The sequence below is a fragment of the Actinomycetota bacterium genome, assembly GCA_041658625.1.
GTDB lineage: Bacteria > Actinomycetota > JAHEXW01 > JAHEXW01 > JAHEXW01 > JBAZZW01.
Genome location: JBAZZW010000002.1, coordinates 229,616 through 287,286 on the forward strand (window position 1 = coordinate 229,616; position 57,671 = coordinate 287,286).

Sequence of the window (57,671 nt, forward strand, 5' to 3'; positions counted from 1 at the left end):
CCTGGCGTTGTGCGAGACGGACACCATAACTCTGATTGTCCAGATCAATGGGAAACTGCGGGACCGGATCGAGGCGCCCGCCGGTATCACCCAGGCTGATATGGAGAAGCTCGCGCGGGAATCCGAGCGGGTGACAAAACACCTTGAAGGACGGTCAATCGTCAAGGTTGTGGCCGTGCCCGGGAAATTAATCAACATAGTCGTTAAGTAAGAAGACTTACAGATTAGAAATTAATAGACAATAACTATAACATATGGTATTGTCCGGCTATGGAGTTGAATCAGCCGGACCTCGTCGCCCGCATTATCGAGTTTATTTCCTTCCGTTTTGACCAAGAAGTAGATCGTTGGCAAGTGATCGCCGCGTTATGCGTGGCTTTGTTGGTCATTATGTATTCAAGCTACAACCTCTTCCGCGCCTGGTCCGCTCGCGGCGTTCAAGTCATCGCGACAACCGCAAACGAGAAAAATAACGGCACCGGCGGCGGCAATGATACTGGCGGCGGCAAGAGCGGCTCCGCCAAGAAAAGCCAATGGCTTTTCGTATACCTGTGCGGGGCGGTCCAAAAGCCTGGCGTCTACCGGGTCGGAGCCGGCACACGCTTAAATGCCGCAATCGCATTGGCCGGCGGCTTAGCCGCCGAAGGCAACGGAAACGCCGTCAACATGGCCCGCCTGGTCGTGGACGGCGAGCGGATATACATCCCGAAAGTAGGCGAGAAACTCTCAACAACCACCTCAATTGAAGGTTTAGGTTCCAGCGAAGGCTCAGGCAGCGGCTCCGGCGGAGGCTCAGGTTCCGACAGCGGCGCCGGACAAAAGGATGACAGCGGGCGGATTAACATAAACACAGCGAACGCCGCCGCACTGGACACCATTCCCGGAATCGGACCGACTCTCGCAGGCCGCATTATCGACCACCGCCAAAAACGCAACGGTTTCACTGATATAAATCAATTAGGAGAAGTTGAGGGCATCGGCCCGAAAACCTTCGCCAAAATCAAACCCTACATCTATGTCGAATAACCGCAGCAAGGAGGGCAAAACTACATCGCTACGTAGCGATGTAGTGGGTCTGAAGAGGCTTTATGAAAATAACTCTTGTCAGGAACCATTGGATTCGAAATGGAATCAGGACGCGCTGTTTGTAGATTTTTTCGTTGCTATGTCGTCTATTGAAAACGTCGGGGAAGCCCAATTATTTTTAAGCGACTTATTGTCGAATGCTGAGATTAGGATGCTAGCTAGAAGGCTCCGTATTGCGATTTATCTTGTTTCTGGTTTTACTTACTCACAGATCAGGAGGGATCTTGGCGCCTCTCCTGGTACAATCAGGAAAGTCAGTCAGTGGTTAGAGATGCAAGGCTTAGGATATACACTAGTGATTCAGCGCATGGCAGAAATCGGCGGATTAGCGGAGCCAGGAACATTCTTCAATGGAGATGCCTCAAACAGAACATATCAAAAACCATCTAGAAACGCGCAATATTTTTGGCCGACCGCTCTGGTTAATTCAATTATTAAATCAACGAAAAGTAGAAACAGCAGATGAGAGGCACTACATCGCTACGTAGCGATGTAGTGATGGGTGGGAGATGAGCATAAAAGCAGGAAAATCACATGAGGAGTGAAGTCAACCTTAAGCTTTGGATTATTACTGCTGTCTATGCTGTCGGTATTGTCGTCGGAGCTAGGGTGCTGCCAGATATCGATTTACCGACATTGGCGACAATCATCGGAACCTTGATAGTTGTAGCGATTTCTTTTTCTTTGTTTTGGGCGGTCAAGCAGTCAAACCCGCGGTGGGGGCTGGTCTATGGTTTATTGATCGTCGTGATCTTGTCCGCCGGAGTGATGGCCGGACTGTGCTCAAAGAGCGTGATAGACGGTGATCAGCCAGCGGGCGGAGGCTGCAAAGTAAGTCCCACAAAAGGAAAGAGCATTAGCTCTGCCAAAATATCGAAGGCAGAAAACGCAACGCCGAAGAGACAGGCGTCCACTGGGTACGATACGGAAAAGATTACTGTCGTCAAAGCGGCACGGCGTCATGTTGAAGACACTATTGCTAAGACAATATCAGAGCGATACCGGGGCTTGATGATGGGCATTGTTCTCGGGATGACCGAGGATATCCCGCCGGACATAGCGGCGGATTTTAAAACGACCGGCCTGTCGCACATCCTGGCCGTTTCTGGTTTAAACATCTCAATTCTAATAATTGCTTTCGGCTATCTTGTCCGCGCGGCAACGATAAATATGGGTAAGCTGGGGCGGATGCTGGCCTTCACCGTTACAGCCAGCGCGGTCGTCTTTTATATGTTTCTGACAAAGCTCCAGCCCTCGGTTGTCAGAGCGGGCGTGATGGGGTTGGCAGCCCTTGGCGCAATTCTCGCTTCCAGGCGGGGCAATCCGTTTCCGGCTCTGGCTGCGGCCGCCATGACCATTCTTGTTATCGACCCAGCCGCGTTGTTTGATATCGGATTTCAGTTGTCGTTTGCCGCCACGATCACGATCCTGGTTTTTACCCCTCCGCTTGAAACCGCTTTCAAGACCAGGCCCGGGGGACTAGGGTCGGCGGCCTGCCTTACTTTGGCCGCTCAGTTGGGCGTGGCGCCCCTGTTGATTCTTTATTTCGAACAGCTGTCGCTGGTTTCGATTGCGTCCAATGTAATGGTTGGCCCAGCTATAGCCCCGGCGACGATCTTCGGCATACTGATAACTTTAGCGGGTGCGATCTCAACCGGACTAGCGAGAATCATGGCGATTATAGTCGAACCTTGCCTGGCGTACATCGTCGTAGCGGCCAACTATTTCGCCGGCTGGCCATATGCGTCAGTAATGCTGCCGCCGGTCTCCGCCGTGTGCGTCGCAGCATATTACGGTTTGCTCGGATTGTTCTACTTTGGGCTTATTAGGTACAACCGTTGGCGGTCGGCCAGGGCAACTATCAATGATTTCCCGAACCGCCGCTTTGCCAGGACGGCGACGGTCTCGATTCTTTTGGCCGTGCTTGTGGTCGGTTTGTTCGGCTGCCAGGCGGCCAAGTCCCGACCTCCCGCCGGGTTGCGCGCTGTTTTCATAGACGTCGGACAAGGAGATGCGACGTTAATTCAAGCCGAGGACGGCGCCACGATATTAATAGACGGCGGGCCGGAACCGGACAGCGCTGTGGCCGTTCTGAGGAGTTACGGGATAAGGACGATAGATTTGCTGATTATGACGCACGCGCACGCAGACCATGCCGGCGGTCTGGAAGCAGTGGTTAGCGGCTATTTCATTAAGAAGGCGGTTCTGCCGGATAAAAGCTCTAACCTGAACCTTGGCCGGCGGATAATTGACGCGCTCGAGCAAGGCGGTGTTAGCAACGCAAAGGGGAAGCAGGGTCACTCGTACGCGGTGGGAAAGTATATGAAGGTAAGCATCATGTCCCCGGATGAGGCCATCCTGAACGCGGCGGAAGCCGACGAATCGGACGATGCTAATAACCGGGCGGTTGTCGCGCTTATTCGATACAAGAAGATCAAGTTGATGTTTACCGGCGATATTGAACTGTCGACAGAGCAAGCAATGGTCAACGACCAAGATGTAGACCACGTAGAAGTTTTGAAAGTACCGCACCATGGCAGCAAGAACGGCGCTGACGCGCGCTTCCTAAACGCTGCCCATCCCGAAATAGCGGTTATATCAGTCGGCGCCAACAACCCTTTTCACCACCCGGCGCCGTCAACGCTGGCTAAATTAAGACAAGCCGGCGCTGCGGTTTATCGAACCGATAAAAACGGCTCTGTTATAATCGAAAGCAACGGGTCAACAATCCATGTATCAACAACCAAACAATAAGCACATCAGGGCCACTACAGCGCTATATAGCGCTGTAGTGATAGTAACAAAAGATGTTACACGGAGTAAAATGGCGGAGACAAAAGAGAAAAACGCAGACAAGGATAAGGACGCAAGCCAGGACAAAAACGCGGCTCAGAGCCAGGACAAAAAAGACCTGAAGCCGGTTTACCTGATTTTCGGAGACGATTTTCAGGTTAACGAAGCTATCAGGCGGTTGAGAAAACGCGTCGGCGCCGGTGGCGACGCGCGGCTGAATGTTAAAGAGTTCGATGTTGTAGCCGGCGATCAGGCCGCCGACGCCGTTCAGGCCGCCGACATGCTGCCTTTCTTAGGCGAGACGCAACTTATCATTTTGCAGCGAGCCGACAAGCTGAACAAGGACGACCAGAAGACTTTGGCCGAATATGTCGCGGCGCCCAACGCCACGACCGTTATGGTTTTGACGGCGGGGGAGAAAGCCGCCAAGGCAAGCGAGCTGTATAAGGCGGTCGACAAAATAAAAGGCACGGCGGAGTATAAGGCGCCGCGAGGCGCCGAGTTGGTTAGGTGGGTGGAGGCGCTTTTTGCCGAGCAGGGCAAGAAGATTGACAACCGGACGGCCAGACATTTTGTCGATATGGTCGGGACGGACCAAAGCGCCCTCGTCCAGGAGGTCAATAAACTAGCCGTGTTTGCCGGCGACCGGGAGACCGTCACTATGGAGGATGTCGACGACGTGGCGACGCGCAATCCGGAGGCGAACATTTTCGAGATGGTCGACGCGCTGGGACACAAGCAAACCGACAAGGCGCTGACCGAGCTGAACCGGTTGCTTTTCAGCGGGGAAGCGCCGCACCGGGTGCTGGCGATGGTCGTCAGGCAGTTCCGGATAATTATTAAGGCTAAGGCATTGGAAGGCCGGCGCGTTAGCGCCGGCGAGGCGGCGGCGGTCTTAGGCGTTAGACCTTATCTTGTGGACAAGTACAGGCAGCAGGCGAGGTCGTTTAGTATGGCCGAGCTGAAGGAGATTTACAGGCTGCTGAAAGACGCCGACGTAGCGATAAAAACAGGTCAGCGGGAACCGGGTCTGGCGGTGGAGATGCTGGTCGGAAAGATAGCGGGGTAGGCGGTTCTCGACTTGCTCGAGCTTGGTAGATTTGGAGCTCGCTCGAACAATATAAATTGATCTTCGAGCGAACGTAGTGAGTCGAGAAGTAGGGTTGCCGCCCCGATGAGATTGCTTAGCCACGCTCGCAATGACGACAAGAAATGATCTTCGAGTGAACTTGCCTGCCGGCAGGCAGGCATAGTGAGTCGAGAAGCTACTTAGCTTTCTTGGCGGCCGGTTTCTTGGCGGTAACCTTCTTAATAATGGACTTCTTCTCAACCGGTTTCTTGGCGGCGGGTTTTTTGGCGGCCTTCGCGGCCGTGGCGGCTTTAGCCGGCTTCTTGGTCTTCTTAGGTTTCTCCGCCTCGACGACCGGCGCTGGCGGATTGGCGACAAGCGCGTTGTAGTTCTTCGTCATAGTTGACTTCTTGCGGGCGGCCTCGTTGGCGTGAATAACCTTGTCGGACGCGGCCCTATCCAGCGCGACGATGGCCTCTTTCAACCTTGAGCCGGCTTCCTCGACGCCGACCAAAGCGGCCTCGTTGAACCGTTTAATGGTGGTCTTCAGAGCCGATTTGACGGCCTTGTTGCGCTCCCTGGCCGCCTCGGCCTGTTTGTTCCTCTTAATCTGAGACTTTATGTTCGCCAAAATCAAATCCCTTCTTTTGTTAGTAGACTAAAGCGAAATATTAACATATGAGCACTGGGAGCACAAGGCGTCGTTAGGGCATCCATCAATATGTGTTGCGAAGCGTAATACCAGGTGGTAAGATATTAGTCGTTTTGGCAAGCGCTGTATCCGAAAGGATTATCTCATGGCTGAGAAACAAGAGTTCTGGACTGAACAACGCCTAAAAACAGGCATCTACGTTCTTATCGCCGGCATCGTAATTATCATCATCGCCATCGCCGGCTGGTGGTACTATCTGAACAGGCCGGAAGGCAGCACCCCGCCCGTGCTTCAACGCTCGATCACCGAGGCGCAGGCGGCCATCAAGAAAAATCCCAACGACATCAACGCCCGCCTTACTCTAGCCCAGCTTTATATCCAGAACAAGCAATACAACGACGCGATCGTGGAATGCAAGCTGGTTATCAAGTCCAGCAAGAACAACGAGATCGCGTATTCCCTGATGGGCATAGCTGAAGACCTTAGCGGCGACAAGAAAACAGCCATCACCTATTACAAGAAGACCATCGACCTCGGCGCGAAGAAGGAAATGAGCGGTTTGAACGCCGCCCTCATCCAAGCCCGATTCAGACTGGGCAAGATATACCTGGACCAAAAGAACTACGACGGCGCGCTGGTTCAGTTTCAGACCCTGGCCGACACCAATTCCATGGACGCGGACAGCCGGTATTATCTGGGTCTGACTTTCTATGACATGAAACAATACGACAAGTCGATCGAGTGGCTGGAACAGGCCGTTAGATACGTGCCGGATTATTACGAGGCTTTCTATAAGTTAGGGCAAGCGTACGAGAAGAAGGGCGACAAGGCCAAGGCGATCGACGCTTACAAGAAAGCGCTTAAAGCAAAACCCGAATATCAAGAGGCAAAAGACGCTCTCGCCAGATTGGAGAAGTGATTAAGACATGACGAATGGAGAAGCGAGCGTCCCCACGACGCAAGACAGGAAGAAGAAGAACCTAAAGAGGGTACTATACACGATGGCGGCCATTTTTTTAATCCTCCTGCTGGCTTTGCTCTATTATCTATTTACCCAGCGTCCGATCATCAGGACCGTACCGGGATTACCCAAACAGGGCCCCAGGTTCGTTAAGTCGGTGTTCGGGGATTTTACTGACTTGCTGGGCATCGCGGTTAACCGTAAGGGCGACAAATTCTTTGTCGTCGACGGGGCCGCCGCCAAGGTGTGGATGGTAAACAAGGACGGCCGGATCCTGGGCAGCTTCGGGAAACGCGCCGAGACTCCGGAAACCGAGGACGGCTTCGGCTCACCGATCAGCGTGGCGGTCGGTCCCAACGACGAGGTCTATGTGGCCGACAGGTTGGGCGCGCGGGTGCTGGTTTTCAGCCCGACGGGTAAGTTCGTCCGCCGGTTCAGGCCCGCGGACGCGACCTTCGCCTGGAGCCCGATCGGGATCACGGTCGACTCTAAAAACAATGTGTACATATCGGACGCCACCAAAGGCCAGCACCGCATTCTGAAATTCGACAAAGACGGCAAGCTCTTGATGCAGTTCGGCAAGGAAGGGACAGGCAAGAGAGAGTTCAACTTCGCGAACGCGGTCGCCGTGGCGACCAACGGCGATATCTACGTTTGCGACAGCAACAACGCCCGGCTGCAGGTCTTCGACAGCAAAGGCAAGCTGCTGCGGATAATCACAGGGACGGCCGCCGGCGCCTTCACCCATCCGACCGGCTTGGATATAACCCGGAATAACGAAGTCCACGTCGTGGAATCGTTCGGACACGACGTACAAGTCTATAACAGAGACGGCGGTTTCTTGTACTCTTTCGGTGAGTTCGGCATCGCCGACGGGCAGTATCGTTACCCGAAGGGTATCGCGATCACAACGGATGGAACGGTGTTTGTTACCGACCACGATAATCGGCGGATCCAGATCTGGAAATACTAGAAATAAGCGCCCCGGGCGTATTGACAAATCGCCGTCTAGCTGGTACATTTCAGACAATGAGTTGTTTTCATTCGCGGTGTTCGTTCGCGCGTAAGGCCGAAAAGAACCGGCGACTAAAAAAAGGTATCTCAAGGCCTAGCAGCAACGAGCGGAGCAGAATGAAGCACTCAGTTCATGGTAAGGCCAAGGTAAATATGATTCGCACGCCGGAAAGCGGTTCCAGGCGGTAATTTGCGTATATATACGCAGGTTGCCGTCTTTTTTATTGACATCTGGTCTTTGAAAAAATAAGATACGGGAGCGCCAGCTGGTCTTAAAAGGCCTGCCTTAATTTGCTCCCCAATTGTGAAATAAGTCGCTAACCAAGCGTCGCTAAAGGATGTTGGCGCTTGTTTAATAGCGTTCCGGCCTTTAACGGCCGGGCACCCCGACACCAATTGTGGTCGGGGCGCGTAGATCGAGATTTTCGATACTCTTTAAAACGAAAGGAGGTGGAACATTTGAAAAAGCTAGCTTTTCTAATTGTGCTGGTAGTCGCTTTCGCTCTGATGGGCGGGGTAGCTTTAGCTGAGACACCGCACGGACCGTTCGACACCAACACCGCGGTATGCGGCGCCTGTCACAGGGCCCACACTTCAACCGCCGAGTACCTTCTGGCTACTCCGCGGGTGACCACGTTGTGTATTGGTTGTCACGATGGTACGGGCGCGGACACTGATGTCATCAATGGTGTCTACGTCGTTGGGGGCACGGAGACCGGGCCTTCGGGAACCGGCTATAACCATGCTGACTGGGGCGCGCAGGCTTCACCGCTTTTGGGTGGTGGATTTAACCAGATCCTGGCCGGCGTTGGCGCTTCCAACACTACGTCAAGGCACATGCAGCCGACCGCGATCGACGTCGCGAAGACCACGTTCCCGATTCAGTGGGGCGTGGGCACGACTGGACCAGGGGCCAGCAAGTTGTTCCTGGACTGCGTTGACTGCCATATGCCTCACCGTAGCCCGAACTACCGGATGCTGCGCGTCAAGCCGACCGGCTATAATGGCGCTAACTTGAGCGTACCGGAGGTAACGGGACGCATCGTCTCCAGCGTAGGCGCTTACAATCCGGTTTCAATGCCGGGCCGTCGCTATACTGAGGACAGCGGTATGTTCAACTATACGATCACCGCGACACAGTCGATCAGCAAGTGGTGCGGCACGGGCTGCCACGATTACTACTATCGGAGCGCAGTCCGCAACGATAACGGCCACATCGTCACCGGGGCTTCACCGTCCATGCAGACCAGGACGGTTGAGACCTACACTGCCAATACGACGAGCATTCACGTCCCGGACGCGAGTCTAGTCCCGGTAGGTAAAAGGATCAGGATTTCCGGGCAGTGGCTTAACGTAACGGTTTCAAACACCGGCACGGACATTCTGACCGTGAACCCGGCTCTTACCGTTTCGGGTACGCTGTTCGCGGGCGCTGTGATTTCGATCGAGGGCGCTGGAATGGAGGTCTACTACGACTTCAACGGCGATCAGGTTGCCGATCCGGGCTTCATGCACGCGATCGACGTCGACCTGGCGTATTGGCCGCGGAACCTGGGCACCTCGGCGACGAAGCAGAACCTCGCTCCTAACCTTGGCACCAGCCCGAACAGGCGTTACGCTAACACGATGCCTGTAGCGGACACCGGCGCGACGCCAGGCGCTTACGACGAGTCAGACAGCTTAACCTGTCTGACTTGCCACAGGGCGCACGGTACGGACGCACCGATGGCGTCTGGAGCCGCGTTGCCCGCAAGGCAACTCGGCGGACAGGGCGTTGCTTCAGTTAACGCTCCGTCAGGCGCGACAGTCGCCACCAACGGCAGCATGCTGCTGAGGTTGGAGAACCGCGCAATCTGCCAGCAGTGTCACGAGATGCCGACCGGCTTCTAGGAGCCGTAAGCATATCAGCACTTGAGGTAATTAACGGGAACCGATCCCGCAACATGAATAAAAAAATGAGGGGGCTTCGGCCCCCTCATTTTTTGTTATACTAAAGCTCATGGACTTACAGCTCATCAGGAATTTCTGCATCGTCGCCCACGTGGACCACGGCAAGTCCACACTCGCCGACCGATTGATGGAAAAGACGCATCTTTTTCCGGAAGGCCGGCACGTGGAATTGTACCTGGACAAGATGGACCTTGAGAAAGAACGGGGGATCACTATCAAGGCCCAGTCGGTCAGGCTCACCTACGGGGCGCGAGACGGAAAGACCTATACGTTGAATCTCATAGACACGCCGGGCCACGTAGATTTCTCCTACGAGGTGTCGCGCAGCCTGGCCGCTTGCGAAGGCGCCGTCCTGCTGGTCGACGCGACGCAGGGGGTGCAGGCGCAGACCGTCGCCAACACGCATCTGGCCGACAACGCCGGGTTGACGTTGATTCCGGTCATAAACAAGATCGACATGCCGAACGCCGACCCGGTTGTCGTCAAGCAGGAGATAGAGCAGGCGCTGGGGCTGGACGCGTCGGACGCGCTGGAAGTAAGCGCGCGCACGGGAGACGGGGTGGACGAGCTTTTAGAGATGATTGTCGCGCAGGTACCGGCGCCGAGCGGGTGCCAGGGCGAACCCACGCGGGCGTTGATTTTCGACAGCATATACGACGCCTACCGCGGCGTCGTGGGCTTTGTCAGGGTGGTCGACGGGGAGTTGAAGCCGAAAATGAGAATCAAGATGATGGCGACCGGACAGACGGCTGAGATCGAGGAGGTAGGCGTGGTAGCGCCCGACAGGATATCCGTCGACTCGCTGCCGACAGGTACAGTCGGCTACGTGATAACGGGCGTCAAAGACGTCAGCTACATGAAGGTTGGCGACACGCTGACCGGCGCGAAAGAACCGGCGGAGAATCCGCTGGCAGGTTACCGGGACCCCAAACCGATGGTGTTCGCCGGCATGTACCCGACGGAGGGCGAGGAATACGGGAACCTCCGGGATGCCTTGATCAAACTAAAACTTAACGACGCGAGCCTGATATTCGAGCCGGAAAGCAGCCCGGCTCTGGGCTTCGGGTTCCGCTGCGGCTTTCTTGGCTTGCTGCACATGGAGATTGTTCAGGAGCGCCTGGAGCGGGAGTTCGGCGTTAGCCTGCTCGTAACCGCGCCGCACGTCAATTACCGCGTCTTTATGAAGAACGGGACCGACCGGATGATAAACAACCCGGGCGAGTTTCCCGTAGCCGGCGACATAGATAAGACAGAGGAACCGTTCGTGGTGGCGACGATTCTGGCGCCGGCGGAGTTCGTCGGCCCCGTCATGGAACTGTGCCAGAAGAGGCGGGGGAACCTGAAAAACATCGCTTATATAAGCGCGCGCACGACCGAGCTGGTTTATGAGTTCGCGCTGGCCCAGGTAATTAAGGACTTTTTCAACGCGCTAAAAGCGGTCAGCAAGGGATACGCGACCTACGATTACGAGCTGACCGAGTATAAGAAGTCGGATTTGGTCAAGGTTGATATCCTGCTGGCGGGGACGAAAGTCGACGCGCTAAGTATGATCACTTACCGCGACGCGGCGCCTTACGAGGGCCGCAAACTCGCGGAGAAGTTAAAGGAAACGATCTCGCGCCAGTTATTTGAGGTGTCCATCCAGGCGGCCATCGGGGGCAAGATTATCGCGCGCGAGAACGTTAGCGCGTTAAGAAAAGACGTTATCGCCAAACTGTACGGCGGCGACGTGACGCGCAAGAGGAAGCTCCTGGAGAAACAGAAGAAAGGGAAGAAGAGAATGAAGACGATCGGCAAAGTGGACATCCCGCAAGAAGCATTCTTGAGTCTGCTAAAGATCGACTGATGGCTAAGAAGAAGAAAAAGAAGAACCAGGAACTGAAAAAGAGGGTTGGCCCCCTCACCCCAACCCTCTCCCCGCAGGGGAGAGGGAGTAACGTCGACTCGAGCGGTGACGTGGAGTTCTCGACTACGCTCGAACAGCAAGGTGGGGGTAAGGCGAAGGGGTCAGACCCCGACCGTGAGGCGAAGGGGTCAGACCCCAACCGAAAAGGGTCAAGGGTGCCGGATACCGTTGTTCTTTACTGTCTGTACGCATTGGTAGGGTTGCTGCCGCTCGCTTTCGCCTATCCAACCTACGATATTTTCGAGCTAACCAAACTGACGGTGTTGCGTCTCGTCACGCTGACGATGGCTGGTGCCTGGTCCTGGAAGATTTTCAGGAGCCGGCGGCTGGAGATCGCCAGAACGCCGATTGACTGGTTCATCCTCGCTTATCTGGCTGTCATGACACTGGCCGCGATCTTTTCCCCGAATATTCGGCAGAGCCTTCTTGGCGATTACGGCCGGTTTGAGGGGTTATTGACTATATTAAATTACGGCGCTGTTTTCATGCTCACAGGGAGCCTGATACGAGACAATACCGTTATCACCGACAGACGGGTGTTCCTGCGCAGCCTTTTCTTTACCACCATCGCGGCCGCCGACATCATGTCCTTATACGGCGCTTTCCAGCGGTTCGGCATGGACTTCCTTGTTTGGAGCAGCGCGGGCACGGACCTGTCTCGCGCGTTCTCGACGCTCGGAAATCCGATTTATGTCGCCGCTTATTTAACGATAATCCTGTCTTTGGCTATCGCGTTGTTTATGGCGGAGAAGAACTTGCCGGCCAGGATCTTTTTGGGCGCGTCAACGGCTTTAATGATCTCAGCCCTTATTTTTACCTACAGCCGAGCCGGTTGGGCGGGCTTCCTGGTCTCGCTAGCGGTGATGGCTGTTCTCGGGCTTATCGTGAGGGTACGAGGAGCGCGAGTCGAAAGTAGGGAGCCGGGAGAGGGTAAACGCAGGAACATAATCGCGGCGGCGGTCTTGATCGTCGTGATTGTAGCTGTCGCCGCGGTCTCGGTCACTGTCAGCTCAAGAGTCGCTTCAACGGAAACCAGGTCCGCTTTCTCCAGGGCGTTAAGCTCCCTTAACCTTAAAAGCAGCGGCGTAGCCGATCGAATATTCCTTTGGGAAAGCGCGGTCGCTATGATTAAAGACCGGCCGGCGCTCGGCTGGGGCCCCGACACTTTCGGCACCTATTTCCCCAGGTATCATTCGGTGGAGTTCGTCCAATACGAACTTAAGCTGACCGGCATGTGGAAGGCGCGGCACCAGAACCGGCCGCATTCCGACATCCTGCAGGCGGGCACGTCCGCGGGAATATTGGGCATCATCTCTTATCTGGCGTTTCTAGGCGCTTTCTTCTTTTTCGCCGTCAAACAATTATGGCGCACGGCAGCCACGGCTTTTGACAAAGCTTTGCTGGTCGGCATTATCGCCGGTCTGGCGGGCTACTACGCTCAGCTGCAATTCAGCTTTAACACCATCGCGATAAGCCCGATCGTTTGGTTGCTGATGGCGGTGGTGTTCCTTGTCGGCGAGCCCTCGCGCGGCGTATCATTCAAACTTGATTGGCCGCAGCCCGCCGTTATCTTTGTCGGGGCGGGTGTTGCCGTGGCGATTCTGGCGGGCGCGATAACGGCAGTCCGACAACTGGCGGCTGATTATTACTTCGATCAAGGCGTCACCGCTATGGAAATACCGGATTCCTTCACTGCCAATCAGGCGTTTGGTAAGGCCATGAAGCTGAACCCGTACGAGCCCGAGTATCCGAACTATGGCGGCACCATGTCTGTTGAGATCGCCAAAGCCAGCAAGGACGCGGAGACGGCTACGACCGCGTTGACGACAGCTATAGAATACGAGGACATAGCACTCGCTTTGAATCCCGATATGCCTGGCTTCCACTACAATATGGGCAACGCCAAGTATTATTATTCGATGCTGCCCGGTTTGGATAAGGTCGTGGCCGAGAAGTCGATGAAAGAGGCGCTGCGGGAATATATCATCGCGGTGGAAACGGACCCTAACAACCCGGACATTCATTTCAATCTGGCCAGCGCTTACATGCGTTTCAGCCAAAAAGAGAAGGCGATCGCCGAACTTAAGAAGGGGCTGGCCATCAATCCGAGTCAAACGGTCGCCAAGAACGCTCTGAAGAAACTGGAAGAAGGGAAGTAGCGCTGTTTGACGGGGCGTTACGGCAGGTGGTAGTTTAGTAGCATTGGCACTCAACAAGAGAGAGTGCTAACAATTCGGGAGAGAACTGTGTTGGACGACAGGAAGGCTTCGATACTGGAAGCCGTTATCAATCAATATATTGGGACGGCGGAACCGGTCGGCTCCAAGGTCATCGCCGGGGAATACGACTTGGGCGTCAGTCCGGCGACAATCAGGAACGAGATGGTCGCGCTGGAGGAGATGGGGTATCTTGTCCAACCTCACACCTCGGCGGGCCGGATTCCGACCGACAAGGGATACCGGTACTACGTCGACAGCCTTCGCGAGAGGCTGGGTCTGGCGGAAGATAATGTAGCAACGCTCGAGGCCAAGCTGGCCGAGCTGCAACGGATGGAAACGGAAGACCTGCTGCGGGAGATTTCGTCGCTTTTGTCGTCACAAAGCGCGACAATCAGCCTGGTCTTAACCCCGGGCAGCCATCGCCGCGCCTATTTCTGGGGCGTGAGCCAGATTCTTCACCAACCGGAGTTCCTTGATGTCAGACGGTTTGAGTTTCTAATGGAGTTCCTGGAAACCGGCAGCCGTCTGACGGCTTATCTGATGGAAGAGACCAACGAACCGACGGTTCACGTCCGCATCGGTTCGGAGAACCGCGTCAGCGAATTGAACGATTTAAGTTTGGTCGCGGCCGGGTATTCGCGCGAAGGCGAACCGGCCGGCATCGTCGGCCTGTTGGGGCCGAAACGTATGGACTACGGCCGGGCGATCCCCATGGTGGACCTGACGGCTCGAAACTTAAGCCGCCTCCTCGACGAGGAATAACCCCTTGCGGTCACACTATTTCATTATTGAACCCTCAGCCTTTGCCGGCGACGGATCGGTTTCTATCGTCGGACAAGACGCGAGACACATCTCCAAAGTCCTAAGGTTGCGCGCCGGCGACCGTATCACCGTGTCGGACGGCGTCGGCCAATCATACCAAGTTGAACTTGGCGCGGTCGGCGACAAACAGGTTTCAGGCCGCGTGTTGAACAGCTCTCCGTTTGTGATTCCCAGGCACGGGCTCACCGTTTTTCAAGGACTGCCGAAAGGCCGCAAGATGGACCTGATAGTCGAGAAATTGACCGAAATCGGCGTAGCCCGGATCGCGCCCGTTGCTTTCACGAGAAGCGTTCCCGAATACGGAGCGGACCGCGAGGCCAAGCGGCTAGAGCGTTGGAAGGCCATTGGCTACGAGGCGTGTAAGCAGTCCAGAAGGCCGTGGCTGCCGGACATTAGCGAGGTTCTTTTATGGGATGAAGCATTGGAGGAACTGAACGTTTTTGAAGAAGTTCTAGTCCCCTACGAGGAGTTCCGTGGTCTTAAGTTGGACGACGTGTTCGAAGCACTCGGCAACACGGCGGTTTTTGTCGGTCCCGAGGGAGGATTTGAGGAATCGGAGATAGCCGATTTGGATAAGCGAGGGGCCAAGCTGTTTTCCCTGGGAAGCAACATACTTCGCACGGAAACCGCGGCCATCGTATCGGCGACGCTAGTGCTGGACAGGATGAATTCTTGAACGTGTTAGGTCTTGCCGGTCCTTCGACCCATTCGACAAGCTCAGGGCAGGCAAGCTCAGGACTCGGGAAATGACAAAACGAAGATGAAAGCATTAGTCATTTCCCTCGGGTGTAAGGTTAATCAGTCGGAAGGCGAGGAGATCCTTGATCTTTTCGCGGCGGCGGGCGCCGCTAAAGCCACCCCGGACGAATCCGCGGACATCATAATCGTTAACACCTGTACGGTCACCGGAGAGGCCGACCGAAAATCCCGAAAGCTTATCTACCGCGCCATTGAGACGAAGAAAGCCGGCTGCCATGTCGTCGTGACCGGGTGTTACGCGGAAACGGCAGCGGATAAGCTTCGCGGGATTCCGGGCGTGGATCTGGTGGTTCCGCAGAGTGAAAAAGACGGGCTGGTGGAGAGGGTTTTAAGGAAAACTAATTATTATTCGAGCAAGGAGGCGCAAGCCGACGAGTCGAGAATAAGCGGTTCTCGACTCGCTCAGAAAAAGCATTCTGAGCTCGCTCGAACAGAAATATTTTCTACATCGATGACTCAAGCCAGACATCGGGTGTATTTGAAGATTCAGGACGGGTGCGACAACCGCTGCGCTTACTGCATCGTCCCCGATGCGCGCGGCAAGGCTCGCAGCGTCCCGCCGAACGAAATCCTTAGCAAAGTCGCCGGCTTGTCGGCCGGCGGAACAAAAGAGATCATTTTGACCGGAATCAATGTTGGGAAGTTTGGCACTGATGAGGTTGCTCCGTCGCAGTCTGAGGGCGCTCCTCGCCTGCCTGCCGGCAGGCAGGGCAAGGCAGGCAATGACGGAATCACACGACTTATCAAGAGGTTGATGCAGACGCCCGGGCTGGAGCGCATCCGGCTTAGTTCGATAGAACCCGAAGACGTTACAGAAGAGCTTGTAGAAATACTTAAAACAGGCGGCGAGCGGCACCCTCACCTTAATCCTCTCCCCGCAAGAGAGAGGCAGTCAAACTATTGGCTCTCAGCTCTTAGCCCTCAGCTCACAGAGGCCTACCTATGTCCTCATCTGCATATACCGCTGCAAAGCGGCGACGACGAGACGCTTAAGCGAATGAGGCGGCGGTATACCGCCGACGGATACCGGAAGACTATTAAGAGGATTAGGGTCGCGTGTCCCGACGCCGCGATTACGACGGACGTTATCGTGGGATTCCCGGGAGAGACGGACGAGGAGTTCCGGAACACTTACCGGTTTATCGAGGAGATCAAACCGGCCAGGCTGCATGTTTTCAGATACTCAAAGAGGGCGGGCACGCCGGCGGCGGATATGCCCGGCCAGGTGACGGCCGCGGCCAAGGCCGAGCGAAGCGAGGCCTTGCGGGAGCTGTCGGGGCGGCTGGAAGCGGATTATAGAAAGATGTTTGTCGGCCGCGAGCTAGAAATATTGGTCGAGAAGGCGAGCGGCGGCCGGTTGACGGGCACGAGCGAAAATTACCTAACGGTCACATTTAACGGCGACGACAGCCTGATCGGCAAATTAGTAAGAACTCGCCTCTTAGATTAATAATAAGTCGAGCGCCCGTATCTGCGAGTCTATTTTTAAACGGAGAGTAGCGCTTTCGGCGAGGCTAGCTTTCGATTTTGAGGGCGGGTTTTGGCATCAACCGCTCGATCAGGTTTACCACCCACACCACCAGCGGATTGGCCATAAACAACTTGTCGTGGTTGTGGATCAGCGGAGCGTAAGCGGCAAAACCCTTATCCCCGGTTTTATGGCACCTCCGACAAGTTTTTGTCAGATTATCCCCGTACACCAGTGACCCCTTTTCCCGGGCGTACATAATGGAGTGGTTGCCGTGGCAGTCCCAGCAAGCCGGCGCGGCCATCATGCCCATCTTGTAGGCGCGGCCGTGGTAATAATCGTTGTATGAGGCGTAATTGGCCTTGTGGCACTTGCCGCACCTGTTCACGGCGTCCATGTGCCGCTCCTCGGCCCAGACCTTATCTTTCTTCGGGTTAAACTCTTCGTGGAAATTGTGGCAATCCAGGCAGGTCGGCTGGTCTGTCAAGGCCTCAAGAGTCGGCGTGCCGGTATGGGCGCTAATCGACATCTCCTTGATCTGTTTCTGGTGATCTTTGCATTTGACACAGCTGGCCCTGGCGATCTTTATGAATTTTTCGGTGTCCTCATTGCTGATGTTCTCGTGGGCTTTCGTCGGCTCCGTCGTGTAATTGCTGTGACAACCGGCGCACCCGACATTATAGTGGGCTGATTTCTTAATGGTGTCAGGGGCGAAATATAAGGTCTTCAGGACTTTATCGTCTTTTAACTTAACGTCGGCGTGGCAGACCAGGCAACCCTGAACGGCCGGCAAACCTTCAGTGTACTGAGGGTTCGGCGTTATGGTAACGGCCTTAGACTCGACGCCGGACGCGCCGGTGATAGCCCCCGCGGCCGAAACGGGCGCGAGCGCGAACATGGCCAGCGCGACCATCGGGGTAAGTATTCGTCGGAGGTAAGGTTTTATGTCTGATTTCATTCCACTATATTATTCGTCTCAACTCGGACAGTTCTTTAACGCTCTTGAATGTTATCAACATTTTGCCTGCTTGACAAGGCAGGACGCCGGCTGTATAAAGAAATAAGCCAGATATCGCACTCCTGCCGAACCCGGGAAAGTCTGTGTGATTCAGACGCGGTGCCGCCACTGTGATCCGTAACAAACAACGGAAAGCCAGGCCGCCGGCCGACAGGGAAGGAAGCAAACTCCTCGAGCAAGGAGTAGGCCCTTTATTTATAATAAGGAGAGAAAATGATCAAAAAGACCGCCACAATCGTACTGGCCTTATCAATCTTTCTTGGCAGCGCGGGCATTGCCGGAGCCTCAACCGGAAGCGACAAAGCCGCCCTAAAAGCGGCTGACTATCTGAAAAGCATCCAGCGCGACGACGGGGGCTTCGGCACCAGAGAAAGCACTGTTGTAGACACCTGTATTGCTGTCATCGCGCTTAAGGCGGCCGGCGCAAAACTGCCCCAGTCGAAGACAGGCAAATCGACCGTCGACTATTTGAAAGCGAACGCGTCCAAACTGGCCGACCCTGACAAAAACATCGCTGTTCAGAATACGGCCAAGGTGGCGCAGCTCATTATGGCGTTGAAGCTGGCCGGGGAGAATCCCAAGACCTTTGCCGGCACCGATTGGATAAAGTTCCTTTTGGACAACCAAGAAAAGGCAACCGGCTGGTTCGGCATAACAGACATCGATCACATGTGGGCGATGCTGGCGCTGGAAGCGGCCGGGGAGCCAATCGACAGCGGCCCTATTATTTGGTTAAAAGGCCGCCAGAACGCCAACGGAGGTTATGAAGTCGACAGGAGCGTCGGTATGGGCGCGTTCACCTATTCGACGGCTTTGGCCATCCAGGCGCTGGTTGGCGCGGGCGTTGATCAGTCCGACCCGTCTGTAAAGAAAGCGGTCGTCTATTTAAAGACACAGCAGAACACAGACGGAGGTTTCCCGGTCATAACGCCCTCGTCCTACGGGTCCGAATCAGATGCGAGTTCGACATCCTGGGTATTGCAAGGATTGGTGGCGGCCGGCGAGGATATCGAGAGCAAGACCTGGCTTAGGGCGGCTATTACACCGATGGGATTTCTGATGAGCATGCAAAACGCGAACGGCGCGTTCGCTTACCAGAAAGCCATACCGGAGGACAGCCTGTTGTGTACGGCCCAGGCGATACCGGCGCTAATGCTTAAGCCCTTCCCGATTAAGACCACCCCGCCGCCATCGACGGCCGAGACATTGCCGCTTGAAGACGCTTCATTCAGCACGGAAGGCCTGCTTCTGATTATCATCGGCGCTATCGCGGCGATCGCCGTGGTTGCCGGGTTGGGATTTGTCTTGTTCAAACGCCTGAGGGATTAAGCGCGTACACGGTCATGAAGGACGGAAGCGGCAACCCAGCCGTCTGGGCAATCTGGTTTACCGCCGTACTCGTTTCGGTCTCTTTGACCAAGAATCCCTTATACCTGCTGATCATCTTACTGGCTGTCGGGGCCGTAATAGCGGCCCGACGGGCTGAGGCGTCATCAGGGCCCTGGAGGGCTTTCGTCGGCCTCGGTCTGAGCTTCGTTTTTATCTCCGCGACATACAACATTCTGATCTCTCATTACGGAGAGACGGTGCTATTAACGCTGCCGGCCGGAATTCCGCTTGTCGGCGGGCCGCTGACCTTGGAAGCGGCCGTTTTCGGTCTGACTTTCGGGCTTACATTCATGGCGGGGCTGCTGGCTTTTGCCGCCCTTAATATGGCGGTCGGCACGGGCGAACTGCTGCGAATTTTACCCAAAGGGATGCGGGGCGCGTCGACGGTCATTTCGGTTTCACTTAACTTCATTCCGGCAACCGTATCAGCTGCCGCCGAGATCAGCCAGGCGCAGACAATCAGAAGGCTGGAATACGGAACGGGCTTAACGGGCAGAATCCGGAAGGCCGGGGCGGCCTTTGTCCCTCTGGTGATAACGGGGCTGGAAAAGGCCGTCGTCATGGCGGAATCCATGGAGTCCAGGGCTTACGGGGGTGGGGACACGACCAAGCTTAAACGGGCGCGCCGCCGGTGGACGGCGGCTGACTACCTGTTGGCCGCATTCTCCGTAACAGCCGTCGCCGTTATGTTGTTTTGCCTGGCCGCCGGAACCGGCTGGTTGATTTATTCGCCATACCCGAAGATTGCGGTACCCGGATTCAATCCGGCTGTAGGGTTGGCCCTGGCTTTGCTGGCAGCGCCGGCGGTGTCTAAATGATCGCGCTGGACGATTTCGTTTTCTACTACACGGATGTCGAGAAACCCGCCCTGGACCATATCAGCTTGAAGATCCAAGACGGCGCCTTCGTCCTGGTGACCGGGCCGTCCGGATCGGGAAAAACGACCTTCTTGCGCGTCTTGAACGGACTGGTGCCGCACTTCTACGGGGGCCGTATCGGCGGCAACGCCCTGGTTTACGGCCTGGAGGCCAAGGAGGAATCGGTCAGACGTTTAAGCGCTTCGGTCGGGATGGTATTTCAGGATTCAACGGCCCAGTTCGTAACGGACACGGTGGAAGGTGAAATCGCTTTCGGCTTGGAGAATATCGGTCTGGCCGGCGACGAGATCGCCCGCCGCGTAGACGAAACGGCCGGTCTTATGGGCATCAAACATTTAATCGGGCGGCAGGCGGCAACCCTTTCGGGCGGCGAGCGGCAGAAAGCGGCCGTCGCTTCGGTTATGGCGATGCGTCCGCGGGTCCTGGCCTTGGACGAGCCGACCGCCGAACTCGATCCTGACGCGGCGGGCGAGTTGCTTGAACTTTTGATTAAACTGAACCGAGAGCGGGGACTGACCGTTATCCTGGCCGAACACAGGCTGGAGAGGGTCGTTCAATTCGCCGACAGCATTATCGAACTCAGGTCGGGCAAGGCGGAGATGGGGCCGACGTCCGAGATGGCGGAATCAATCGTTAACGCGCCGCCGGTGATCGAGCTGGGCCGGAAAATGGGTTGGCATCCGCCGCCCTTGTCCGTTGAGGCGGCGAGGGAACGGATACGGCTTGAACCCCTCACCCCAACCCTCTCCCTGCCTGCCGGCAGGCAGGCCCGCCGGGGGAGAGAAATTGTGGATAAGGGGTCAGGCCCCAACTGCACTGTGGAAAAGGGGCCTGACCCCAAAACCGCGGTTTGCGCCCACGGATTATCATTCTCGTATGACGCAAATAAGGTTTTGGAAAACATCAATCTTACATTCAACGACGGGCAGATTACCGCTTTGATGGGGCCTAACGGCGCCGGGAAAACGACTATGCTGAAACTCTTGTGCGGGTTGCTGAAGCCTGCTTCAGGGAGCGTTACGATCGGCGGTCTGGATACGGCGAAGGCAAAAGCAGCCGACGTTTTTAGGATAGCCGGCTACGTGCCGCAAAGGCCGGGCGCCTTATTGTTCGCGGATAGTGTGGAAGAGGAGGTTGCTTCGGCTGCCTCGCAGCCTCGCAATGACGGAATCACTCGAGCCCGTGAACTTATTGATGACTTCGGATTGGCAGGACATGAAAAAGATTACCCGAGGGACCTGAGCCAGGGTGAACAGCAACGAGTCGCGCTGGCGGCTATTCTGGCCAACGATCCCGAGATCATTCTTTTTGACGAGCCGACGCACGGTTTGGACTTCGCGGCGAAGAAAGCCGTGTCGGAGCGCTTGCGGGGGCTGGCGGACGGAGGCAAAGCCGTTATACTGGCGACGCATGACGTGGAAACCGCGGCGCGGGCGGCCGACAGGGTGATCGTGATCGACGGCGGCAAAGTCGCCGCCGACGGCCGTCCGAAAGACGTCATGCCCAAGACACCGATGCTCAGGACACAGATGAACGAGATCTTTGGCGGTAAGACTCTGACGGTTGAGGATGTGACAGGAAAATGAAGGACGAAAGGAAGAGGGGAAGACTGGTAACGTACGGGTCGATAGCCCTCGCTTCGGTTATCGGTTTGGCGGCCTTCTTGTACCCGTTCTTTTTAAAACCGGTTTCGCCGCAGGCGGCAGCCGGCTTTGAGCGCTCAGGGGAAGCGTCGTTCTTGTTCCTTATCCTTATGCCCGTTCTGTTTGTCGTGATCTTCGGCGGCGTACTGGGACGCGGCGGGACAAAGGAAATCGCGCTCCTGGGCGCGCTAACGGCTATCAATGTTACCTTAAGGTTTATTCCGTTGCCGATGGGGGGTTCGGCGATTTTCTTCCTTCTGATCCTGAGCGGGTACGCTTGGGGTGCGCCGTTCGGCTTCCTTCTTGGCAGCCTGACCATTCTGGTGTCCTCCTTCTGGGCCGGAGGATTAGGCCCCTGGGTGCCGTATCAAATGATCACGACGGCTTGGGTTGGGATGACGGGAGGCTGGCTTAGAATCTTGCTCAACGCTCTGCCGGGCTCCGCCACCAGCAAACCCCGCCTGGCCGCCTTGGCTATCTTCGGTTTTGTCTGGGGTTATGTCTTCGGCGCGATCATGAACCTTTGGTTTTGGCCGTATCTGGGAGGCTCAGCAGCGGGCTCGGCGGGCGCCGCCAAGTACGGCGCCTTCTACCTTGCGACATCGGCTTTTTGGGATACCGGCCGGGCCATAGTAAACTTTATGTTGTTGTTGCTTTTGAGCGCCCCGGTCTTAAAGGTGTTCGAGCGGTTTAAGAGACGGTTTGAGGTGGAGTATCTATGATTCAAGTCTATACCGGCGATGGAAAGGGTAAGACGACCACGGCGATGGGCTTGGCTGTCAGAGCGGCCGGGCGCGGTTTCAAGGTGGCCTTCATTCAGTTTCTGAAGGAGAGTGCCGGCGGCGGGGGCGACGCGGCGACCCTGGCGAACTTAAGCTTGCCCATTGAAGCGTCCAGGTTCGGCGAGGATATGCTGGAACCGGCCGACGAAGACAAGAAAAACAGGATCGCCGCCCGGGTGGCCGAGGGCTTAGACGCGGCCCGGGAGAAGCTCAAGACGGGCGTCGACGTTCTTGTTTTGGACGAGATCAGCCACGCGATCAACCTGGGTTTATGCCGTCAGTCGGAGGTCGTCGAGTTGATCGAATCGGTTCCGGAGAAGGTCGAACTTGTCCTAACGGGCCGAGACATGCCCGAGGAAATCGTGGAACTGGCCGGCCTGGTGACGGAGATGCGCAACATCCGCCATCCGTATGACGACGGCGTTGCCGCGAGATATGGGATAGAATATTAGTTTAGATTTGAGTAATATGAGAGGAATGGACATGAAAGGTAATGGATGCTAGCGCAGTTTAATATCTGGGCAGACGTACTGGCCTTGGGAATGGTTATACTAGCAACTCTGTTCTGGATATTTCAGCTGTTCGGCAACGCCGTTACCGGCCGCTTCAAACAAAAATTCCGTTTCGGGCAGTGGCCGGAGCACGATGAAATAATCCCCGTCGTTCCTCGCTTAATGCATTTTGCCCATGTTTTTACATTGATCTTCCTGGCCGTTTCAGGGCTATATATAAGGTTTCCATTTTATCCCGGGATGCGGCCCTTAAACGAGCAAATCCACTTTATCGCCTATTACGCGATCCTGATTATCCTGGTTATCCGGATCGTCTACGCGATATTTGTCGATCATCGTGAGTTCGCAATTCGTAAAAAGGACCTAAAGGCGGGGGCGCAGGCTATTCTTTATTACATGTTTCTCCGGCGGCAGTATCCCCACTTAAGCAAGTACAACGCCCTGCAGAAGATTATTTACGGATATATCTTCCCGGTTATCATTGTTCTTATGGCCATTACCGGATTCGCCATGCAATACCCTAACGCCATGCTTGGCTGGGCGAGTTCGGTCGACCTGGCCGCGGCTTATGCCAGGGTGTCGCATTTCTTTCTTGGCGCGATCATCGTGTTTCTCGTTCTCATCCATATCTGCTTGTCGTTCGTCGAGGACTTCCCGGCCTTAATGATATTCTTCGGGCTTCGCCGACAGTACTGGGAAGAAGATTATGAGGATTACTACGAGGACGAGGAATACTACGAACCTGAAAACCCCGAAGCGCCGCCCGCGGAAGGACAACCCGTTAAGGGAGAATAGGGCGGTTCTCTCCAAATCTCCTTAATCACTTGTTCTGCCCTCGATAGGGGCTTATGCTTAATAGTGGGAGTGGGCCGGGTGGCCGCCGCGTATCCGCGCTTTCGCGCAATTTAGGACACGGGGAGGAAAGTCCGGGCTCCACAGGGCAGAACGGTTGCTAACGGCGACTGAGGGCGACCTTAAGGAAAGTGCCACAGAAACAAACCGCCCCGCATCGTTTTGTTGATATGAGTAGTTGGCGGTTGGTGATTAGCAGTTATCTGACTAACTACTAACAACTAACGACTTGCGATTCGAAACGTTGTGGGGTAAGGGTGAAATCGTGCGGTAAGAGCGCACGCGCCGGCCGGGTGACCGGTTGGCGGGGTAAACCCCGTTCGGAGCAAGACCGGATAGGAGAGCTTCTCTTTTGAGAAGGAGGCGGCCCGTCTCCAGACTCTCGGGTCGGTCGCTTGAGACCGGCGGCAACGCCGGCCCTAGATAGATGGCTACCAAGACAGAACCCGGCTTACAGGCCCGCTCCTATTTAAATAAGAAATGAGAAACAATAAGAACCTGGCAAGAAGTACGATGGGATGAGGAGGCGAATCGCAATGAGTAGCTGGAGAGACATCTTTCTGTATGCCTACGACGCGACGGAACGCATCGACGATATTGCGGACGAACTGGCCGAGAAACGTCAACAGCGCATGGACGAATTCCGCGTCATGAAGCAGGAAACGGAAACGCGGGCTAAAGCCAAGATGGACGAGCGGCGCGCCGAGATGAAGGAACATCGCCGCGAGCACATGCGGGCCTTTGCCGCCGAAGCCAACCTGGCGACCAAGGACGACCTGGCCGAGCTCAAGAAACTCCTCGAGACCTTAAGTAAAAAGGTCGACAAGCTGAGCAAGAAATAGCCGCCGTAAAAGCCATCGAACCCGGCGGCCGAACCGTGCAGCGGAAAATAAATAAAAGAGCGCGCACCCTAGCCTTTACCAGAGTCTATGCCGGTATTGTCTGGGACTTCTGGCGGGAAGCCAGGCTGGCCAGAAAGATCGGCCTGACGGGGGCGGAACAAAGGATGTCCAAGCGCCACCGCCGGCGTGCCATACAATTCCGCGAGACCGCGACCAGGCTGGGCGGCGTGCTCATCAAGCTGGGACAATTCGTCGGCTCGCGCGTCGACGTCATGCCCGAACCCTACATCCAAGAGCTCATGAAGCTTCAGGACGAGGTCCCGCCGGAGGACTACTCTGCCGTCAAGGAGCGTATAGAAGCTGAGTTCGGGCGCCCCCTTGAGGAAGTCTACCCAGTTTTCAATCCGGTTTCCCAGGCCGCCGCTAGCCTGGCGCAAGCCCACGAAGCGGAGCTTACGACAGGCGAAAAGGTGATTGTGAAGGTCCAACGGCCGGGCATCGAGGACCTTATCGACATAGACCTGGCGACGTTCACTTACCTCATGGAGGGCGTCCGCCGGTTTACAAAAGCGGGGGACCGATTCGACATCGAAGGGCTGGTTGACGAGTTTCAGCGCGTATTGGGAGAAGAACTGGATTTCTTGCGCGAGGCCGATAACGCGGAAAGATTTGCGGTAGACTTTCGCGACGACCAGCGCGTTCTCGTGCCCAAGGTCTACCACGATTATTCCACCGGCCGTATCGTTACGCTGGAACGGATACAAGGCACAAAAATCAACGACTACGACGGATTAACCGCCGCCGGCATCGATCGCAAGGAGCTGGCCAGGACGCTGGTCGACATCTACGTCAAGCAGTTCCTGGAGACCGGATTCTTCCACGCGGACCCCCACCCCGGCAATCTTTTTGTGAATCCGGGACCGGCCATAACTTTTCTCGACTTCGGCATGATGGGAGAGATAACGGCGGAGAACCGCGAGAGCTTCATAGAGGCGCTCTTCGCCATCGTTCAGAAAGATGCCGACGGCGTCATCGAGGCGGCGACCGACCTGAATTTCATAAGGCAGGGCGCCAATACGGTCCCCATTCGCAACGCCCTGGAGTGGATGTTCCAGCGCTATAGCGGCATGTCGACGATGAAAGCGATGGACGCGGGCAGCCTGGAGACGATCGAGGAAGACATCCGCCTCATCTTGAGGGAGAACCCTTTCACTCTGCCGGTGCATTTCGCCTATGTCGGCAAGGCCTTCGGCACGCTGGTCGGGGTGATTGCCGGATTAGACCCCGACTTCGACATAATCGAGGAAGCAAGGCCGTACGTCGAAAAACTAACAAAGAGTGTAAGGACGCAGTTCTTCGTCAAGCAAGCCAAGAAGATCGGCTTGGCCTTGCTTAAGTTGCCGACCGACCTGTCCAGAGTAATCGACAAGGCGGAGCGGGGTGAGCTTAAGGTCAAGATGTCCGGGATTGACGAACTTATGGACGCGATCAACCGGCTGGAGAAGTCCAAGCGGGCGACAGTCCTAGCTATTTTGGCCGGTTCGCTGACAATCGCGGCGGCCGCCCTATACGTCAACTCATATCCTACGGAGGCCTTGTTGGCCGCCCTTGGCGCCGCGGCGTTCGCCGGGGCCGCCATAACCTCCGGAAGACGCCGACCCAGATTTCACCCCTAGAAGTGCCTTCAACGAAATACCCTTAATCCACGTGATTCCGTGCAAAATCGGGTTAAATTACCGATAAAACTTTCATAAACCCAGGTCACAGAATTAAAGTTATTCTCCCATAAACCGATAATCTATTTGACTTTTGTGTCACGAAGTGGTAAATTGTGGGTCGTAGTGGAAATGACAAGGGAGCAGGCGGATGTTTCTGGGGGAATTTCAACATCTCATCGACTCTAAAGGCAGGGTAATCCTTCCCGCCAAGTTTCGCGACGAACTGGCCGACGGCCTGGTCGTGACGAAAGGTTTGGAGGATTGTCTTTTTGTCTATACCCCCGCCGAGTGGGCCAAGATAGAAGAGAAGGTCCGCACGATGCCTCTGACCAATCCCGCCGGCCGCGCGTTTGCCAGAAACTTTTTCTCAGGCGCGGCCAAAGGTACCTTGGATAAACAAGGCCGGCTGATGCTGCCGCAGAACCTGCGGGAGTTCGCCGGTTTGGATAAAGACGTCATCGTTATCGGCGTCGCCAGCCGCGTAGAGATCTGGGACAAGGCCAAGTGGGCCAAGTACAGCTCGGAGACGGAGAAATCTTACTCCGAACTCGCGGAACAGCTGGCCGATCTGGGAATCTAGCCGGAGCTTGACAATGGAATATAGCCACACTCCCGTGCTGGCGGAAGAGGTGATTCGGTACCTTGAACCGAAGCCGGGAGATGTGACAGTCGATTTGACTGTTGGGGGAGGGGGCCATGCGGAGCGGCTGCTCAAGGCAATCGGCCCGACCGGGAAGCTTATCGGAATCGACAAGGACCCGGCCGCGCTGGCCGCGACTAAACAGAGGCTGGCTTCGTACAAAGAACAGCTCGCGCTGGTCAAGACGGATTTTCAAGATATACGGCAAACCCTCCAAACCATGGGAATCCGAGAGGTTAACAACATACTGATGGATCTCGGGGTCTCCTCCCACCAACTCGATCGGGCTGAACGGGGGTTCAGCTACCGGCACGACGCGCCGCTGGACATGCGGATGGACCCGACCGGCCCGGTAACCGCGGCGGATATCTTGAAGAACTACTCGAAAGACGAACTGACCGCGGTCATAGGAAAGTACGGAGAAGACCGATGGGCGTCGCGGATCGCGGCCTTCATCGTAGAGGCAAGGAAGCGCCGCCCGATAACTACGACGTTCGAACTGGTGGACGTGATCAAGGCGGCGATTCCCGCGGGGGCCAGAAGACGCGGCCCCCACCCGGCCAGGCGGACGTTTCAAGCGCTCCGCATCGAGGCCAACGGGGAATTGAAGGCGCTGGAAACGGCCCTTCGTGACGGGATACCGTGTCTGGCCAGGAAAGGAAGGATCGTGGTGATTTCTTACCACTCACTGGAAGACAGGATCGTTAAAAACACGTTTAAGGAATTTTCCGAGGAAACTCAGGTTGAGACGGGAGTCCGCCTGATGATCCTAACTAAGAAACCGGTCAAGCCCGCCGCTGAGGAGATTGCGCGGAACGCGAGAGCGGAAAGCGCGAAGCTCCGGGCGGCTGAGAGACTTTGAGGGAGGTGGTTGAAGAATGCAAGCAGCGCCAAAGCTAATTGGGCAGGTCCCCTTTATCTCCGCAAATCCGCAGCACATTGTTCACCCCTCTCGTCAACCCCTCCCTCAAAGAACGGTTGGCAGATCGGCTTCGGGCGCGTTATGCGGTTATGTTTTGACGGCGGCCATCATTCTGGCGCCGCTGGCCATGCTGCACGTGACGACGCGCGTCCTGGTGGCCGAGAACGGATATCGCATCCAGCACATCCAGGCGGAAATAGACGGCCAGATGAAGATGGCGGAAGACATCAAATTGGAGAACGTCAAACTGGCCAGCCTGGAAAGGGTTAAGAAAGTAGCTACGGAGAAGCTGGCAATGACCGAGCCGGCCGTGGAAGCAAAGATTATTAGTCTGCCAGGTGACGGTGTAACCTCCCCGGAATACGCTTACTTAACTGACAAGGAGGTTAGGTAGATGAATTGCAGCGGATGTCCATATCTTTCCGCCTCAGGCAACTTCTGCCTGAAAGGCGTCCGGTCCAAGTGCGACCGCGCCAACAAAGCCGCTTAGGGGATTTATGGCGGCGCGCCGGACGGACGGAGCGCACTACAGGCTCTTACTAATATTAATTCTGTTTATCGCAAGCCTGGCGGCAATAGCTGCTAGGCTTGTTTATGTCCAGCAGGTGGACGCGGCCTGGCTGACGCAGCAGGCGGTCGGACAAAGGGTGCGGGAGATCGAGTTGTCGGGCGAGCGCGGCGCCATCTTCGACCGGAACGGCCAGGAGCTGGCCATCAACTTAGACTCTGCCAGCATCTACGCGACCCCGTATTTCGTCGAGAAACCCGGCGACGCGGCCGTGAAATTGGGCCGGATCCTAGGTCAAAAGCCTGACGAAGTAAAAAAGAAGCTGACCGAAAAGTCAGGGTTTGTTTATCTAGCGAGGCAGCTGGATATGGAAAAGGTAAACGAGATCAAAGCCTTGAAGATACCTGGCATAAACATCCTTCCCGAACGAAAAAGGTTCTATCCTAACGGAACGATGGCGGCCCATGTCCTCGGTTACGCCGGGGTCGACAACCAGGGATTAGGCGGCGTCGAGTCTTCTTACGACAAGATTCTGCGAGGGAAATCGGGCAAGCTGCTGGTGGAAGGCGATCCAGCCGGCGCGCCCATACCCGGAGGCATCTATTCCAAGAAAGACGCGGCGCGCGGCAAAGATATCCATCTGACGCTGGATAAGGATATCCAATATAAAGCTGAACTAGAGCTTAATAAAGTGGTTAAGGATTATTGCGCCAAAGGAGGCGCGATTATCGTCATGAATCCGACGAACGGCGACATCCTGGCGATGGCCAGCGCTCCCGGCTTCAATCCTAACGACTGGATCAAGTCAAACGAGGAACAGTTGAGGAACCGGGCGATATCATCCGTTTATGAGCCTGGCTCGACGGCTAAGGTAATAACGGCGACGGGTGCCATAGAAGAACGGGTCGTCGGTTTGGAGGAGGTTTTCTCTTTGCCCGCGAACATAACGGTCGGCGATCAAAGCTTCGGCGAGTACGACAAAGAGGGCAAGGGCGACCAGACGATCAGCGGAATCATCGCCTTATCCAGCAACGTCGGCGCCATCGAACTGGGGCTGCGTTTGGGCAACAAGAAGCTCTATAAATATGTTACGGGATTCGGCTTGGGCGACTACACGGGCGTTGATCTGCCTAGCGAGGAAACCGGCATCGTACAGGCCCCAGACGATTGGTCGGAGACGAGCATCGCGACCATACCATACGGCCAGGGTATAAGCGCCACTTCGCTGCAGATGTTGAACGTGGTCGCGACAATCGCCAACGACGGCGTCAAGCCGACGCCTCACGTGGCGAAGAGCGGTTTTAAAGAAAAGGATAAACGCGTTGTGTCGTCAGAGACCGCTGCCACCGTCCAAGACATTATGGTCGAGACCGTCGAGGAAGGCACCGGGAAGAACGCGCAGATTTCGGGCTATATGGTCGGCGGAAAGACGGGCACGGCCCAAAAGGCCGGCGCCAACGGATATGAGGACGGTAAATACGTAATCTCGTTCGCCGGCTTTGTCTCCAATCTCGATCCGCAACTGGCCATTATCGTAGTAATCGACGAACCTCAGGCGACCGGTCCGCAGCCATTATACTCGGCGACAATCGCCGCGCCGGTCTTCAAGGATATAGCTGAATTCAGCATAAACAGGTTGAAGATCGCACCCGGCAGCCGGGAGAAGAGGTAACCGGCATATGCTAGAATGATTGAATGGAGGAAGCCCTATTCAGCCGATAAAACGCTATTCTGTGGTCGAGCTTCTGGCGAACATCCAACCGACCTCAGTCGCCGGCGACGCCGGCGTCACCGTTTCAGACATCATCTACGATTCACGCCGGGCGAAGCCCGATACGGTCTTTGTCGCCATAAGAGGACAACAGGCTGACGGCCATTCGTTCGCGCTTGACGCTGTGCGCGGGGGTTGCGCCGCGCTGGTGGCGGAAGAGCCGATAGAGGGGGCTGAAGTGCCCCAGTTCGTCGTGCCAGACACGAGGATCGCCCTGGCGGTTATGTCCGCGACTCTTTTCGGGCGGCCTTCCAAGAGGCTGTCGCTGGCCGGTATTACCGGTACCAACGGCAAAACGACAACGGCATATTTTTTAGAAAGCATATATCACGCGGCCGGCTACAAGGCGGGCCTCATCGGAACGGTTGAATATCGCGTCGCCGGGGAACGCAGACCCGTGACCAGGACGACGCCTGAATCATATGACTTACAGAAGTTGCTCGGGGAAATGGCGGACGCCGGCGCGACTCACGCGGCGATGGAGGTTTCTTCGCACGCGATCGACATGAAAAGGGTTGTCGCCTGCTCGTTCGCGGTAAAAGCTTTTACTAATTTAAGCCAGGATCACTTGGATTATCACGGCGACATGGAAAGGTATTTCGCGGCCAAACAGCGTTTTATGGAAGAGCCAGGCGCGGCCGTCGTCAATATAGACGATGAATACGGACGCCGGCTGGCGGAAGATCTGCCGGCAGCTGTAACGTTCTCGCTGGATGGAGAAGCGGACTACCGGGCGGAAGGTATAGAGAACACGGTCAGCGGATCGATCTTCGCTTTACGGGCGCCCGACGGAGTTTACCGGATGGCCGTTAACCTGCCGGGAGGGTTTAATGTCGCCAACGCGATTACGGCGGCGGCCACAGCCCGGGCACAAGGTATCGCCTGGCAGGCGGTTATCAGCGGCGTGTCTGATTTAGAAGCGGTTCCGGGCCGGTTTGAACGGTTGGAAAGCGGGAGCGGTTTTACGGTGATCATCGATTACGCTCACACGCCGGACGGGCTGGCCAAGGCGGTGGCTTCGGCAAAAGAGCTGACCCAAGGCCGCGTTATTACCGTGTTCGGCTGCGGCGGCGACCGCGACAAGACGAAACGGCCGCTGATGGGAAGGGCCGCGACGGCGATGAGCGACGTGACCATAGTAACGAGCGACAATCCGAGGAGCGAAGACCCCGAGGCCATTATCGACGATATCTTAAAAGGCTGCGAAGGCAAGGCCGCGACTGAGACCGACAGGCGAACCGCCATAAAGAAAGCGATGGAGATGGCTAAGCCCGGCGACATTGTGATTATCGCCGGTAAAGGACACGAGAAAGAACAGATTCTGAGCACGGGAACGATAGAATTTGACGATCGCGCGGTCGCGGAAGACGCGCTGAAGGAGCTAACGGGCACATGATAGAACTTTCGGTTGAAGAGATGGCCCGCGCCACGGGCGGCGATACGGAGGCAGGGTTGAGCGATCTCGCGACCTTCGCGTCCGTATCCACAGATAGCCGTACGGTCAAGCCGGGGGATCTTTTTGTCGCCCTTCGGGGAGAACATTACGACGGACACGACTTTCTGACCTCGGTCGTAGACAAGGGCGCGATGGGCATAGTGGCGGCCCGCGACGCGACGAATCCTTTTCTAAAACGCATTCCCAAACAGTTTATGCATATCACTCTGATCAGAGTGGACGATACGCTCAAAGCGTATCAGGAAATCGCCAGGATCGCGGCCAGAAAGCTCAGCGCTAAGGTCGTCGCGGTCACCGGCAGCACCGGCAAGACGACGACCAAGGATATGATCGCCTCGATCCTGCGGGGTCTGGGTAAAACGACCGCTTCGGCCGAGAATTTCAACAACGAAGTGGGTTTGCCGGCGACGATTCTGACTGCCGATGAGGATACCGAGTTCATGGTGCTGGAGATGGGCATGCGCGGTCCAGGACAAATCGCCGAGCTGGCGCGCATCGCTAAGCCTCATGTCGGGGTGATCACCAATATCGGGCTGACGCACCTCGAGCTACTGGGCAGCGAGGAGAACATCGCCATGGCTAAAACGGAACTGGCGGCCGGCGTCAGGCCCGCGGGAACGATTGTCGTGAACGCGGGAGACGCCTGGGTCGACAAGGTCGCCGGCGCGTCAGTAGCCAAAGTTATTACCTTCGGCGCCGGGAAGGGGGCCGACGTCAGGGCGGAGGACATTGTCCTGGACGAACGCGTCAGGGCGTCGTTTACAGTCATAGCGAAGATTGAAGGCGTTGGGTACGAGTTTCCGGTTAGACTGGCGGTGCCGGGGCGGCACAACGTCGAAAACGCTTTGGCGGCGGCTGCTGCCTGCTTGGCGCTCGGCGCGCCGGAGCAAGTTATCGTGGAGGGACTAGCCAACGCCAGAATCTCTTTAAACCGAATGAGTTTCATCGACTGCGACTCCGGCATTTTGATAATAAACGACACTTACAACGCCAGTCCCGCGTCGGTTAAGGCGGCGCTGGAAACGCTGGCGGCGGCGGCGGGGACAAGAAAGATAGCGGTTTTGGGCGACATGCTGGAATTAGGAGACGCGTCGAAAGAGGCCCATCTGGAGACGGGACGCAGAGCCGCGGCTGCGGCTGACATTATGTTCGCGGTCGGAGAATTGGCGCAAACCATCGCCGAGGGCGCGAGAGAGGCCGGCATGCCGGCGGACGCCGTCATCTGTTTCGGTGATACGGACGAGGCCGCCGCCAGGCTAAGAGATGAGATGAAGAAGGGAGACGTCGTGCTGGTTAAGGCCAGCCGGGCGCTCAGGTTTGAAAGGATTGTCGAGTGTATCAAATAATCATCGCGGGCGTAGTCTCGTTGGCATTAATCCTGCTGCTCGGCCCGTTCTGGATTAGGTTCGTCATCAGGGAGGGTATCGGGCAGCAGATCCGCGAAGAAGGGCCGGAGAGGCACCTGGCCAAAAGCGGGACTCCGACAATGGGAGGCGTGCTGGTTCTAGGCGCCGCGACGTTCGCCTTTTTCGCGGCCGGTTTATTCGGCGCCAGCCTGACAACGGCCAGCTTGGTTGTTTTGTTTACGATGCTTCTCTGCGGGGCAGTCGGTTTTTTAGACGACTTCATCAAAAACCACAAGGCCAGGTCCCAGGGACTAACGGTAAAGTGGAAGATAATCCTTTTGTTCTTCGTGTCCCTCTTTCTGACTTGGGGAGCGGTCAGATACGCGTTGCCGAAAGCCTCTATCGTCGGTATCCCTCAGATCGGTCTGACATTGGATATCGGCGTCTTTTATTTCTTATTTGTCTTTGTAGTTCTTCTGGCTACGACAACGGCGGTCAATTTTACGGACGGGCTGGACGGCCTGGCGGCAGGCAACGTTTCTATTGTCGTCGGTGTTTATTCGGTCATTTGTTTTATGCAGTTCCGACATCTTCATATTCCTTATGGTTTGGACCTGGCGGTATTTTCGGCGGCCGTGATCGGCGCCGCGGCCGGTTTTATGTGGTTCAACACACATCCGGCGGACATCTTCATGGGGGATACCGGCTCGCTCGGTCTGGGCGGAGCTATCGCCGCGCTCGCGATCTTTACCAAAACGGAGATTCTTCTGATACTTATCGGCGGCGTGCTGGTTATCGAGGTTTTGTCAGTCATCGCCCAGGTTCTGTCTTACAAACTGTTTAAAAAAAGGGTTCTCAAGATGGCGCCCCTGCACCATCATTTCGAATTGTCCGGCTGGTCGGAGTTTAAGGTTGTCGTCCGGTTTTGGCTGATGGCCGCCATTCTGGCGGCGGCCGGGTTTACCATCTTTTTCGTGGAGATCCTAAAACTATGATGGACGCGCGGGGGAAGAATTTTCTTATTCTCGGGCTTGGGGCTAGCGGTTACGCGGCCGCCCGTAAACTTTTAACACTGGGCGCCAATGTGTCAACCGTTGACACCTCAGTCGCGTACGAAGTCATGAAAAGGGCCGCCGAGCTGCAGGAGGCTGGCGCCAAGTCGGTTATCTGGGGACTCCCCGCCGACATGCTAAAGAATCAGGACTTCCTGATCGTAAGCCCGGGTGTACCCGTTGACGAGCCGGTAATTAAGAGCGCGCGGCGGCGGGGCGTGGCCGTCATGAGCGAGCTTGAGCTGGCCTATCAACTTACAGACTCTCCGATAATCGCTGTAACCGGCACCAACGGTAAAAGCACGGTCGTGACGATGCTCGGAGAGATATTCACGACAGCCGGCGTATCTAACCTAGTGGCCGGCAACATCGGCCGGCCGCTGGTCGACGCGATCGACGAAGCGGACCCGGAGACGGTATTGATCGTCGAGGTGTCAAGCTTCCAGATGGAGACGGTTGTTGACTTCAGGCCGCGGGTGGCGGTCCTACTTAACATCACCGAGGACCATATCGACCGCCACAAAGACATGAGGGTGTACCGGGAGGCCAAGGCGCGGTTGTTTAGGAAGCAGCAGCCGGAGGATTTTGCCGTTGTCAATCTGGACGATCCCGAAGTGACCAAGGTTCTGGATGGCATAAAGTCGAGCCTCGTTCCCTACAGTACCGAACAGCAGACCGAGCGAGGAGTGTTCGTCGAAAACGGCACGATCTGGGCAGTTTTGCCGCCCGAGTACAAGCCGGAGACCGTCGGGTCGGCGGGCGATATTCATTTCAAAGGTTCGCACAATCTTGAGAACGCGCTGGCGGCCATTGCCGTCGGACTGGTTTGGGGATTGCCGGCCGGTGACATAATGAAGGCTATCGCCAACTTCAAAGGATTGAGCCATCGAATTGAATTCGTGGCGGAAAAAGGCGGCGTAAAATACTACGACGACAGCAAGGCAACTAATCCGGACGCGGTCAAACGGGCGCTGGGGGCATTCGACGAGCCGGTCGTTTTGCTGGCCGGAGGCCGCAACAAGGGGATGGACTTTAGTTCTTTGAAAAGCGTGCTTGAGAAGAAGGTTAAGGCGGCCGTGCTGTTCGGAGAATCGGCGGACGAGCTGGCCGGAATCATAAAAGATGCGGGAAGGACCCCGTCCGCAACGGCCAAGTCGATAGAGGAAGCCGTCAACCTGGCAGCTGAACGCGCGGTGCCGGGGGACGCGGTTCTGCTAAGTCCCGGCTGCGCGAGCTTCGACATGTTTAACGGGTACGCCGAACGGGGACAGGCATTCCAAGACGCCGTCCGGGCTTTGCCTGACGGATCGGCTGGGGGAGACTAGGGGATGGGCAAGAAGAAGGCTGCCAGAGGGCGGCGGTCGGTCGTTAAATCAAACAACTACTACATACTTCTTGGAACGGTCATCGGATTGTCACTCTTCGGGCTGGTGATGGTGCTGAGCGCCAGCCATGCGACCGCGCTGGCCGACTACAAAGACAGCTTCTACTTTCTCAAGTACCAGGCGGTCTGGCTGACATTCGGCTTGATCGCGATGTTCTTCTTCTCAAAGTTAGAGTTCAGATCATTCAAATCATTCGCCGGGTGGGGCGTCGCCGCCTCAACCGCTTTGCTCGTTCTTGTTCTCATACCCGGGATAGGGATTGCGACCGGCGGCGCGAGCCGCTGGCTGGACATCGGGCTGATCAGTTTCCAGCCGTCCGAGCTGGTAAAATTCGCTCTGATTCTGTTCGCGGCCGACTTCTTGGCCAGACGCCGGGAGCAGTTAAAAGAGTTTGACACGATGTTGCCGCTACTCGTTTGGCTGGTAGCCATCGCGGGCTTGATTATGTTGCAGCCGGACCTCGGCACGACGCTGATCATCGCCGGTATTTTCTTCGTTTTGCTGCTTGTTGCCGGGGCCAGATATCTGCACCTGGCGGCCCTGGGGGCGGCCGGAACCGCCGCGACCATCGGATTGATATGGATGGCCCCGTACAGAAAAGCTCGTTTGCTGGTCTTTCTCGACCCTTGGAAGGATCCGATGAACACGGGTTTTCAGAACGTGCAATCCTTGATCGCACTTGGCTCCGGGCATTTGTTCGGAGTCGGCTTGGGTATGAGCAAGCAGAAGTTCTTTTATCTGCCGGCCGCCCATACCGACTTCATCTTCGCTATCATCGGAGAGGAATTGGGCTTGCTCGGAACGATGTCGGTCGTCATCGCTTTTGGTCTGTTGGCCTTCGCCGGCATCAGGATCGCGGCCAAAGCGACGACCTATTTTGACCGATACATAGCAACCGGCATAACGGCCATGATTATAATCCAGGCGGTGCTGAATATGGGCGCCGTAACCGGGGTTCTGCCGATTACCGGCGTCCCCCTGCCGCTTATCAGCTCAGGCGGCACATCACTTTTGTTCACCTTGACCGGGGTGGGGATACTTCTTAATATCGCGTCCCGAGAACGGAAAGCCAATGAAGGGATCATCGATGCGAGTGATTATTTCCGCGGGAGGAACAGGCGGACACCTGTATCCCGCGATCGCCACGGCCGACGCGCTGGCGTCTCTTGATAAAAAAACTGAGATTCTGTTTATAACCGGGGCCAGCGCTCTCGAGCGGGAACTCGTCGCCAAGGCGGGCTACGCCGTGAAGACGCTGGACGTGCCGGGCTTAAGGCGAAAACTGTCGTCCGATTTGGTCGCGGCCGTCTATAAGGCAGGCCGGGGATTGGCCAAAGCGACGGATTTGGTTAAGAATTTCGGCGCCGACGCGGTGGCCGGATTCGGCGGCGCGGTTACATATCCTGTGGTGAGGGCGGCCAAAAAGTTGGGTCTGCCGGCTGTAATCCAGGAGCAGAACATGCTGCCGGGTTTGGCCAATAAATATTTGAGCCGGACCGTCGACGTTGTTGCCGTATCCTGGGAAGGCGCCAAGCAGGCTTTTTCTCGCGGCGCAAACGTGGTCGTTACCGGGAATCCCGTCAGGACGACAGGGTTGGAAGCTAGCCGGTCGGAAGCGAGAGCCGCTCTGGAATTGCCGGTCGACGGACTTGTCGTTACAGTGTTCGGCGGAAGCCAGGGCGCGCGCCACATCAATGAGGTCGCTTCAGCGTCTTACGGCCGTCTTAATAGTGTCGAGGGATTGACGCTGCTGCATCTTACCGGCACCCGCGACTACCACGAGACGGTTCAAGCCTGGAGCAGAGAAGGCGCCCCGGATAACGTTAAGATGCTGCCTTATCTGGACGGTATGGGGCAAGCCTACCGGGCATCCGATTTGATGGTCTGCCGGGCCGGAGCGAGCACGCTGGCGGAGCTGGCCGTGTTCGGGACGCCGGCCATCCTGATACCGTATCCGTACGCTTCGAACGATCATCAGACGAAGAACGCTGAGGTTTTCAATCGGGCGGGGGCCGCCCTGGTGATCGCCGATCAGGATTTGAGTCCGAAAAACCTTACCGCCGGCATAAAAGAACTGGCGACCGACAAGGATCGCCTTAAGTCTATGGCCCGCGCGGTGAAAAAACTCGGACGACCTGAAGCCGCCGGAGATTTGGCGGCGCTGATTTTAGAGGTCGCAAACAAACGAAAGGATACAGTAGAATAGCCTTATGAATAAAAAGGGACGATTACACTTCATCGGGATCGGGGGCGCGGGCATGAGCAGCCTGGCCCGCGTATTTATCGATCTCGGGTACGATGTATCCGGCTCGGACATTAAGAAATCCGCCAACACCCGTCAGTTGGCTCAAGCCGGGGCAAAGGTCGTCATCGGACACGACGCGAGCAACGTCAAGGGCGCGGACACCGTCATTGTTTCCTCGGCTATAAGAGACGATAATCCCGAGATGAAGGCCGCGAAAAAAGCCGGCAAAACGATCCTGCAACGCGCCGAGCTATTGGCTAAGCTGATGGAGGAGAAGAAAGGCATCGCCATCGCCGGCACCCACGGCAAGACCACGACGACCTCGATGGCGGCAGTCATGATGGAAGCAGCGGGGCTTGATCCGACATATTTGATCGGCGGCGAACTTAACGACATCGGCAGCGGGGCCAAGTACGGCCGGGGTGATTTCGTGGTGGCCGAGGCCGACGAAAGCGACGCCAGCCTTTTAAACCTGAGGCCGGCCTATGCCGTAATTACCAACATCGAGGCTGATCACCTTGATTTCTACGAGTCGATAGAGGAGATCAAGGACGTTTTTGTTGAGTTCATAAACAACCTTCCAGATAACGGTTTGGCCATCCTGTGCATCGACAGCCCGGGAGTGGTCGACATCCTGCCCCGCGTCAGCCGTCATTATGTTACTTATTCCGTTACCGGCGACGCAGATTTTAAGGCGACCGACATCCAACCGGGCCGCTCAGGATCCAAATTCACGGTTTGGCAAGGCGGCAAGAACCTGGGATCGCTGGAGATATCGTCTCCCGGCCTCCACAATGTCAGCAACGCACTGGCGGTAATAACCATAGGAACGGCGGTCGGCGTCCCGTTTGACAGGGCGGCCGCCGGAGTAACCGCTTTCACCGGCGTCAGGCGGCGCTTCCAAAAGAAAGGCGTGGCCCGGGACGTAACCGTGGTCGATGACTACGCGCATCATCCAAGCGAAGTGGCGGCTACTCTACAGGCGGCCAAAACCGGTAAATGGGGACGCGTGATCACGGTCTTTCAGCCCCACAGATATAGCCGCACAAGCTGTCTGCACGAGGATTTCGGCCGTGTTTTCGGAGACGCCGACGCGGTTATCGTGACCGACGTCTATAGCGCGGGGGAGGAACCGCTGCCGGGCGTAGACGGAAAACTAATTGTAGATTCGATTCTGGAAACCGAACCGTATAAGGACGTAGCCTATTTTCCGAAGAAATCGGATATCAGCGATTACATCTCCGGGCGTCTAAGCGGCGGCGATATATTATTGACGATGGGAGCGGGAGACATAGGGTCTCTCGGCGAAGAGGTTTTGGAGGCGTTGGGCGAGAATGAAGATTGAAATGATCAAGAACGAGACTATGGCGGCCCACACCACCTGGCAGATCGGGGGACCGACCAAGTATTACGCGCAAGTAACCGATCCCGTCGAGCTGGGCGAGGCCCTTGCCATCGCGTCAGACCTTAACGCGCCAGTATTCATGATAGGAAACGGGAGCAACCTGCTGGTTGGCGACAAAGGCTTCGACGGCATGGTTATCAAACTAAGGGGTAACTTCACAGGTTTGCATATAAAGCATAACGTCATCGTTGCGGAAGCGGGCGTTAAACTGGCCACTATCGTCAACGTGGCCAGAGAGAGAAGCCTGGAGGGTATGGCGTTCGCGGCCGGCATCCCGGGAACGGTGGGAGGAGCGGTCGTCATGAACGCCGGCGCTCTTGACGGATCGATATCGGACATCATCGAAACGGTAACCATATATAACCCTCAGGGCGAGGTTGGTGTTCTGGGAAGTACTGAGTTCAGGTTCGGCTATCGGGTTACTGACGTCAAGAACAAAGGGATCGTCCTGGGGGCGTCGTTCAGGTTGGAACAGGGCGATCCCCATGAAGTCACCCGGCAAATAGTCGATGCTTTAGACAGGAAAAGGCGAACGCAGCCGTTGGAGGCTCGTACAGCCGGAAGCGTGTTCAAGAATCCGCCGCGCAAGCATGCCGCCGCCCTCATTGAGGAAGCGGGCTGCAAGGGTATGAAAATCGGCGGGGCCGTTGTCAGCAGGATGCACGCCAACTTTATCATCAATGTCGGCGGAGCGACCGCTTATGATGTGTTGCGCCTCATAGACGAAGTGGCCGCGACTGTTAAGAATAAGACCGGCGTGGAACTGGAAAGAGAAGTAGAGCTGGTCGGGGAGTTTTGATGCCAGAAAAGATCGCTGTGCTTCTGGGCGGCCGCTCGGCCGAACGGGAGGTTTCGCTAAAGACCGGCGAAGCGGTATATAAAGCCCTCAAGACTCACGGCTACGATGCGGTCAAGATAGACGCCGCCGGCGATGTCTGGAACAAACTCGAAGCGGAGCAGCCGGACAAGGCGTTTCTTGCTTTACACGGGCGATACGGTGAAGACGGGACGGTTCAGGGGCTATTAGAACTCATGGATATCCCCTACACCGGCTCAGGCGTTACGGCCAGCGCGGTCGCCATAGACAAGAAATTGACTAAAGACATTTTTCGCCAGAGGGGTATTCCGGTGGCGGCCGATTACCCGCCGGAAGGACCTGTAAAATATCCGGTCATCGTCAAGCCGAGCCGTGAGGGATCGACGATCGGTGTGACGATAGTCAAGGACGAGTCCGGGCTGAAAGACGCGCTCAAAGAAGCCAGCCGCTTCGACGACTCGTGCTTGATCGAGGAATTCGTGGAGGGGCGCCTGTTGACGATCGCGGTGATCGGTAAACCGCCGGCCGCTTTACCGATCATCGAGGTAAAAGCGCACGGCGGCATCTACGATTATCAGGCCAAATACACCCCCGGCATGACCGATTATATCTGCCCGGCCGCGCTGGACCCAAAGATCGCGGAGAAGTTGCAGGACATGTCGGTCCTGGCTCACGACGCGCTGGGTTGCGAGGACGTCTCGCGAGTCGATTTCATCCTGCAGGATAACGGAAGGTTCGTCTGTCTCGAGGTGAACACCATGCCCGGCCTCACCGAGACCAGCCTGGTTCCGAAAGCCGCGAATGCGGCCGGTCTGCCGTTTGAAGATCTGGTTGTAAGAATCCTTAAAGGGGCGGCCCTCAAGCTAAAGACCCGCGGGTAAAGCGCGTGAAAAAAACCAAGAAGACGAGCGCGCAAGAGAAACGCCGGCGCATCGTGGAGCAGCGTCGGAACAGACAGCTTAAGGCGGTCATCGCCATCCTTCTAGTCGCCATTTCGGCGGAAGCCCTCTATATAGCCTCAGGCTCGAAGTATTTTAACATCAAAAAGATAGACATATCCGGCAACAGCCGGCTTTCCACCGAGAAGATCCTCAAGCTGTCAGGCATATCTCTTAAGGATAATATTTTTCGCGTCAACGCCGGTTTGGTCGCCAAGCGCGTCAAAGGGGAACCTTGGATTAAGAGCGCGACGGTAAGCAGGGCGCTGCCGCTGACGATAAAAATAGCTGTCAGCGAACGCCAGCCGCGCGCGATTTGGCTGAGCGGACCGACTTATTATCTGCTGGACACGGACGGAGCCGTCGTTTCTGTCGGACCAGCTCCTCCGCTGGCCGGTTTGCCATTGATCAAGGACGCGCCGCCGGACAATGGTCTGGAGACGGGTGAGACCGTTAAGGCGCCGGCTGTAAAAAACGCTTTGGCGGTAATCGCCGCGCTTGATAAAGACATCCTGGCTGATATAGGCTGGGTGTCGGCGCCGACTATAGACGGTCTGGCCATACATTTGAATTCGGGGCCGGTTGTTATGTACGGAAAGGCTGAGATGAGCAAACAGAAAAACTATGCCATTAAAGTCATCAGAACAGAGGCGACGAACGAGGGCAAGGTCTGGCAGTATATAGACGTCAGGGTGCCGTCGAACCCGGTCGCAAAGGCAGCCGCGTAGAGCTCAGAGCCAAGAGCAGAGGGCTAAGAGCTAGAACAAAGGACAAAGAACAAAGAACAAAGAACAAAGAACAAAGAACAAAGAACAAAGGACAAAGGACAAAGGACAAAGAACAAAGGACAAAGAACAAAGGACAAAGAACAAGAATGATGATTAGATAAAAGAAAAAATGCTCTTCGAGCGAGCGAAGCGAGTCGAGAAGCTTGGAAAAAAAGTTTGACGTTAAAGATGACAAAATCGTAGTTGGGTTGGACGTCGGCACGACCAAGGTTTGCGCGCTTGTGGCCGAGCAAAAGGAGGGCGGCGGGTTGGCCGTCATCGGGCTCGGCTCGAGCCCGTCTTTCGGCCTGCGTAAAGGCGTGGTCGTCGATATAAAAAAGACGGTCGACTCCATAAAACGAGCGTTAGGCGAGGCGAGGAGCAAAGCGGGAGTCGAGCCGACGCATGTTACGGTCGGCATAGCCGGCGACCATGTTATGTCAGCCAACAGCGCCGGGCGCCTGAGTGTACGCAGCCGCGGGAAGATAATCGACGAAAGGTTGCGCGACCGTGTTATCGCCCAGTCTCTGCGGGCTAAAGTGCCCCAGGGTTATCAAGTGATTCACATCCTGCCCAGAGAATACATTTTAGACGGCGTGGACGGAGTGTCCGAACCGTTGGGCATGTCAGCCGGCGTGATCGAGGTCAAAACCCATATAGTGCTGGGGGCGATTCCTTCGATTGCCAACCTTGTTAACTGTGTACAGCTGGCCGGGGTAGGCGTCAAGGATATTGTTCTGGAGCCGCTGGCGTCGGCGGAAGCGGTCTTGACCGACGACGAAAGGGAACTGGGGACGGCCTTGATAGACATCGGCGGCGGTACGACAGACATCGCTGTCTTCAACGAAGGAGGTATCTGCCATACCAAGGTGCTTCCTTTCGGCGGCAATCATGTTACCAGGGACGTAGCCGTCGGCCTTCGCGTTTCTCTGGAAGACGCCGAAGCGATAAAGGTGAAGAGCGGCCTCGCGCTTCGGAAGATAGCCGATCCGACAGGCGTCATTAAAGTCAGGGATATCTACAGCCATCGTTCGCGGACGGTTTTGCTGGTAAATTTGGCCGGCGTCATAGAAGCCAGGATGGCGGAGATGTTCGGGATGGTAAGGAACGACCTGGAGCAGTCCGGGATGATAAAACTTCTGGCCGGCGGCGCGGTCCTGACGGGCGGCGCTAGCCAGCTAAAGGGCATCGAGAAACTGGCCTCGGACGCTTTGGGTTTGCCTGTCCGAGTCGGGCATCCCAAGAATATCGAAGGTCCGGCGGCAGTGGTCAAGAATTCGATTTACGCGACGGGCGTCGGCCTGCTACTCTACGCTTCAAGAGCAAGCGAAACCGCGGCGGTCGATTTACCAGGAGGCGGGGACCTAGCCGCGATCACCGACAGGATTCGGCATTGGTTTAAGGAAACGGTCGCCGACAGAGTTTTATTCCGAACAAAGACTAAAGTATAACTTTAACTCTGAAACATTCCGACTTGACTTATACGCTTACTTTAGCTTTACTTTTATAGTGATGTTTATATAGTGGCATTGATTGGTACGGTTTGATTAATCGGACGAAAAGCAAGGGGGTAGTGATCGTGACAGACCAGGCACAAACATACCTGGCGGTCATCAAGGTAGTCGGTATCGGAGGCGGCGGGACGAATGCCGTCAATCGCATGATCGACGCCGGTTTGAAAGGCGTAGAATTTATCGCGGTTAATACCGACGCGCAGGCGCTTCTTATGTCGGATGCAGACGAGAAGGTCCATATCGGGAGTAACCTGACCAGAGGACTGGGAGCGGGCAGCGACCCGCAAATCGGCCGCGCCGCCGCTGAGGAAAGCCGCGACGAGATAAAACAGGCGCTTCAAGGCTCGGACATGGTTTTTGTTACGGCGGGTAAGGGCGGCGGCACCGGAACCGGCGCCGCTCCGATCGTGGCCGAAATCGCCAAGGAAGAGATCGGAGCGTTGACGGTAGGCGTAGTGACACGGCCGTTCAGCTTCGAGGGCCGCAAGCGCGCCTTCCAGGCGGATGACGGAATCCTGAAACTGAAGGAAAAAGTCGATACGCTGATTGTCATTCCGAACGACAGGCTGCTGCAAGTCGTTGACAAGCAAACGTCGATCCTGGAAGCGTTCCGCGTGGCCGACGATGTGCTCAGGCAAGGCGTCCAAGGCATAACCGATCTAATCACGGTGCCCGGTTTGATTAATCTTGATTTCGCCGACGTTCGGACGATTATGACCGACGCCGGTACGGCCATGATGGGCATCGGTATCAGCACGGGCGAGGAAAGAGCGATCTCGGCGGCCAAAGCGGCCATCTCCAGCCCGTTACTTGAGGCATCCATCGAAGGCGCCAGGGGCGTCCTTCTGAACATCAGCGGAGGCGATAATCTCGGCTTGTTCGAGGTAAATGAGGCGGCGGAGATCATCTCCGGCGCGGCCGACCCTGAAGCTAACATAATCTTCGGAGCGGTCATAGATCCGACGCTTAAGGACGAGGTTAGGGTCACAGTCATCGCCACTGGTTTTGACAAGGCGGGCGGCGGCGTTGGGAAGAAACTAGCCGAGACGATAGAGGGCGAGGAAGAGCCGCATGAGGAAGTTCTTTTCGGCGACGAAAAGGATCTGGATATCCCGACGTTTTTAAGGAAAGACTGAGAAGCTTAGAGCCAAGAGCCAAGAGCAAGAACTAAAACGACGTTAAGAAAGGGAAAATATTCTTCGAGTAAGCGAAGCGAATCGAGAAGTACAAAGACCGCTATAATGTGAGAATGCGGTATGAACTAGAACTTACAACTGAAAATGGTTTGCCTGTATTGGCCTCTCCGAAGTTTATTTGTGAGAGGTCAATACTTATTTGTTTTACGACCAGGTTGGGCGGAGTCAGCCCCGCACCGTACGATGCGCTGAATCTCGGTCAACACGTCGGCGACGACCCGGCCAATGTTATGGAAAACCGGCGGCGGGTTTTGTCGGCTCTCGGATTGGACGAAACCCGGCTGAAAACCGTAAGGCAAGTCCACGGGAACGGCATCCTCAGGGTCGATGAGAAGAAATGCGCGATAGGCGCTACGGAAACCGGCGATATTGAAGCGGACGCCCTGATGACCGGCCTTAATAAAACGCCTATAGCCGTCTTCACAGCCGACTGCGTTCCGGTCGTTCTGGCCGACGCGGCCAGGCGAAAAATTACTGTTGTTCACGCCGGTTGGAAGGGTATATACTCTTTAATTGTGCCGAGAGCGTTAGCAGCCATGAAAGAGGCTGTTCACAGCGAAACGGGTGACGTGTACGCTTTCATCGGTCCGGCCGTTGGCCCGTGTTGTTATGAAGTGGACGAAGCCAGGGCGGGATTGTTCGGCGAGAAATATATTGATCGGCAGCCCGGAAAGATCAGATTGGATCTGCCCGCGATCGTCCGGGACCAGCTCCGGGAAGCCGGACTGGAGCCGGACAGGATCTCGGGCAGCGGCCTGTGCACCTGTTGCCGGAAGGATTTGTTCTTCTCGTTCAGGCGCGACGGAATCTGCGGGCGGCAAATGGCCGCGGCCGCGTTGCTGGAAGCTTAAATATCGCGAAGCAATCAAGGCGCTCCGCCGGGAGAATCAGATAATACCGAAACTTGACTTGAGCATGTTCAGAAACGGCCGAGGCGGCCGGGCGGTTGCCTTGGTTTTGCTTACCCTCTTTACCCTCGGGCCGGCGGCGGGCTGCGTCCGCGGCGAAGGCGACGTCCTCAATATCTCAGGATCCAGTACGGTTTTGCCGGTTGTGACCGCGGCGGCCGAAGCCTACCAGGAAATAAACCCAGGTCTTAAGGTCGGCGTCCAGGGCGGCGGGTCCAGCGCGGGCATAGAAGCGGCCATCACCGGCGCGAGCCAGATCGGCACGTCGTCCAGGGACCTTAAAGGAAACGAGACAGAACAAGGTTTATATGATACGGTCATCGCCATCGACGCCATCGCGATTATCATTAATCCCGCCAATAAAGTGAGCAGACTGTCCAAGAAACAAGTAAAGGACATATTTACAGGCAAGACCACCAACTGGAAAGAGGTCGGCGGGCAAGATCTGCCGATCGTTCTGATCAACCGGGACGAAGCTTCAGGCACTAGAGAGGCATTTTATAGGAAGGCCTTGGATGAAAGCGCTTTTTCCAAAGACGCCGTAGTCCAGCCCGGCAGCGGTCAGGTGCGGTCCATTGTCGGCAGTACGCCGGCCGCGATAGGCTATATGTCGCTGGGATACGTCACCAAGGACGTCAAAGTGATCGAGTATGACGGGGCCGTTCCCAACAAAACGACGCTCAAGAAAGGCACCTATAAGCTGCAGCGGCAACTCCATTTTTTCACCAAGGGCAAGCCCACCGGCGACGCGAAAGCGTTCACCGACTTTATGCTGAGCGACTACGTGCAAAGCACGATCGTTTCGGTGGAGTTTATGCCCGTGACCGCAATCGGCCAGAAGTAACATCATGAGAGTCAGAGAGAAAATCCTGGAAAACATTTTTCTGCTATGCGCGTTGGCTGCCGTTGTCGGCGTCCTGCTGGTGTTTTTCTTCGTGACCTATAAAGGCTTTCCTATAATCCAGAGCGTCGGCCTGAAAGGTTTTCTCTTCAGCATGGACTGGACCCCCTCCAAAAATCATTACGGGATTCTTACCTTTGTGATAGGCAGTTTTCTGGTTACGCTGGGGGCGTTACTTCTCGGCGCGCCGATGGCGATCATGACCGCCATATTCTTGTCGGAGATCGCGCCGAAACCTGTTAAGAAGATCGTCAGGCCGGCGGTCGAACTGCTGGCCGGTATCCCCTCCGTCGTATACGGGTTCTTCGGGCTGCTGATTATCGTGCCGGTCGTAAGAACGGTCTTCGGCGGTTCCGGAATCGGTTTGCTGACGGGCTGGATTATTCTGGCGATTATGATTCTACCGACCATCGCGACGATCTCCGAGGATGCTATCCGGGCCGTTCCGAGAAGCTACCGCGAGGCCAGTTACGGCATGGGCGCCACGCGCTGGCAAACGATATGGCGCGTCGTCGTCCCGGCCGCCCGCAACGGAATCATCGGCGCGACCATCTTAGGGATGGGGCGGGCTATCGGCGAGACGATGGCCGTCCTTATGGTTCTCGGAAACGCGCCTATCATACCAACCAGTATTACGAAGCCTTTAGGCACATTGACCAGCATCATTGCTCTGGATATGTCTTATGCTTCCGGTGATCACCAGACGGCGCTGTTCGCCATGGGCATCGTTCTTTTTCTGATATCTTTCTTATTTGTCGGCATCATCAGAGTCGTGACCGGGAAGCGGGTCGGTAGATGAACAGCAGGATAGTCGACCGAATCGCGATAGGGATACTGTGGTTAAACGGCTTTCTGACGATTATCATCCTGAGTGTGATAATCGGCTATATCGTCGTCAAGGGTTTGCCGGCCATGAGCTTGAGCTTTATTTTTACTTCGCCCAAGGGCATCGAGCAATCGGGAGGCATTTTCCCGACCATTGTCGCCAGCTTGTATGTCACTATCCTATCCGTTCTTATCTGCTCGCCCGTTGCGGTAGGCGCGGCCATCTACCTTTCGGAGTACGTCAAGGAAGGCAGGTTGACACAGATTATCAGGTTCGGTTCGGACACCTTGGCCAGCGTGCCTTCGATCGTTCTAGGCCTGTTCGGTCTGTCTTTGTTTGTCTATATATTAGGTTTGGGCTGGTCGATTATCTCCGGCGCCTTGACTCTTACGTTGATGATTCTGCCGATATTGATGAGGACGACCGAGGATGCCCTGAAAGCTGTGCCTAACGCCTGGCGCAGCGGCAGCATGGGCTTGGGCGCGACTAGATGGCAGACCATCCGCCGGGTGGTCATGCCGGCGGCGATGCCTCGCATTCTGACGGGCGTCGTCCTGGCGGTCGGCCGGGTGTTCGGCGAGACGGCCGTTTTGATGTTTACAGTCGGCATGGCGGTAAATCTGCCGATTTTCCCGACGGAGCCAGGCCGCACGATGCCGACCCATCTGTATCTGCTGGCGACTGAAGGCATCTCCATGAAAACCGCTTACGGGACGGCTCTGTTGCTGATGGCGATAATTTTGCTTTTTAACCTGAGCGCCCGTAGGATGTTTAAAGGAAATCGATAAGGAGGCGTTTTGCCGGAAAACGAACCAAAAAGTCCTGAAAAGATAGAGGTCAAAGACCTCGATTTTTATTACGGGGATTTCAAAGCGCTTGAAGATATGACTGTCGGCATAAAAAGGCATGCCATCACGGCGTTCATCGGACCGTCAGGCTGTGGAAAATCCACGTTCCTGCGAACCTTGAACAGGATGAACGACCTGATCGACGGGATCAAGGTCGACGGGTTGGTCAAGCTTGACGGGATGGACATATACGCCCCAGACACCGACGTTGTCGAGTTAAGGCGGCGCGTCGGCATGATTTTCCAGCAGCCTAATCCGTTTCCGCTGTCGATTTACGAAAACGTAGCTTATGGACCGCGGGTCCACGGCATGAGAAATAGAACCGAACTGGATCGGATAGTTCAGGAAAGCTTGGAGAAAGCGAATCTATGGAAAGAGGTCAAGGATAAGATGAGCGCCCCCGGCACGGATCTGTCGGGAGGCCAGCAGCAGAGGCTGTGCATCGCGAGAGTTCTGGCCGTTAATCCTGAGGTTCTGCTGATGGACGAGCCGTGTTCCGCCATCGACCCAACCTCGACGCAGAAAATCGAAGACCTGATGTACAAGCTTAAGGAGAACTTCACCATTGTCATTGTTACTCACAATATGCAGCAGGCGGCCCGGGTTTCAGATTACACCGCCTTTTTCCTGGCCGAGGATACCAACAAGCCGGCCAGATTGATAGAATATGATTTAACCGACACGGTGTTCACCCATCCCACGGACAAGCGGACGGAGAACTACATCACCGGCCGGTTCGGTTAGGAGGAAAAGTGCCGCGAAAGAGTTTCCACGAAGAGTTGGAAGAACTTCGTTTAGAGGTCGCCCGGATGGGCGACCTCGTAGAGATTGCCGTCCATAAAAGCCTTGACGCCCTACTTGGGTCGAATAAAGAATTGGCCGAAGAGGTTATCCGGGAAGACGACGCCATCGATGAGATGAACATGAACATCGAGGAGCGGAGCCTGCAGATGCTGGCCAGGCAGCAGCCCGTGGCCAAGGATTTGCGGTTCATAAGCTCTATTCTAAAGATCGTCATTCATTTAGAAAGGATCGGGGACTACGCTTTTAACGTCGCCAAGATATCAAAAAGGCTGAAGCCCGGCGACGAAGCCCAGTCCATCCTGGATATCATCACCGACATGTCGAAGCGTACCAAAGAGGTCATCACGGCCAGTCTGAAGGTTTTTAACGATCGTGACCTTGAACTGGCCCACGCGCTGCCTGAAATGGACTCCGCCATTGACGACGGATTCAAAAAACTGATTCGCGAACTGGGCGTCTGTTTAACCGACGAGGCGTGCGAGGCCAACTGGTCGACGTCTATCATTCTGGCCAGCCGCAACATCGAACGGATGGCCGACCACGGCGTCGATATCGGTGAGCAGGTAATCTACTTCGTGACCGGGGAGATGGAAGAGCTCGATTAAACCTCAAACAATGAGGTCTGAGCCGTTAGGCGTGAGTAAGATTGATTGCCGATAATTTAACCCGGGTACGCGAACGTATCGCCGCCGCGGCCGCAAGAGCCGGGCGAGATCCCAACGAGATTAAGCTGGTAACCGTGACCAAGGGTTTCCCGGTTTCACGCATCGTCGAGGCCATAGAGGCCGGAGCCGACGCGTTGGGAGAGAACAGGGCCAGAGAAGCGGCGGATAAATTCGCTGTGCTCGGCCGCGAGGTCGAGGGACACAGATTATCCTGGCATATCATCGGAATGCTGCAAACAAATAAGGTAAAATATGTGATAGGGTTCGCCGATCTGATCCATTCGGTGGACCGGCAGGCGTTGGCCGCGGAGCTCGATAAAAGAGCCCAAGCCGCCGGTAAGATACAATCCGTGCTGATCGAGGTCAACGTATCGGGGGAGAAGACGAAGGCCGGGATAAGTCCCGACAAGCTTACGTCGCTAATCGATTCGACCCGCAATTTGCCTAATCTTAAGGTTAGAGGCCTGATGACGATGGCGCCGGCTGTCAGCGAACCCGAATCGGCCAGGTCTTACTTAAGACTGATGAGGGAGCTTTTCGAACAACAAAGAAGCCGTCTTCCGGAGTCGTTTGACACTCTGTCGATGGGCATGACCGGCGATTTTGAGGTCGCGGTGGAAGAAGGCGCCACCCTCGTCAGGATCGGCCGAGCGATTATGGGAGAACGCCCGCCGGTAGGCGGCAAGTAAAAGAAGTCACTAGGAGGCGAAGTAAGGAATGGGAATCTTCAGACGGTCGCTTGTATATCTGGGACTGGTGGAAGACGAGGACTTTGAGGAATACGAGGATAGCGCGGTAGAAGACGTCGGACAATCGACGCCGCCGTATAAAACCGAGCCTAACGTCAGGAAGCTTAATCCGCATGAGAGAAAACCCGGCGTGGCGACGGCCGCGGCGGCTGTCCGTCCGGTACCGACGGCCGGACTGAAAAACGCGATGCACATTATCGAACCCAAGGGCTTCGGCGACGCGGAACAAATAGGCGAGCGTTTCCGACAGAATATCCCGGTCCTTATGAACCTGCAGTACGTGGACACGGATCTGGCCAAACGGCTGATTGATTTCGCCAGCGGCCTTACGTACGGTCTGGGTGGAAACATCCAGCGGGCGGCCGACAAAGTGTTTCTGCTTGTCCCGGCGAATATGGAGGTATCCGCCGAGGAAAAGATGCGCCTGCAGGAGCAGGGCTTGTTCAATCAATTCTAGATAATGGCCTGCGAAAACCTCCGCATAGCATTCATAGGTGCCGGCCGGATGGGGGAAGCCCTCATCCGGGGTTTGATCAGATCGGGCGCCGACCCCGCCAAAATCACCGCGGCCGATAGAGACGCCGCTAGGCTGGCCTCGTTGGCTGAGAAACACGGCCTTACGGCCGCACCGTCGAACGCTGACGCGGCCGCCGGCGCTGACGCGGTCATACTGGCCGTCAAGCCAAAGGACGTTCCGGACGCGCTGGCCGGCCTCAAGAACGCGTTGAAGGTGAAGACGCTGCTTATCTCAATCGCAGCGGGGGTTAACATCAAGACGCTGGCGGCCGGCTTGCCGGCCGGGGCGAGGGTCGTCAGAGTGATGCCGAACGCGCCGGCCGAAAAGGACGCCGCCATCTCAGCGATCGCCGCCGGCCCGAACGCGACGGAGGCGGACATTAAAACCGCTGGAGAAGTTTTTTCCGCTGTGGGTTTAACCGTGACTGTCAAAGAATCGGACATGAATGCGGTAACAGCGGTCAGCGGCAGCGGCCCGGCTTACTTCTATTTATTTGTCAAAGCGCTGACCGACGCCGGCGTCCAAGTCGGCCTGGACCGTGAGACGGCCTATAAACTGGCCCACGAAACAATGTTCGGAGCGTCGAGGATGCTTAAGTATTCAAAGAAGACGCCGGCGGAACTGATTGACATCGTAAGGTCGCCAGGCGGTACAACCGCCGCGGCTTTGGACATTTTTGATGAGCGCGGTTTCGTGTCAATCGTTGAGGACGCGGTAAGGGCGGCTTCCGACCGGGGCGTGGAGATCGAGCGGGAGCTCGAAGAAAAGGGGACTGCGGATTGACTGGAACCATTATCCTCGTCGTCAATACCGCGTTCACCGTCTACTACTGGCTTCTGATTGCCAGGATAATTCTTTCGTGGGTGCCGCAGCTTCTGGACAACCCGGCCGTAAAGCCGATAGCCGTCTTCATAATTGATATAACCGAACCGTTTATATCGCTGTTCAGACGTATGATACCGATGGTCGCCGCGGGCGGCGCCGGGTTTGATTTTTCACCCTTGATAGCTATAATTACCCTAGTGGTTTTGCAGAACTTCGTGCTCTTTATCCTGCGAAGCCTTTAAACCAAGGAGGACATACGATGGCCAGGCTCACGCCGCGAGACATTCAGGAAAAGGAATTCGGCTCGGGTTTCCGCGGGTACAAAGAAGAAGAAGTCGACGAGTTTCTCGACCGGATTACCTCATCATACGAAGAGGTCTTTAAGGAGAACATCGACCTTAAGGAAGAAGTGGAGCGCCTGGTCGAAGAGAATAAGAAGTACGAGCTGATAGGCGAGCGGATGCAAGCGGCTTTAGTGGCCGCGCAAGAGACGGCCGACGACGTCCGCAAGAACGCGACCAAAGAGGCCGAGAACATCCTGCGCGAGGCGGAGATAAAGGCCCATAAAATGGTGCAGGAGTCGCGCGACCAGCACCGCGAGCTCCAGAAATCCCTGGCCATTGTCAAACAGATAGAAGAAGAATTCCGCTTTAAACTTAAATCTACGCTGCAGTCATATTTGAAACTGCTGGACGAAGTAGCTGTCGGAGATAGCAAGGATGTCAAAAAGTGGATTCTGCCGGAAGACATGGCTGCGCTGGGAGAACGGCGCCGCGAGATGGAAGAACAGGAAAGCCCGGCCAAGGCGATAAAGGCTTCGCCAGCCGAGCCACTGGCCGCTAAGGCAGAGGAAGCGCCAGCTGCCGCTGAAGCTACGACGGACAAGCCGGCGGGTAAACCGGAAGATACTGCGCCGGTACCGAAGTTGAAGGCCGGCGCGCCGGAGGAAGCGAAAACAAAACCGGAGGAAGCGAAGGTTGAGGCGCCCCCAGCCAAGAAAGAGGAAGCGAAGGTTGAGGCGCCCCCAGCCAAGAAAGAGGAAGCGGCTCATACTAAGGAAGCCGAGGCCAAACCGGAAGCGGTCGTCAAGGAAGCCATAATAGAAGACAGTAAGGCCAAAGCGGCGGCGCTGCTTGATGAGATCGCCGCGCAGGCGGCGGAGGATAAGAAAGCAGAAGAAGCCAAAGAAGCGCAGAAGGAAATAGCGCAGAAGGCCGAAGATAAGAAAGCGGACACGATACAAGCCCCGGCCAAGGTCGAGGAGAAGAAAGCCGAGGCCAAAGCAGACGAGGCCAAGGTGCCTTTTGATCAGGAGGCAGGTCAAGCATCAGCTGTTAGCGCGGAATGGGATAAACTACAGGAAGCCGTGGACGAAGCGGTGAAAGCGACTGAGAAGCCGACCAAAGCGGAGAAAGAAGTCAAGGCGTCGGAATCTACGATGCCCGGCGAGATGATGGAGCCTAAACCGGCCAAAGCCGCCGAGCCGGAAACCGCTAAACCAGCAGAATCTGAAGCTAAAGCCAAGGTAGAGAATAAGGAAGCCAAAACGGGCAAGTCCGCCCTTGAGGATATTGAGATCGTCGAGGACGAAAGCTTCTGGAAAGATATCTAAATAGATGGATTATAAGAAGACCCTGAACCTTCCGAGGACGGCCTTCCCCATGAAGGCCGATTTGGCGAACAGGGAGCCGGGAATCCTTGAGTACTGGGAGAAAACCGGCAACTACTCAAAAAGCATCGCCGACGCGGGGCGTCCTCCATTTATCCTTCACGACGGGCCCCCCTACGCCAACGGCGACATCCACATCGGACATGCCTTAAACAAAGTACTGAAGGATTTTGTCGTGCGCTACAAAAGCATGCGCGGCTATTGGGCGCCGTATGTGCCGGGATGGGACTGTCACGGACAGCCGATCGACCACCAGGTCGAGAAGCAGCTGAACGGAAAAACGGTGCCGGCCCGCGAGTTCCGGGCTTTATGCCGCGATTACGCGCTAAAGTTTGTCGAGAGGCAGGCCAAAGAGTTCAAGAGGCTGGGCGTCAGGGGGAATTTTGCCGACCCTTATCTGACGCTTGATCGCGAGTACGAGGCGACCATTGTTAGCACTTTCGCGAGAATGTATAAGAAAGGGTTGATCTATCGCGGCCTTAAGCCGGTTTACTGGTGTTATCATGATAAAACCGCGCTGGCCGAAGCGGAGATCGAATACGAAGATGAGATGTCGCCCTCCATTTACGTTCTCTTTCCGCTAACCAAACCCTTTAAACCGCTAGACGGTTATCAAGAACGAAAATCGATTGTCATCTGGACGACCACCCCTTGGACATTGCCGGCCAACGTCGCGGTTGCCGTTCATCCGGATGAGGAATATGCGGCCGTAAGGTCGGGAGGCGAGATCCTTATCATGGCGACTCGCCTTGTTCCGCTGGTAGCCGAGGAGGCCGGATTGGCGGAAACGGAGGTTGTCGCCAAGTTTCCGGGCAGGGATTTGGCCGGGTTGACAGCCAAACATCCTATCCTGGATAAGGAATCGGTCGTCGTGACCGCCGGCTATGTAACGCTGGATGCGGGAACGGGTTGCGTACATATTGCGCCGGGACACGGCGAAGAGGATTATCTGGTTGGTTTGGAAAACGACCTGCCGGTGGTTATGCCGGTCGACGATCTCGGTATATTTACCGACGAAGCGGGTAAATGGGCAGGCCGTAATATCAGGGAAGCAAATCCGGATATAGTAAAAGACTTGGCCGAACGGGAAATACTGCTGGCTCAGGGAGAGGTGGCGCACTCATATCCACACTGTTGGCGATGCAAGAATCCGGTCATTTTCAGGGCGACCAAACAGTGGTTTGTCCGCATGGATGAAGGGGATTTGAGAAAGAACGCGCTAAAGGCCATCAAGGACGTAGAATGGATACCGTCGGCCGGGGAGAAAAGGATTACCTCCATGGTCGAGGAGCGCCCGGACTGGTGCATTTCCAGGCAGCGTACCTGGGGCGTGCCTTTGCCGATACTATACTGCGATAAATGCGGCGAACCCGTCGTCACTGATAGCACTTTAAAGGCCATAGAGGATTTGTTCAGAACGGAGGGCGCCGACAGCTGGTACATAAAGGAAGCGGCCGATATCGCTCCGCCGGGGACAAACTGTGATAAGTGTGGCCGCGCGGGGTTCAGCAAAGGAACGGACATTTTAGACGTCTGGTTCGAGTCGGGGACCAGCCACACGGCCGTGTTAAGAACGAGGGACGACCAGCGTTGGCCGGCAGACCTATATCTTGAAGGCAGCGACCAGCATCGCGGATGGTTTCAGCTGTCCCTCCTCGTGAGCGTTGGTCTAGGCGACGCGGCGCCTTATAGAGGTGTGCTGACACACGGCTTTATTGTCGACGGGCAGGGTAGAAAGATGTCGAAATCCGTGGGCAACGTAATCAGCCCGCTCGACCTGATGGAAACCAACGGAGCGGACATTCTGCGGCTTTGGGTTTCGTCCGGTGACTACTCAAGTCCCGCCGTGGCCATATCGGATGAGATTCTGGACAGGATCGGGGAATCGTACCGGCGGATAAGAAACACGGTCAGATTCTTGTTGGGCAATCTGTCGGATTTTGATGTCGCCAAGGACGCGGTGGCCTATGAAGAAATGACAGAGATTGATCAATGGGCTTTGTCTAGAGTATATTGGCTCCTCCAACAAGTCACAGAGTCATACGATCTTTATGCCTTTCACGATGTATATCGACAGATTCATAACTTCTGCGCTGTAGACATGAGCGCTTTTTATCTAGACATCCTGAAAGATAGGTTATACACATATCTGCCGGCAAGCCGGGAGCGCCGCGGTGCGCAGACAGTTATGAGCGAGATTCTGACTGTTCTAACTAAGATAATGGCGCCGATATTATGTTTTACGGCCGAGGAGATATGGCAGACCTTACCGGAATCGTCTCGCGACATAGAAAGTGTCCATGTGACATTATGGCCAGGAGAGAGAGATGACGTGTGGAACCAAAACCGTGATGAGAAATGGGCAGAGCTTATCCGAGTAAGGAACAAAGTCCTTAAAGCCTTAGAGGACGCCAGAAACGAGAAGACGATAGGCAACGCTCTTGAAGCTAAGGTAGAGCTTTATGCATCAGGCAAGCTATACGAATTTCTAAAAGACAACATCAAGGAACTTCCGGCGCTGTTCATTGTTTCGCAAGTCGAAGTCGCCAAGGCGGACGGCGGAGAGCTTAAGGTGAAGGTCGTCAAGGCCGAAGGGGAGAAATGCGAACGCTGCTGGAATTACAGCGTCGACCGCGGCCGCGACAGCGACCATCCGACCTTATGCCCGCGCTGCGCGGAGACGGTCAAGAAGTGGTAAGGTCCCTCGACAGCGAGTATAATTATCACTTACGAATAAGAGCCGCAATCCGGAGGATTTAATGGACAACGCAAACAAACCGCTCGACGCGAAGAAACTTGAGGTTTACCGCGAGCGGCTGCTGAAGGAAAAGGAAACGCTCGCGGCGGAGCTGAAAGAATTGAATGAAGGCAATCTGAACATGCTGCAGTCTGACATGAGCGGGGAAACCGCTCACGACGAGCATTTGGCCGACAGCGGCACCGCGACGTTCGAACGCGAACGCGATCTTACCCTGGAAAACAACATAAAAGATATGCTAAGCAGGATAGATATCGCTTTGGCAAAGATGGATAAGAACACATATGGCGTATGCGACCGCTGCGGAAGTTCAATCGATCCGGCCAGGCTTAAAGCGGTGCCATTCGCCAATCTCTGCATAACTTGTAAGAAGGAAGAGGAAAACAGGCGCTGATGTTGCCCCTGCTGGCCGTCGCGAGCCTCGTGCTGGTCGCAGACCAAGTAACCAAATACGCGGTTCGCGTTTCTATCGACCCCAACCAATCGATAACTTTGGTCAAAGGATTCTTCTATTTTACGCACGTCAGGAACACCGGAGCCGCGTTCGGCATGTTCTCGCAAAAACAGCCGGTGTTCGTCGTCGCGACGATTATAGCCATCGTTTTAATAATCGTTTATCATCTGAAAACAAAGGAAGCCGACCTGTTGTTCAACTTGGCCCTTGGCCTGGAACTGGGCGGCGCGGCCGGCAATCTCGTTGACCGGATAAGTTTAGGCTGGGTAACGGACTTCATGCACGTCCCGAATTTCCCGGTTTTCAATATCGCGGACTCAGCCATTGTTACGGGCGTCGCGTTGCTGATTCTTGTTATGCTTAGGGATATCGTCAGGGAACGTCGGGAGAAAGAGGCGGATGTATCCGATACTGTTTGAGGTAGGCGGCGTAACTATATACTCGTTCGGCACGCTACTGGCGGTTGCCTTTATCGTCGGCTTGGTTCTGTCCCGTTACGAGATGAAGGAACGCGGTTTCGATCCGGACCTTGCTTACGACCTTGTGTTGGGTGTGGCCGTGGGCTCATTGATCGGCGCCAGGCTGTTCTACGTGGTCGGCCACTGGGGCGACTACTACAGCCAAAACCTGTTAGAGATATTACGCATCTGGAACGGCGGCTTGGTGTTTTACGGCGGACTGTTAGGCGGCGCCCTCGGCTTGATATTGATCGCCCGGGGCAAGCAGCTGAACATCTTCAGGTTGGGCGACGCGATCGCCGCGCCCCTGGCCTTGGGGACCGCGATCGGACGATTGGGATGCTTCCTGAACGGCTGCTGCTACGGCATTCCGGCCAAAGCGCCGTTCGGCGTCGACTTCTTCGGGAGCGGACGCTATCTGCCGACACAGCTGGTGGAGATGATTTGGGCGCTGGCGATGTTCGGGGCAATCTTTTTCTGGCTGGAGAAAAAGGTCGAGTTCAAATCCGACGGCAGCCTGTTTTTAATATACCTGGCCTTATACAGTTTCGGCCGGTTCTTCGTCGAGTTTATCCGTTACTCAAGCTGGAAACTTCTAGGCATATTATCGTTCGCCCAACTTATCAGCGTTGCCGTCTTCGCCGTCAGCCTGTACTTTATCATCCGGAGACGGCAAGAAGACCTGCTCTAGAGATGGCCGTCGGCGAAGCGGCCGGGCGAACCGTCAAGACCGGGCAGGAGGACAAAGGCAGACGCTTGGACATAGTTCTGGCAGAGCGCCTGGATATATCCCGGTCCCGAGCGCAGAAACTGATTGACGCGGGCCTGGTAAAAGTCGACGGTTCAGTCCATTCCAAATCTTCCAACCTCGCCGGAGGAGAAACCATAGAGGCGATCCTGCCGCCAAAGGCCTCCGTCGCGACTAAAGCCGAACCGATTCCGCTAAAGATCGTTTTCGAGGACGACTATCTTGTCGTCTTGTCGAAGCCTCCTG

General features: G+C 55.8%; 54 protein-coding genes, 1 other RNA gene and 1 pseudogene (2 of these 56 running past the window's edge). 54 read left to right on the forward strand and 2 right to left on the reverse strand.

What is annotated here, in order from left to right; translation table 11 throughout:
* The 5 genes and pseudogenes from leuS to holA form a co-directional block, all read left to right on the forward strand.
* Positions 1-211 (forward strand): annotated as a pseudogene (leuS, locus tag WC891_06055) (leucine--tRNA ligase); it begins 2,267 nt to the left of the window's first position.
* Positions 212-270: 59 nt separating this feature from the next.
* Positions 271-1,026 (forward strand): helix-hairpin-helix domain-containing protein, encoded by a 756-nt coding sequence (locus WC891_06060; GenBank protein ID MFA5867503.1) that lies wholly within the window; start codon positions 271-273, stop codon positions 1,024-1,026.
* Complete coding sequence (locus tag WC891_06065; GenBank protein MFA5867504.1) at positions 1,016-1,552, forward strand: YerC/YecD family TrpR-related protein; 537 nt, start codon at positions 1,016-1,018, stop codon at positions 1,550-1,552. Before WC891_06060 ends, WC891_06065 begins: the two co-directional genes overlap by 11 nt.
* A gap of 68 nt (positions 1,553-1,620) precedes the next feature.
* Entirely contained in the window at positions 1,621-3,840 is a 2,220-nt protein-coding gene (locus WC891_06070) for a DNA internalization-related competence protein ComEC/Rec2 (protein MFA5867505.1), read from the forward strand.
* 70 nt (positions 3,841-3,910) lie between these two features.
* Positions 3,911-4,948 (forward strand): DNA polymerase III subunit delta, encoded by a 1,038-nt coding sequence (gene holA, locus WC891_06075; GenBank protein ID MFA5867506.1) that lies wholly within the window; start codon positions 3,911-3,913, stop codon positions 4,946-4,948.
* Between the two features lie 196 nt (positions 4,949-5,144).
* Here holA and rpsT read toward each other — a convergent pair whose 3' ends face one another.
* Positions 5,145-5,579, reverse strand: a complete 435-nt coding sequence (gene rpsT / locus WC891_06080; GenBank protein MFA5867507.1) for a 30S ribosomal protein S20 — start codon at positions 5,577-5,579, stop codon at positions 5,145-5,147.
* A 166-nt stretch (positions 5,580-5,745) separates the two neighbouring features.
* Between rpsT and WC891_06085 the strand changes: the two genes are divergently transcribed.
* The 8 genes from WC891_06085 to WC891_06120 all read left to right on the forward strand — a co-directional run bounded on the left by WC891_06085 (position 5,746) and on the right by WC891_06120 (position 16,681).
* A complete protein-coding gene (locus WC891_06085) occupies positions 5,746-6,519 on the forward strand; it encodes a tetratricopeptide repeat protein (protein ID MFA5867508.1) in 774 nt (257 codons plus the stop codon).
* Positions 6,520-6,526: 7 nt separating this feature from the next.
* Entirely contained in the window at positions 6,527-7,534 is a 1,008-nt protein-coding gene (locus WC891_06090; protein MFA5867509.1) for an NHL repeat-containing protein, read from the forward strand.
* A gap of 500 nt (positions 7,535-8,034) precedes the next feature.
* Positions 8,035-9,465, forward strand: a complete 1,431-nt coding sequence (locus tag WC891_06095; GenBank protein ID MFA5867510.1) for a cytochrome c3 family protein — start codon at positions 8,035-8,037, stop codon at positions 9,463-9,465.
* A 109-nt stretch (positions 9,466-9,574) separates the two neighbouring features.
* The gene (lepA, locus tag WC891_06100; protein ID MFA5867511.1) at positions 9,575-11,371 is read left to right on the forward strand and encodes a translation elongation factor 4; all 1,797 of its coding nucleotides are present in this window, start codon (positions 9,575-9,577) and stop codon (positions 11,369-11,371) included.
* Between the two features lie 215 nt (positions 11,372-11,586).
* Positions 11,587-13,590, forward strand: a complete 2,004-nt coding sequence (locus WC891_06105) for an O-antigen ligase family protein (protein ID MFA5867512.1) — start codon at positions 11,587-11,589, stop codon at positions 13,588-13,590.
* A gap of 87 nt (positions 13,591-13,677) precedes the next feature.
* Positions 13,678-14,412 carry a heat-inducible transcriptional repressor HrcA gene (locus WC891_06110; protein MFA5867513.1) on the forward strand — a complete coding sequence of 245 codons (735 nt, stop codon included), beginning with the start codon at positions 13,678-13,680 and terminating at the stop codon, positions 14,410-14,412.
* Between the two features lie 4 nt (positions 14,413-14,416).
* On the forward strand, positions 14,417-15,148 hold the full coding sequence (locus tag WC891_06115) for an RsmE family RNA methyltransferase (GenBank protein MFA5867514.1): 732 nt from the start codon (positions 14,417-14,419) through the stop codon (positions 15,146-15,148).
* Between the two features lie 84 nt (positions 15,149-15,232).
* Positions 15,233-16,681 carry a MiaB/RimO family radical SAM methylthiotransferase gene (locus tag WC891_06120; GenBank protein ID MFA5867515.1) on the forward strand — a complete coding sequence of 483 codons (1,449 nt, stop codon included), beginning with the start codon at positions 15,233-15,235 and terminating at the stop codon, positions 16,679-16,681.
* A 64-nt stretch (positions 16,682-16,745) separates the two neighbouring features.
* Here WC891_06120 and WC891_06125 read toward each other — a convergent pair whose 3' ends face one another.
* Positions 16,746-17,657, reverse strand: a complete 912-nt coding sequence (locus WC891_06125; GenBank protein ID MFA5867516.1) for a hypothetical protein — start codon at positions 17,655-17,657, stop codon at positions 16,746-16,748.
* 273 nt (positions 17,658-17,930) lie between these two features.
* Between WC891_06125 and WC891_06130 the strand changes: the two genes are divergently transcribed.
* The 41 genes from WC891_06130 to WC891_06330 form a co-directional block, all read left to right on the forward strand.
* The gene (locus WC891_06130) at positions 17,931-19,046 is read left to right on the forward strand and encodes a prenyltransferase/squalene oxidase repeat-containing protein (protein MFA5867517.1); all 1,116 of its coding nucleotides are present in this window, start codon (positions 17,931-17,933) and stop codon (positions 19,044-19,046) included.
* A 14-nt stretch (positions 19,047-19,060) separates the two neighbouring features.
* The gene (locus WC891_06135) at positions 19,061-19,924 is read left to right on the forward strand and encodes an energy-coupling factor transporter transmembrane component T (protein ID MFA5867518.1); all 864 of its coding nucleotides are present in this window, start codon (positions 19,061-19,063) and stop codon (positions 19,922-19,924) included.
* Entirely contained in the window at positions 19,921-21,570 is a 1,650-nt protein-coding gene (locus WC891_06140; protein MFA5867519.1) for an ATP-binding cassette domain-containing protein, read from the forward strand. The genes WC891_06135 and WC891_06140 overlap by 4 nt, the downstream gene beginning before the upstream one ends.
* Positions 21,567-22,349, forward strand: coding sequence for an ECF transporter S component (locus WC891_06145; GenBank protein MFA5867520.1), 783 nt, complete (start codon positions 21,567-21,569; stop codon positions 22,347-22,349). The genes WC891_06140 and WC891_06145 overlap by 4 nt, the downstream gene beginning before the upstream one ends.
* Positions 22,346-22,861: a cob(I)yrinic acid a,c-diamide adenosyltransferase gene (locus WC891_06150; protein MFA5867521.1), complete on the forward strand. Its 516-nt coding sequence runs from the start codon at positions 22,346-22,348 to the stop codon at positions 22,859-22,861. The genes WC891_06145 and WC891_06150 overlap by 4 nt, the downstream gene beginning before the upstream one ends.
* A 45-nt stretch (positions 22,862-22,906) precedes the next feature.
* Positions 22,907-23,716, forward strand: a complete 810-nt coding sequence (locus WC891_06155) for a cytochrome b/b6 domain-containing protein (GenBank protein MFA5867522.1) — start codon at positions 22,907-22,909, stop codon at positions 23,714-23,716.
* A gap of 66 nt (positions 23,717-23,782) precedes the next feature.
* An RNA gene (rnpB, locus tag WC891_06160) (RNase P RNA component class A) lies at positions 23,783-24,243 on the forward strand.
* Positions 24,244-24,309: 66 nt separating this feature from the next.
* On the forward strand, positions 24,310-24,615 hold the full coding sequence (locus WC891_06165) for a hypothetical protein (protein MFA5867523.1): 306 nt from the start codon (positions 24,310-24,312) through the stop codon (positions 24,613-24,615).
* Between the two features lie 35 nt (positions 24,616-24,650).
* Positions 24,651-26,291: an AarF/UbiB family protein gene (locus tag WC891_06170; protein MFA5867524.1), complete on the forward strand. Its 1,641-nt coding sequence runs from the start codon at positions 24,651-24,653 to the stop codon at positions 26,289-26,291.
* 190 nt (positions 26,292-26,481) lie between these two features.
* Positions 26,482-26,913: a division/cell wall cluster transcriptional repressor MraZ gene (mraZ, locus tag WC891_06175; GenBank protein ID MFA5867525.1), complete on the forward strand. Its 432-nt coding sequence runs from the start codon at positions 26,482-26,484 to the stop codon at positions 26,911-26,913.
* Positions 26,914-26,926: 13 nt separating this feature from the next.
* Positions 26,927-27,835, forward strand: a complete 909-nt coding sequence (gene rsmH, locus WC891_06180) for a 16S rRNA (cytosine(1402)-N(4))-methyltransferase RsmH (GenBank protein ID MFA5867526.1) — start codon at positions 26,927-26,929, stop codon at positions 27,833-27,835.
* 16 nt (positions 27,836-27,851) lie between these two features.
* The gene (locus WC891_06185) at positions 27,852-28,289 is read left to right on the forward strand and encodes a cell division protein FtsL (protein ID MFA5867527.1); all 438 of its coding nucleotides are present in this window, start codon (positions 27,852-27,854) and stop codon (positions 28,287-28,289) included.
* A 103-nt stretch (positions 28,290-28,392) separates the two neighbouring features.
* The gene (locus WC891_06190) at positions 28,393-30,075 is read left to right on the forward strand and encodes a penicillin-binding protein 2 (protein ID MFA5867528.1); all 1,683 of its coding nucleotides are present in this window, start codon (positions 28,393-28,395) and stop codon (positions 30,073-30,075) included.
* Positions 30,076-30,094: 19 nt separating this feature from the next.
* Positions 30,095-31,570 carry a UDP-N-acetylmuramoyl-L-alanyl-D-glutamate--2,6-diaminopimelate ligase gene (locus WC891_06195; GenBank protein ID MFA5867529.1) on the forward strand — a complete coding sequence of 492 codons (1,476 nt, stop codon included), beginning with the start codon at positions 30,095-30,097 and terminating at the stop codon, positions 31,568-31,570.
* Positions 31,567-32,976, forward strand: coding sequence for a UDP-N-acetylmuramoyl-tripeptide--D-alanyl-D-alanine ligase (murF, locus tag WC891_06200; GenBank protein ID MFA5867530.1), 1,410 nt, complete (start codon positions 31,567-31,569; stop codon positions 32,974-32,976). Before WC891_06195 ends, murF begins: the two co-directional genes overlap by 4 nt.
* On the forward strand, positions 32,964-33,971 hold the full coding sequence (mraY, locus tag WC891_06205; GenBank protein MFA5867531.1) for a phospho-N-acetylmuramoyl-pentapeptide-transferase: 1,008 nt from the start codon (positions 32,964-32,966) through the stop codon (positions 33,969-33,971). Before murF ends, mraY begins: the two co-directional genes overlap by 13 nt.
* Entirely contained in the window at positions 33,968-35,353 is a 1,386-nt protein-coding gene (murD, locus tag WC891_06210; protein MFA5867532.1) for a UDP-N-acetylmuramoyl-L-alanine--D-glutamate ligase, read from the forward strand. The genes mraY and murD overlap by 4 nt, the downstream gene beginning before the upstream one ends.
* Positions 35,354-35,356: 3 nt before the next feature.
* Positions 35,357-36,583 carry a putative lipid II flippase FtsW gene (gene ftsW, locus WC891_06215; GenBank protein MFA5867533.1) on the forward strand — a complete coding sequence of 409 codons (1,227 nt, stop codon included), beginning with the start codon at positions 35,357-35,359 and terminating at the stop codon, positions 36,581-36,583.
* Positions 36,507-37,619 carry an undecaprenyldiphospho-muramoylpentapeptide beta-N-acetylglucosaminyltransferase gene (gene murG, locus WC891_06220; GenBank protein MFA5867534.1) on the forward strand — a complete coding sequence of 371 codons (1,113 nt, stop codon included), beginning with the start codon at positions 36,507-36,509 and terminating at the stop codon, positions 37,617-37,619. The genes ftsW and murG overlap by 77 nt, the downstream gene beginning before the upstream one ends.
* Positions 37,620-37,623: 4 nt before the next feature.
* On the forward strand, positions 37,624-39,003 hold the full coding sequence (murC, locus tag WC891_06225; protein MFA5867535.1) for a UDP-N-acetylmuramate--L-alanine ligase: 1,380 nt from the start codon (positions 37,624-37,626) through the stop codon (positions 39,001-39,003).
* Positions 38,993-39,862 carry a UDP-N-acetylmuramate dehydrogenase gene (gene murB, locus WC891_06230; GenBank protein MFA5867536.1) on the forward strand — a complete coding sequence of 290 codons (870 nt, stop codon included), beginning with the start codon at positions 38,993-38,995 and terminating at the stop codon, positions 39,860-39,862. Before murC ends, murB begins: the two co-directional genes overlap by 11 nt.
* Positions 39,862-40,761, forward strand: coding sequence for a D-alanine--D-alanine ligase (locus tag WC891_06235; GenBank protein ID MFA5867537.1), 900 nt, complete (start codon positions 39,862-39,864; stop codon positions 40,759-40,761). The genes murB and WC891_06235 overlap by 1 nt, the downstream gene beginning before the upstream one ends.
* A gap of 5 nt (positions 40,762-40,766) precedes the next feature.
* Positions 40,767-41,546, forward strand: a complete 780-nt coding sequence (locus tag WC891_06240) for an FtsQ-type POTRA domain-containing protein (GenBank protein MFA5867538.1) — start codon at positions 40,767-40,769, stop codon at positions 41,544-41,546.
* A gap of 203 nt (positions 41,547-41,749) precedes the next feature.
* Positions 41,750-43,036 (forward strand): cell division protein FtsA, encoded by a 1,287-nt coding sequence (gene ftsA / locus WC891_06245; GenBank protein ID MFA5867539.1) that lies wholly within the window; start codon positions 41,750-41,752, stop codon positions 43,034-43,036.
* Between the two features lie 128 nt (positions 43,037-43,164).
* The gene (gene ftsZ, locus WC891_06250; GenBank protein MFA5867540.1) at positions 43,165-44,235 is read left to right on the forward strand and encodes a cell division protein FtsZ; all 1,071 of its coding nucleotides are present in this window, start codon (positions 43,165-43,167) and stop codon (positions 44,233-44,235) included.
* Between the two features lie 113 nt (positions 44,236-44,348).
* A complete protein-coding gene (gene pgeF / locus WC891_06255) occupies positions 44,349-45,146 on the forward strand; it encodes a peptidoglycan editing factor PgeF (protein ID MFA5867541.1) in 798 nt (265 codons plus the stop codon).
* Between the two features lie 64 nt (positions 45,147-45,210).
* Positions 45,211-46,047, forward strand: coding sequence for a phosphate ABC transporter substrate-binding protein (locus WC891_06260; protein MFA5867542.1), 837 nt, complete (start codon positions 45,211-45,213; stop codon positions 46,045-46,047).
* A gap of 4 nt (positions 46,048-46,051) precedes the next feature.
* Complete coding sequence (gene pstC, locus WC891_06265; GenBank protein MFA5867543.1) at positions 46,052-46,903, forward strand: phosphate ABC transporter permease subunit PstC; 852 nt, start codon at positions 46,052-46,054, stop codon at positions 46,901-46,903.
* Positions 46,900-47,718 (forward strand): phosphate ABC transporter permease PstA, encoded by an 819-nt coding sequence (pstA, locus tag WC891_06270; GenBank protein MFA5867544.1) that lies wholly within the window; start codon positions 46,900-46,902, stop codon positions 47,716-47,718. Before pstC ends, pstA begins: the two co-directional genes overlap by 4 nt.
* Before the next feature lie 9 nt (positions 47,719-47,727).
* Positions 47,728-48,522, forward strand: coding sequence for a phosphate ABC transporter ATP-binding protein PstB (gene pstB / locus WC891_06275; protein ID MFA5867545.1), 795 nt, complete (start codon positions 47,728-47,730; stop codon positions 48,520-48,522).
* Between the two features lie 8 nt (positions 48,523-48,530).
* Entirely contained in the window at positions 48,531-49,187 is a 657-nt protein-coding gene (phoU, locus tag WC891_06280; GenBank protein ID MFA5867546.1) for a phosphate signaling complex protein PhoU, read from the forward strand.
* A 41-nt stretch (positions 49,188-49,228) separates the two neighbouring features.
* Positions 49,229-49,936 (forward strand): YggS family pyridoxal phosphate-dependent enzyme, encoded by a 708-nt coding sequence (locus WC891_06285; GenBank protein MFA5867547.1) that lies wholly within the window; start codon positions 49,229-49,231, stop codon positions 49,934-49,936.
* 28 nt (positions 49,937-49,964) lie between these two features.
* On the forward strand, positions 49,965-50,453 hold the full coding sequence (gene sepF / locus WC891_06290) for a cell division protein SepF (protein ID MFA5867548.1): 489 nt from the start codon (positions 49,965-49,967) through the stop codon (positions 50,451-50,453).
* Between the two features lie 3 nt (positions 50,454-50,456).
* Positions 50,457-51,296, forward strand: a complete 840-nt coding sequence (proC, locus tag WC891_06295) for a pyrroline-5-carboxylate reductase (GenBank protein MFA5867549.1) — start codon at positions 50,457-50,459, stop codon at positions 51,294-51,296.
* Positions 51,293-51,580 carry a YggT family protein gene (locus tag WC891_06300; protein MFA5867550.1) on the forward strand — a complete coding sequence of 96 codons (288 nt, stop codon included), beginning with the start codon at positions 51,293-51,295 and terminating at the stop codon, positions 51,578-51,580. Before proC ends, WC891_06300 begins: the two co-directional genes overlap by 4 nt.
* Positions 51,581-51,597: 17 nt before the next feature.
* Positions 51,598-52,950 (forward strand): DivIVA domain-containing protein, encoded by a 1,353-nt coding sequence (locus tag WC891_06305; GenBank protein ID MFA5867551.1) that lies wholly within the window; start codon positions 51,598-51,600, stop codon positions 52,948-52,950.
* A 4-nt stretch (positions 52,951-52,954) separates the two neighbouring features.
* The gene (gene ileS, locus WC891_06310; protein ID MFA5867552.1) at positions 52,955-55,705 is read left to right on the forward strand and encodes an isoleucine--tRNA ligase; all 2,751 of its coding nucleotides are present in this window, start codon (positions 52,955-52,957) and stop codon (positions 55,703-55,705) included.
* Positions 55,706-55,766: 61 nt separating this feature from the next.
* The gene (locus WC891_06315) at positions 55,767-56,159 is read left to right on the forward strand and encodes a TraR/DksA C4-type zinc finger protein (GenBank protein MFA5867553.1); all 393 of its coding nucleotides are present in this window, start codon (positions 55,767-55,769) and stop codon (positions 56,157-56,159) included.
* Positions 56,159-56,638: a signal peptidase II gene (gene lspA, locus WC891_06320; GenBank protein ID MFA5867554.1), complete on the forward strand. Its 480-nt coding sequence runs from the start codon at positions 56,159-56,161 to the stop codon at positions 56,636-56,638. Before WC891_06315 ends, lspA begins: the two co-directional genes overlap by 1 nt.
* Positions 56,619-57,368, forward strand: a complete 750-nt coding sequence (gene lgt, locus WC891_06325; GenBank protein ID MFA5867555.1) for a prolipoprotein diacylglyceryl transferase — start codon at positions 56,619-56,621, stop codon at positions 57,366-57,368. The genes lspA and lgt overlap by 20 nt, the downstream gene beginning before the upstream one ends.
* A gap of 2 nt (positions 57,369-57,370) precedes the next feature.
* On the forward strand, positions 57,371-57,671 hold the 5' portion of the coding sequence (locus tag WC891_06330) for an RluA family pseudouridine synthase (GenBank protein ID MFA5867556.1). 632 nt of this gene lie beyond the right edge of the window; only the first 301 of its 933 coding nucleotides appear in the window; the start codon lies at positions 57,371-57,373; its stop codon lies beyond the right edge, outside the window.

Bases quoted from the DNA above. Each gene is read 5' to 3' on its own strand.
- mraZ (MFA5867525.1), top strand. From the start codon at position 26,482: ATGTTTCTGGGGGAATTTCAACATCTCATCGACTCTAAAGGCAGGGTA.
- WC891_06260 (MFA5867542.1), top strand. From the start codon at position 45,211: ATGTTCAGAAACGGCCGAGGCGGCCGGGCGGTTGCCTTGGTTTTGCTT.
- WC891_06085 (MFA5867508.1), top strand. From the start codon at position 5,746: ATGGCTGAGAAACAAGAGTTCTGGACTGAACAACGCCTAAAAACAGGC.
- WC891_06135 (MFA5867518.1), top strand. From the start codon at position 19,061: ATGAAGGACGGAAGCGGCAACCCAGCCGTCTGGGCAATCTGGTTTACC.
- WC891_06235 (MFA5867537.1), top strand. From the start codon at position 39,862: ATGCCAGAAAAGATCGCTGTGCTTCTGGGCGGCCGCTCGGCCGAACGG.
- WC891_06155 (MFA5867522.1), top strand. From the start codon at position 22,907: ATGCTAGCGCAGTTTAATATCTGGGCAGACGTACTGGCCTTGGGAATG.
- WC891_06150 (MFA5867521.1), top strand. From the start codon at position 22,346: ATGATTCAAGTCTATACCGGCGATGGAAAGGGTAAGACGACCACGGCG.
- lspA (MFA5867554.1), top strand. From the start codon at position 56,159: ATGTTGCCCCTGCTGGCCGTCGCGAGCCTCGTGCTGGTCGCAGACCAA.
- WC891_06165 (MFA5867523.1), top strand. From the start codon at position 24,310: ATGAGTAGCTGGAGAGACATCTTTCTGTATGCCTACGACGCGACGGAA.
- sepF (MFA5867548.1), top strand. From the start codon at position 49,965: ATGGGAATCTTCAGACGGTCGCTTGTATATCTGGGACTGGTGGAAGAC.
- WC891_06065 (MFA5867504.1), top strand. From the start codon at position 1,016: ATGTCGAATAACCGCAGCAAGGAGGGCAAAACTACATCGCTACGTAGC.
- rsmH (MFA5867526.1), top strand. From the start codon at position 26,927: ATGGAATATAGCCACACTCCCGTGCTGGCGGAAGAGGTGATTCGGTAC.
- ftsW (MFA5867533.1), top strand. From the start codon at position 35,357: ATGGGCAAGAAGAAGGCTGCCAGAGGGCGGCGGTCGGTCGTTAAATCA.
- pstC (MFA5867543.1), top strand. From the start codon at position 46,052: ATGAGAGTCAGAGAGAAAATCCTGGAAAACATTTTTCTGCTATGCGCG.
- WC891_06120 (MFA5867515.1), top strand. From the start codon at position 15,233: ATGAAAGCATTAGTCATTTCCCTCGGGTGTAAGGTTAATCAGTCGGAA.
- WC891_06090 (MFA5867509.1), top strand. From the start codon at position 6,527: ATGACGAATGGAGAAGCGAGCGTCCCCACGACGCAAGACAGGAAGAAG.
- murD (MFA5867532.1), top strand. From the start codon at position 33,968: ATGATGGACGCGCGGGGGAAGAATTTTCTTATTCTCGGGCTTGGGGCT.
- ileS (MFA5867552.1), top strand. From the start codon at position 52,955: ATGGATTATAAGAAGACCCTGAACCTTCCGAGGACGGCCTTCCCCATG.
- WC891_06125 (MFA5867516.1), bottom strand. From the start codon at position 17,657: ATGAAATCAGACATAAAACCTTACCTCCGACGAATACTTACCCCGATG.
- murC (MFA5867535.1), top strand. From the start codon at position 37,624: ATGAATAAAAAGGGACGATTACACTTCATCGGGATCGGGGGCGCGGGC.
- WC891_06305 (MFA5867551.1), top strand. From the start codon at position 51,598: ATGGCCAGGCTCACGCCGCGAGACATTCAGGAAAAGGAATTCGGCTCG.
- WC891_06185 (MFA5867527.1), top strand. From the start codon at position 27,852: ATGCAAGCAGCGCCAAAGCTAATTGGGCAGGTCCCCTTTATCTCCGCA.
- murF (MFA5867530.1), top strand. From the start codon at position 31,567: ATGATAGAACTTTCGGTTGAAGAGATGGCCCGCGCCACGGGCGGCGAT.
- WC891_06070 (MFA5867505.1), top strand. From the start codon at position 1,621: ATGAGGAGTGAAGTCAACCTTAAGCTTTGGATTATTACTGCTGTCTAT.
- lepA (MFA5867511.1), top strand. From the start codon at position 9,575: ATGGACTTACAGCTCATCAGGAATTTCTGCATCGTCGCCCACGTGGAC.
- WC891_06190 (MFA5867528.1), top strand. From the start codon at position 28,393: ATGGCGGCGCGCCGGACGGACGGAGCGCACTACAGGCTCTTACTAATA.
- pstA (MFA5867544.1), top strand. From the start codon at position 46,900: ATGAACAGCAGGATAGTCGACCGAATCGCGATAGGGATACTGTGGTTA.
- proC (MFA5867549.1), top strand. From the start codon at position 50,457: ATGGCCTGCGAAAACCTCCGCATAGCATTCATAGGTGCCGGCCGGATG.
- holA (MFA5867506.1), top strand. From the start codon at position 3,911: ATGGCGGAGACAAAAGAGAAAAACGCAGACAAGGATAAGGACGCAAGC.
- pgeF (MFA5867541.1), top strand. From the start codon at position 44,349: ATGCGGTATGAACTAGAACTTACAACTGAAAATGGTTTGCCTGTATTG.
- WC891_06060 (MFA5867503.1), top strand. From the start codon at position 271: ATGGAGTTGAATCAGCCGGACCTCGTCGCCCGCATTATCGAGTTTATT.
- lgt (MFA5867555.1), top strand. From the start codon at position 56,619: ATGTATCCGATACTGTTTGAGGTAGGCGGCGTAACTATATACTCGTTC.
- WC891_06315 (MFA5867553.1), top strand. From the start codon at position 55,767: ATGGACAACGCAAACAAACCGCTCGACGCGAAGAAACTTGAGGTTTAC.
- WC891_06140 (MFA5867519.1), top strand. From the start codon at position 19,921: ATGATCGCGCTGGACGATTTCGTTTTCTACTACACGGATGTCGAGAAA.
- WC891_06145 (MFA5867520.1), top strand. From the start codon at position 21,567: ATGAAGGACGAAAGGAAGAGGGGAAGACTGGTAACGTACGGGTCGATA.
- murB (MFA5867536.1), top strand. From the start codon at position 38,993: ATGAAGATTGAAATGATCAAGAACGAGACTATGGCGGCCCACACCACC.
- WC891_06130 (MFA5867517.1), top strand. From the start codon at position 17,931: ATGATCAAAAAGACCGCCACAATCGTACTGGCCTTATCAATCTTTCTT.